The sequence below is a fragment of the Rhodoferax sp. LB1P47 genome (assembly GCF_056521445.1).
The window spans coordinates 57,672-115,342 of sequence record NZ_JBWMAU010000012.1; the positions used below are offsets into that span (position 1 = coordinate 57,672).

At 60.5% G+C, this 57,671-nt stretch carries 51 protein-coding genes (2 of these 51 cut by a window edge); 26 read left to right on the forward strand and 25 right to left on the reverse strand.

All coding sequences use genetic code 11. The annotated features are described in order from the left end of the window. Positions 1–399, reverse strand: partial view of a hypothetical protein gene (locus AC0969_RS14020; RefSeq protein WP_479624762.1) — the 5' end (the start) only. 531 nt of this gene lie to the left of the window's left edge; the window shows 399 of its 930 coding nt (coding positions 1–399); it begins with the start codon at positions 397–399; the stop codon falls past the left edge of the window. Positions 400–513: 114 nt separating this feature from the next. Next, positions 514–3,108, reverse strand: a complete 2,595-nt coding sequence (clpB, locus tag AC0969_RS14025) for an ATP-dependent chaperone ClpB (RefSeq protein ID WP_479624763.1) — start codon at positions 3,106–3,108, stop codon at positions 514–516. A gap of 225 nt (positions 3,109–3,333) precedes the next feature. On the opposite strand from clpB, the gene AC0969_RS14030 reads away from it, so the two are divergent. After that, positions 3,334–3,918, forward strand: a complete 585-nt coding sequence (locus AC0969_RS14030; protein WP_479624764.1) for a hypothetical protein — start codon at positions 3,334–3,336, stop codon at positions 3,916–3,918. Here the strand turns inward: AC0969_RS14030 and AC0969_RS14035 are convergent. Then, entirely contained in the window at positions 3,915–4,397 is a 483-nt protein-coding gene (locus AC0969_RS14035) for a molybdenum cofactor biosynthesis protein MoaE (protein ID WP_479624765.1), read from the reverse strand. The two genes, AC0969_RS14030 and AC0969_RS14035, sit on opposite strands and share 4 nt — an antisense overlap. Before the next feature lie 51 nt (positions 4,398–4,448). Here AC0969_RS14035 and AC0969_RS14040 point away from each other — a divergent pair, with 51 nt between their 5' ends. Beyond that, the gene (locus tag AC0969_RS14040; protein WP_479624766.1) at positions 4,449–5,381 is read left to right on the forward strand and encodes an isoaspartyl peptidase/L-asparaginase family protein; all 933 of its coding nucleotides are present in this window, start codon (positions 4,449–4,451) and stop codon (positions 5,379–5,381) included. 121 nt (positions 5,382–5,502) lie between these two features. On the opposite strand, the gene AC0969_RS14045 is transcribed toward AC0969_RS14040, so the two are convergent. The 4 genes from AC0969_RS14045 to AC0969_RS14060 form a co-directional block, all read right to left on the reverse strand. Further along, positions 5,503–6,279: a ferredoxin--NADP reductase gene (locus AC0969_RS14045; protein ID WP_479624767.1), complete on the reverse strand. Its 777-nt coding sequence runs from the start codon at positions 6,277–6,279 to the stop codon at positions 5,503–5,505. Between the two features lie 173 nt (positions 6,280–6,452). Continuing rightward, positions 6,453–8,417: an O-antigen ligase family protein gene (locus AC0969_RS14050; RefSeq protein WP_479624768.1), complete on the reverse strand. Its 1,965-nt coding sequence runs from the start codon at positions 8,415–8,417 to the stop codon at positions 6,453–6,455. Positions 8,418–8,432: 15 nt separating this feature from the next. Beyond that, positions 8,433–9,671, reverse strand: a complete 1,239-nt coding sequence (locus AC0969_RS14055; RefSeq protein WP_479624769.1) for a pyridoxal-dependent decarboxylase, exosortase A system-associated — start codon at positions 9,669–9,671, stop codon at positions 8,433–8,435. 11 nt (positions 9,672–9,682) lie between these two features. Next, positions 9,683–11,269, reverse strand: coding sequence for an acyl-CoA ligase (AMP-forming), exosortase A system-associated (locus AC0969_RS14060; RefSeq protein ID WP_479624770.1), 1,587 nt, complete (start codon positions 11,267–11,269; stop codon positions 9,683–9,685). A gap of 136 nt (positions 11,270–11,405) precedes the next feature. Here AC0969_RS14060 and AC0969_RS14065 point away from each other — a divergent pair, with 136 nt between their 5' ends. From AC0969_RS14065 to AC0969_RS14095, 7 genes are read left to right on the forward strand one after another with little or no spacing between them, the layout of a single operon-like run. Then, positions 11,406–11,657, forward strand: a complete 252-nt coding sequence (locus AC0969_RS14065; protein WP_479624771.1) for an acyl carrier protein — start codon at positions 11,406–11,408, stop codon at positions 11,655–11,657. Between the two features lie 30 nt (positions 11,658–11,687). Beyond that, the gene (locus tag AC0969_RS14070; protein WP_479624772.1) at positions 11,688–12,473 is read left to right on the forward strand and encodes a hydrolase 2, exosortase A system-associated; all 786 of its coding nucleotides are present in this window, start codon (positions 11,688–11,690) and stop codon (positions 12,471–12,473) included. Next, the gene (locus AC0969_RS14075; RefSeq protein ID WP_479624773.1) at positions 12,470–13,318 is read left to right on the forward strand and encodes a hydrolase 1, exosortase A system-associated; all 849 of its coding nucleotides are present in this window, start codon (positions 12,470–12,472) and stop codon (positions 13,316–13,318) included. Before AC0969_RS14070 ends, AC0969_RS14075 begins: the two co-directional genes overlap by 4 nt. A gap of 34 nt (positions 13,319–13,352) precedes the next feature. Further along, positions 13,353–14,048, forward strand: coding sequence for an ABC transporter permease (locus AC0969_RS14080; protein ID WP_479624774.1), 696 nt, complete (start codon positions 13,353–13,355; stop codon positions 14,046–14,048). A 17-nt stretch (positions 14,049–14,065) separates the two neighbouring features. Further along, complete coding sequence (locus tag AC0969_RS14085; RefSeq protein ID WP_479624775.1) at positions 14,066–15,289, forward strand: DegT/DnrJ/EryC1/StrS family aminotransferase; 1,224 nt, start codon at positions 14,066–14,068, stop codon at positions 15,287–15,289. Positions 15,290–15,296: 7 nt separating this feature from the next. Continuing rightward, the gene (locus AC0969_RS14090; RefSeq protein ID WP_479624776.1) at positions 15,297–16,394 is read left to right on the forward strand and encodes a GNAT family N-acetyltransferase; all 1,098 of its coding nucleotides are present in this window, start codon (positions 15,297–15,299) and stop codon (positions 16,392–16,394) included. Positions 16,395–16,418: 24 nt separating this feature from the next. Then, the gene (locus AC0969_RS14095) at positions 16,419–17,384 is read left to right on the forward strand and encodes a glycosyltransferase family 2 protein (RefSeq protein WP_479624777.1); all 966 of its coding nucleotides are present in this window, start codon (positions 16,419–16,421) and stop codon (positions 17,382–17,384) included. A gap of 4 nt (positions 17,385–17,388) precedes the next feature. Here AC0969_RS14095 and AC0969_RS14100 read toward each other — a convergent pair whose 3' ends face one another. After that, the gene (locus AC0969_RS14100; protein ID WP_479624778.1) at positions 17,389–18,483 is read right to left on the reverse strand and encodes a LacI family DNA-binding transcriptional regulator; all 1,095 of its coding nucleotides are present in this window, start codon (positions 18,481–18,483) and stop codon (positions 17,389–17,391) included. A gap of 112 nt (positions 18,484–18,595) precedes the next feature. On the opposite strand from AC0969_RS14100, the gene AC0969_RS14105 reads away from it, so the two are divergent. The 6 genes from AC0969_RS14105 (at position 18,596) to AC0969_RS14130 (ending at position 26,801) form a co-directional block, all read left to right on the forward strand. After that, positions 18,596–19,516: a carbohydrate ABC transporter permease gene (locus AC0969_RS14105; protein WP_479624779.1), complete on the forward strand. Its 921-nt coding sequence runs from the start codon at positions 18,596–18,598 to the stop codon at positions 19,514–19,516. A 13-nt stretch (positions 19,517–19,529) separates the two neighbouring features. Beyond that, positions 19,530–20,435, forward strand: coding sequence for a carbohydrate ABC transporter permease (locus AC0969_RS14110; protein WP_479624780.1), 906 nt, complete (start codon positions 19,530–19,532; stop codon positions 20,433–20,435). Between the two features lie 33 nt (positions 20,436–20,468). Then, positions 20,469–21,770, forward strand: a complete 1,302-nt coding sequence (locus AC0969_RS14115; RefSeq protein WP_479624781.1) for an ABC transporter substrate-binding protein — start codon at positions 20,469–20,471, stop codon at positions 21,768–21,770. 160 nt (positions 21,771–21,930) lie between these two features. After that, on the forward strand, positions 21,931–23,343 hold the full coding sequence (gene melA / locus AC0969_RS14120) for an alpha-galactosidase (protein WP_479624782.1): 1,413 nt from the start codon (positions 21,931–21,933) through the stop codon (positions 23,341–23,343). 28 nt (positions 23,344–23,371) lie between these two features. Further along, entirely contained in the window at positions 23,372–24,523 is a 1,152-nt protein-coding gene (locus tag AC0969_RS14125; RefSeq protein WP_479624783.1) for an ABC transporter ATP-binding protein, read from the forward strand. Positions 24,524–24,659: 136 nt separating this feature from the next. After that, positions 24,660–26,801 carry an alpha-galactosidase gene (locus AC0969_RS14130; protein WP_479624784.1) on the forward strand — a complete coding sequence of 714 codons (2,142 nt, stop codon included), beginning with the start codon at positions 24,660–24,662 and terminating at the stop codon, positions 26,799–26,801. Positions 26,802–26,898: 97 nt separating this feature from the next. On the opposite strand, the gene AC0969_RS14135 is transcribed toward AC0969_RS14130, so the two are convergent. The 4 genes from AC0969_RS14135 to AC0969_RS14150 form a co-directional block, all read right to left on the reverse strand. Further along, positions 26,899–27,084: a YgaP family membrane protein gene (locus tag AC0969_RS14135; RefSeq protein WP_479624785.1), complete on the reverse strand. Its 186-nt coding sequence runs from the start codon at positions 27,082–27,084 to the stop codon at positions 26,899–26,901. A gap of 64 nt (positions 27,085–27,148) precedes the next feature. After that, positions 27,149–27,784: a Crp/Fnr family transcriptional regulator gene (locus AC0969_RS14140; protein WP_479624786.1), complete on the reverse strand. Its 636-nt coding sequence runs from the start codon at positions 27,782–27,784 to the stop codon at positions 27,149–27,151. Further along, complete coding sequence (gene ispH / locus AC0969_RS14145; protein ID WP_479624837.1) at positions 27,781–28,731, reverse strand: 4-hydroxy-3-methylbut-2-enyl diphosphate reductase; 951 nt, start codon at positions 28,729–28,731, stop codon at positions 27,781–27,783. The genes AC0969_RS14140 and ispH overlap by 4 nt, the downstream gene beginning before the upstream one ends. A 2-nt stretch (positions 28,732–28,733) precedes the next feature. Then, the gene (locus AC0969_RS14150; protein ID WP_479624787.1) at positions 28,734–29,213 is read right to left on the reverse strand and encodes an FKBP-type peptidyl-prolyl cis-trans isomerase; all 480 of its coding nucleotides are present in this window, start codon (positions 29,211–29,213) and stop codon (positions 28,734–28,736) included. A 41-nt stretch (positions 29,214–29,254) separates the two neighbouring features. On the opposite strand from AC0969_RS14150, the gene radC reads away from it, so the two are divergent. Next, positions 29,255–29,962 carry a RadC family protein gene (gene radC / locus AC0969_RS14155; RefSeq protein ID WP_479624788.1) on the forward strand — a complete coding sequence of 236 codons (708 nt, stop codon included), beginning with the start codon at positions 29,255–29,257 and terminating at the stop codon, positions 29,960–29,962. Further along, positions 29,962–30,597 carry a Smr/MutS family protein gene (locus tag AC0969_RS14160; RefSeq protein WP_479624789.1) on the forward strand — a complete coding sequence of 212 codons (636 nt, stop codon included), beginning with the start codon at positions 29,962–29,964 and terminating at the stop codon, positions 30,595–30,597. Before radC ends, AC0969_RS14160 begins: the two co-directional genes overlap by 1 nt. 71 nt (positions 30,598–30,668) lie before the next feature. Here the strand turns inward: AC0969_RS14160 and AC0969_RS14165 are convergent, their stop codons facing one another. Further along, positions 30,669–31,184: a hypothetical protein gene (locus AC0969_RS14165; protein WP_479624790.1), complete on the reverse strand. Its 516-nt coding sequence runs from the start codon at positions 31,182–31,184 to the stop codon at positions 30,669–30,671. Between the two features lie 227 nt (positions 31,185–31,411). Here AC0969_RS14165 and AC0969_RS14170 point away from each other — a divergent pair, with 227 nt between their 5' ends. Further along, complete coding sequence (locus AC0969_RS14170) at positions 31,412–32,437, forward strand: aldo/keto reductase (protein WP_479624791.1); 1,026 nt, start codon at positions 31,412–31,414, stop codon at positions 32,435–32,437. A 73-nt stretch (positions 32,438–32,510) separates the two neighbouring features. Here AC0969_RS14170 and AC0969_RS14175 read toward each other — a convergent pair whose 3' ends face one another. From AC0969_RS14175 to AC0969_RS14185, 3 genes are read right to left on the reverse strand one after another with little or no spacing between them, the layout of a single operon-like run. Further along, complete coding sequence (locus tag AC0969_RS14175) at positions 32,511–33,368, reverse strand: dioxygenase family protein (protein ID WP_479624792.1); 858 nt, start codon at positions 33,366–33,368, stop codon at positions 32,511–32,513. A gap of 4 nt (positions 33,369–33,372) precedes the next feature. Further along, a complete protein-coding gene (locus AC0969_RS14180; protein WP_479624793.1) occupies positions 33,373–34,848 on the reverse strand; it encodes a hypothetical protein in 1,476 nt (491 codons plus the stop codon). Between the two features lie 20 nt (positions 34,849–34,868). Beyond that, on the reverse strand, positions 34,869–35,678 hold the full coding sequence (locus AC0969_RS14185) for a DUF6502 family protein (RefSeq protein ID WP_479624794.1): 810 nt from the start codon (positions 35,676–35,678) through the stop codon (positions 34,869–34,871). Positions 35,679–35,780: 102 nt separating this feature from the next. Here AC0969_RS14185 and AC0969_RS14190 point away from each other — a divergent pair, with 102 nt between their 5' ends. Next, entirely contained in the window at positions 35,781–36,479 is a 699-nt protein-coding gene (locus AC0969_RS14190; RefSeq protein WP_479624795.1) for a dioxygenase family protein, read from the forward strand. A gap of 22 nt (positions 36,480–36,501) precedes the next feature. Here the strand turns inward: AC0969_RS14190 and AC0969_RS14195 are convergent, their stop codons facing one another. From AC0969_RS14195 to AC0969_RS14205, 3 genes are read right to left on the reverse strand one after another with little or no spacing between them, the layout of a single operon-like run. Further along, positions 36,502–37,596, reverse strand: a complete 1,095-nt coding sequence (locus AC0969_RS14195) for an oxidoreductase (protein WP_479624796.1) — start codon at positions 37,594–37,596, stop codon at positions 36,502–36,504. A gap of 57 nt (positions 37,597–37,653) precedes the next feature. Next, positions 37,654–38,826: a rhomboid family intramembrane serine protease gene (locus AC0969_RS14200; protein ID WP_479624797.1), complete on the reverse strand. Its 1,173-nt coding sequence runs from the start codon at positions 38,824–38,826 to the stop codon at positions 37,654–37,656. Next, a complete protein-coding gene (locus tag AC0969_RS14205; RefSeq protein WP_479624798.1) occupies positions 38,826–39,230 on the reverse strand; it encodes a group II truncated hemoglobin in 405 nt (134 codons plus the stop codon). Before AC0969_RS14205 ends, AC0969_RS14200 begins: the two co-directional genes overlap by 1 nt. A gap of 242 nt (positions 39,231–39,472) precedes the next feature. On the opposite strand from AC0969_RS14205, the gene katG reads away from it, so the two are divergent. The 3 genes from katG (at position 39,473) to AC0969_RS14220 (ending at position 43,392) form a co-directional block, all read left to right on the forward strand. Further along, positions 39,473–41,620 carry a catalase/peroxidase HPI gene (katG, locus tag AC0969_RS14210; protein ID WP_479624799.1) on the forward strand — a complete coding sequence of 716 codons (2,148 nt, stop codon included), beginning with the start codon at positions 39,473–39,475 and terminating at the stop codon, positions 41,618–41,620. Positions 41,621–41,897: 277 nt separating this feature from the next. Next, a complete protein-coding gene (gene grxD / locus AC0969_RS14215) occupies positions 41,898–42,224 on the forward strand; it encodes a Grx4 family monothiol glutaredoxin (protein ID WP_479624800.1) in 327 nt (108 codons plus the stop codon). A gap of 172 nt (positions 42,225–42,396) precedes the next feature. Further along, positions 42,397–43,392, forward strand: a complete 996-nt coding sequence (locus AC0969_RS14220; RefSeq protein ID WP_479624801.1) for an AAA family ATPase — start codon at positions 42,397–42,399, stop codon at positions 43,390–43,392. A 15-nt stretch (positions 43,393–43,407) separates the two neighbouring features. Here the strand turns inward: AC0969_RS14220 and AC0969_RS14225 are convergent, their stop codons facing one another. The 5 genes from AC0969_RS14225 to AC0969_RS14245 are packed head-to-tail and all read right to left on the reverse strand — an operon-like array spanning position 43,408 to position 51,907. After that, entirely contained in the window at positions 43,408–44,202 is a 795-nt protein-coding gene (locus AC0969_RS14225; RefSeq protein WP_479624802.1) for a S1C family serine protease, read from the reverse strand. 17 nt (positions 44,203–44,219) lie between these two features. Beyond that, the gene (gene prsT / locus AC0969_RS14230) at positions 44,220–46,994 is read right to left on the reverse strand and encodes an XrtA/PEP-CTERM system TPR-repeat protein PrsT (protein ID WP_479624803.1); all 2,775 of its coding nucleotides are present in this window, start codon (positions 46,992–46,994) and stop codon (positions 44,220–44,222) included. A gap of 24 nt (positions 46,995–47,018) precedes the next feature. Beyond that, complete coding sequence (gene prsR, locus AC0969_RS14235) at positions 47,019–48,380, reverse strand: PEP-CTERM-box response regulator transcription factor (RefSeq protein ID WP_479624804.1); 1,362 nt, start codon at positions 48,378–48,380, stop codon at positions 47,019–47,021. Beyond that, positions 48,377–50,479 carry an XrtA/PEP-CTERM system histidine kinase PrsK gene (gene prsK, locus AC0969_RS14240; RefSeq protein WP_479624805.1) on the reverse strand — a complete coding sequence of 701 codons (2,103 nt, stop codon included), beginning with the start codon at positions 50,477–50,479 and terminating at the stop codon, positions 48,377–48,379. The genes prsR and prsK overlap by 4 nt, the downstream gene beginning before the upstream one ends. 48 nt (positions 50,480–50,527) lie before the next feature. After that, entirely contained in the window at positions 50,528–51,907 is a 1,380-nt protein-coding gene (locus tag AC0969_RS14245; RefSeq protein WP_479624806.1) for a TIGR03013 family XrtA/PEP-CTERM system glycosyltransferase, read from the reverse strand. 358 nt (positions 51,908–52,265) lie between these two features. Between AC0969_RS14245 and AC0969_RS14250 the strand changes: the two genes are divergently transcribed. Both AC0969_RS14250 and hppD read left to right on the forward strand, forming a co-directional pair. Further along, entirely contained in the window at positions 52,266–53,459 is a 1,194-nt protein-coding gene (locus tag AC0969_RS14250) for an FAD-dependent monooxygenase (RefSeq protein WP_479624807.1), read from the forward strand. A gap of 144 nt (positions 53,460–53,603) precedes the next feature. Then, positions 53,604–54,695: a 4-hydroxyphenylpyruvate dioxygenase gene (gene hppD / locus AC0969_RS14255; RefSeq protein WP_479624808.1), complete on the forward strand. Its 1,092-nt coding sequence runs from the start codon at positions 53,604–53,606 to the stop codon at positions 54,693–54,695. Positions 54,696–54,736: 41 nt separating this feature from the next. Here hppD and AC0969_RS14260 read toward each other — a convergent pair whose 3' ends face one another. Continuing rightward, positions 54,737–55,522, reverse strand: a complete 786-nt coding sequence (locus tag AC0969_RS14260; RefSeq protein WP_479624809.1) for an IclR family transcriptional regulator — start codon at positions 55,520–55,522, stop codon at positions 54,737–54,739. 126 nt (positions 55,523–55,648) lie between these two features. Here AC0969_RS14260 and AC0969_RS14265 point away from each other — a divergent pair, with 126 nt between their 5' ends. Beyond that, positions 55,649–56,605 carry an MBL fold metallo-hydrolase gene (locus tag AC0969_RS14265; protein ID WP_479624810.1) on the forward strand — a complete coding sequence of 319 codons (957 nt, stop codon included), beginning with the start codon at positions 55,649–55,651 and terminating at the stop codon, positions 56,603–56,605. A gap of 30 nt (positions 56,606–56,635) precedes the next feature. Further along, positions 56,636–57,671, forward strand: partial view of an FAD-dependent oxidoreductase gene (locus tag AC0969_RS14270; protein ID WP_479624811.1) — the 5' portion only. Its footprint extends 569 nt past the window's final position; the window shows 1,036 of its 1,605 coding nt (coding positions 1–1,036); the start codon lies at positions 56,636–56,638; its stop codon lies off the right edge, out of view.

Sequence of the window (57,671 nt, forward strand, 5' to 3'; positions counted from 1 at the left end):
GCTGGACACCACTGGCGGTAATGGTGCTGGTGCTGGTGCTGGTGCTGGTGGCGGCAATGGCGCAGCCTGCGGGTTGCTAGGTAGCTGCGGGACTGGTTGGCGGCGGGGCGGGGGCAAGGTGTCGCGGACCTCATTGTCACCGTCGTCGTCGTCACCATCGGCTGCACCAGAGCGGGTGAAACCGCTCCACCCAAACCACACCAAAAATCCGCCAAAAACCGTCCAGGCCGCCACCAGCAGCACAAAGCCCAGCGGATGCGCAGCAAAGCGGACATCCGCAGCACTGCGCGACAGCCCACCGATGGCCCCCGCCCACACGCCCGCCGCCGCCAGCTTCAAGCTGCCTAAGCCCAAAGCGAGTGCAAACAGGTTGGTAACCAGGTTTCCAAAAGAATTCATCGTCCAGTCCTTGGCATCGCCGATGGGCGGCCCCTGGATTTGTAACAGCTTGCAGCAGATTTAGGCAAAAAAAAGGGGGCTGGGAAGTGATTCCCAGCCCCTTTTTCATGTCTGTCAGGCCTTATTGAAGCTGAATTGCCCCGGTGCCTGGATCGGATCCACCTCCACCGCAATCACGTCCTTGGGCATGTATTTGCCTTCCAGCAGCAGCTTGGACAGCGGGTTCTCGATGCGCTGCTGGATGGCGCGCTTCAAAGGCCGCGCGCCAAACACCGGGTCGAAGCCGACCTTGGCCAGCTCGGCTAGTGCCGCAGGCGAAACTTGCAGCGTCAGGTCCATCTTGGCCAGGCGGGCCTCCAGCACCTTGATCTGGATGGCGGCGATGGCTTCGATGTTCTTGGCGTCCAGCGCGTGGAATACCACGGTCTCATCAATGCGGTTCAAAAATTCGGGGCGGAAATAGTTCTTCAGCTCGTCTTGCACCGCGTCTTTGATGTCCTCGTAATCTTGCCCCACCATGTTCTGGATGATGGGCGAACCGATGTTGCTGGTCATCACGATCACGGTGTTTTTGAAGTCCACAGTGCGGCCCTGGCCGTCGGTCAGGCGGCCATCGTCCAGCACTTGCAGCAGCACGTTGAAGACATCCGGGTGGGCCTTTTCCACCTCGTCCAGCAACAGCACGCTGTAGGGCTTGCGGCGCACGGCTTCGGTGAGGTAGCCGCCCTCTTCGTAACCCACGTAGCCGGGTGGCGCGCCGATCAACCGGGCCACCGAATGCTTCTCCATGAACTCGCTCATGTCGATGCGGATAAGGTGGTCTTCCGAGTCGAACATAAAGCCCGCCAGCGCCTTGCACAGCTCGGTCTTGCCCACGCCCGTGGGGCCCAGGAACAAGAAGGAGCCGGTGGGGCGGTTCGGGTCCGACAGGCCTGCGCGCGAGCGGCGGATGGCGTTGGCCACGGCCGTGATGGCCTCTTCCTGGCCGACCACGCGGTCGTGCAGTTTGACTTCCATTTGCAGCAGTTTGTCGCGCTCGCCTTGCATCAATTTGCTGACCGGAATGCCGGTGGCGCGGGCCACCACTTCGGCGATTTCTTCCGCGCCCACCTGGGTGCGCAGCAGGCGCGGGGCGTGGGCCGGGCCTTTGTCGGTTTCTTTGTCCTGGGCTTCTTTGAGTTGCTTTTCCAACTCGGGCAGCTTGCCGTATTGCAGCTCGGCGACCTTGTTGAAATCGCCCTTGCGGGTCAACTCTTCAATCTGGAATTTCAGCTTGTCGATGGCCTCGCGCACATGGGCGCTGCCCTGGGCCTGGGCTTTTTCAGATTGCCATATTTCGTCGTAATCGGCGATCTCTTTTTGCAGCTTGGCGATCTCTTCCTCGATCAAACTGAAGCGCTTGATCGAGGATTCGTCCTTCTCGCGGCGCACGGCTTCGCGCTCGATCTGTAGCTGGATCAAGCGGCGGTCCAGCTTGTCCATCACCTCGGGCTTGGAATCCATTTCGATCTTGATCTTGGCCGCCGCCTCGTCGATCAAATCAATCGCCTTATCGGGCAAAAAGCGGTCGGTGATGTAGCGGTGGCTGAGTTCGGCCGCAGCCACGATGGCCGGGTCGGTAATGTCCACGCCGTGGTGCACTTCGTACTTTTCTTGCAGGCCGCGCAGGATGGCGATGGTGGCCTCCACCGTGGGCTCGCCGACCAGGATTTTCTGGAAACGCCGTTCCAGCGCCGCATCTTTTTCGATGTACTTGCGGTACTCGTCCAGCGTGGTCGCGCCCACGCAGTGCAGCTCGCCGCGCGCCAATGCCGGCTTGAGCATATTGCCCGCGTCCATCGCGCCCTCGGCCTTGCCCGCGCCGACCATGGTGTGCAGCTCGTCGATAAAGACGATGGTCTGGCCTTCGTCCTTGGCCAGCTCTTTCAGCACGGTCTTCAGGCGCTCTTCAAATTCGCCCCGGAACTTGGCCCCGGCCAGCAGGGCCGCCATGTCCAGCGAGAGTACGCGCTTACCTTTAAGCGATTCGGGCACCTCGCCCGCCACGATGCGCTGGGCCAGGCCTTCGACGATGGCGGTCTTGCCGACGCCAGGTTCGCCGATCAGCACCGGGTTGTTTTTGGTGCGGCGTTGCAGCACCTGGATGGCGCGGCGGATTTCGTCGTCGCGGCCAATCACCGGGTCCAGCTTGCCCATACGGGCACGCTCGGTCAGGTCCATGCAGTATTTTTTGAGGGATTCGCGCTGGCCTTCGGCATCGGCGTTGTCCACGTTCTGGCCGCCACGCACCGCGTCAATCGCCGCTTCCAGCGACTTGCGGGTCAGGCCGTGGCTGCGCACCAAGGGACCGATATCGGCCTTGCTATCGGTCAGCGCCAGCAAAAACAGCTCGCTGGAGACGAACTGGTCGCCGCGTTTGATGGCTTCTTTCTCGGCCCCTTGCAGCAGGCTGCCCATGTCGCGGCTGAGCTGCACCTGGTCCTGGCCATGCACCTCGGGCAGCTTTTTGAGCGCGACCTCAATGGCCGTCAGCAGGCCGGGCACGTTGACACCCGCCCGCTGTAGCAGCGCCTGCGGGCCGTCGTCTTGGCGCAGCATGGCGGCCAGCACGTGGGCGGGTTCGATATAGCCGTGGTCGGCACCCAGCGCCAGGGTTTGCGCGTCGCCCAGGGCTTCCTGGAATTTGGTGGTGAGTTTGTCTTGTCGCATGTGTTCTCCAATGCAGTGGCAGATGGGTCAACTGCCGCCATTTTCAAGGCGATTGCGCTGCAATACCTTGCGATGGATCAAGTCTATAAATATAAGAAAAATAGGCCTCTAGCGCATATACAACATGCACAAACAGCTATTAAAAACATAGCAAACAAAGCCCTCTCGGCTATCCCTCCTACACACATTCGGCGGCTTGGCCGCGACCCTCCTAAAATTGGTCGCATGAACATCCACCAGCTTTCGGCCCGCTACCACCAGGAGCAAGACCGCATTCTGGTGCGCATCAACTCCACCGACGGCACCGAGATGCGCCTGTGGCTAACCCGCCGCCTCACGCTGGCCTTGTGGCCCACGCTGAACCAGGCCGTGGTCGAGCACGTGGCCCGGCAAGACGGCAGCACCGCCCATCTGGTGGATGCGGCCAGCAAAAAGATGCTGGCCGACTTCCAGCGCGCAGCCGTGCTCAAGGAGGCTGACTTTTCTACGCCCTACAAAGATGCCCCGGATGCGCCGGACGCCACCACCTTGCCGCTGGGCAGCGCCCCGCTGCTGGTGACCGAAGTGCGCATCACCCCGGTCGCCAACGGCCCTTTAAAAATCGCCTTCAACGAGCAATTGGCGGGGCAGGCACAGGCCCGTGGTTTCCAGGTAGAACTGGCCCCGCCGCTGGTACACGGCCTGGTGCAACTGCTGGAGCGGGCCTTGCACCAGTCGGCCTGGTTTGAGGGCAGTGCGGTACCGGGCGCGCAGCCCTTGCCGACCAGCGACTCGCCAGTGCTGGCCGAGCGGCCCAAGTACCTGAATTAAGCGTTGCTGGCCGCAATGCCCCAGCGCTGCAAGGCCGCATCGTCTGCCACCCGCGCATCGACCCAGCGGGCACCTTGCGGGGTTTGCTCTTTCTTCCAGAACGGGGCCTGGGTTTTCAGGTAGTCCATCAAAAATTCGCAGGCCTGGAACGCCTCGCCCCGGTGCGCCGAGCAGACCGCCACCCAGACGATCTGGTCCATCGGCTGCAGCAGGCCCACGCGGTGGATGACCTGGGCAGCGTAGATGTCAAAACGGCCCAGCGCCTGGTCCACCATCGCCTCAATCGCCCGCTCGGTCATGCCGGGGTAGTGCTCCAGCTCCAGGCTCAGCACCTCGCCGCTGGCATCCGGGTGCCAGTCGCGCACGGTGCCTAAAAAGCTGACGACTGCACCCACGCGGCGGTCGCCTCGGCGCAATGCGGCCAGCTCGGCACTGGGATCGAAGTCGTGGGTCTGGATGCGAACGCGGGGTGGGATCATGGCTCTATTTTCATCCAGTACAGTGGCTGTTTAACCACCGGAGAGAAAGCTTTGGCACCTACCTACACCCTTGCCGTGCACGGCGGCGCTGGCACGATGGCCCGTGGCCAAACCGACGAAACGCCCTACCACGCCGGGCTGCGGGCCGCGCTGGCGGCGGGCGAGGCAGTGCTGGCCCAGGACGGCTGCGCGCTGGATGCGGTGGTAGCAGCGGTGCGGGCACTGGAGGACGATCCGCTGTTCAACGCCGGGCGCGGATCGGTCTACACCTCGGCCGCGCAGCACGAAATGGATGCCGCCGTAATGATGGGTTCTACGCTGGCCGCCGGGGCGGTAGCGGGCGTGCGCACCGTCCGCAACCCGGTGCAATTGGCCCGCACGGTGATGGATTCCAACTTTGTACTGCTGAGTGGCGATGGGGCCGAGCAGTTCGCCCGCGCCCACGGTTTTGAAGCCATGCCGCCCGGCTACTTTCACACCGCGCACCGGCTGGCGCAGTTGCACCATCTGCAAAACGAAGCCAGCGCGGCGATGCAGATGGACCATGCCGCCCCTCTCGACGAAACCCGTAAATTTGGCACCGTGGGCGCAGTGGCGCTAGACAGCGCCGGCCACCTGGCCAGTGCCGTGTCCACCGGTGGCATGACCAACAAACACCCGGGCCGGATTGGCGATTCGCCACTGGTGGGCGCAGGCATATACGCCAACGACCAGAGCTGCGCGGTTAGCGCCACCGGCTCGGGCGAGTACTTCATCCGCGCCTGCGTGGCCCACGACATCCACGCCCGCATGGCCTACGCCGGGGCCACCCTGGAAGCCGCCAGCCACGCTGCATTGGCCGAGATGGCGCAGCTGGGCGGCGAAGGCGGGGTGATTGCGGTAGACCGGCTGGGGAATATCGCCCTGCCCTACGTCAGCGCGGGCATGTACCGGGGTTGGGTGCGGGCGGGGGAAGTACCGCAAACGCGGATTTTTGAGGACTGAGCGATCGGGCTTGGAGGTTTATGGCCATTTTTCAAGTGCCAAAAGTGCCACCTACGCATACCAGACCTGCACGGGGTGCTCCTATTTTTTACTATCAAAATAGAAGCAGAATCCGGTGGGCCTACTTTTCAGCAAACGCCCGTTCGACGACAAAGTGACCGGGGGTCGAGGTATTGCCTTCCTTGAAGCCGCGCTCTTCCAGCATGTGCTTCAAATCCACCAGCATGCCGGGGCTGCCGCAGAGCATGACGCGGTCGATGGCCGGGTCGAACTCGGGGAGGTCCAGATCCGAGAACAGCTTGCCGTTGTGCAGCAGCTCGGTGATGCGGCCCATGTTGCGGTAGGACTCGCGGGTCACGGTGGGGTAGTAGCGCAGCTTGCTGGTGACCATTTCGCCCAAAAATTCGTGCGCGGGCAGGTGCTCGGTCAGCATGTCGTGGTAGGCCAGCTCTTCGACCTGGCGCACGCCGTGGACCACGATGACCTGGTCAAAGCGCTCGTAGGTTTCGGGGTCGCGCACGATGCTCAGGAACGGGGCCAGGCCGGTGCCGGTGGACAGCAGGTACAAGTGCTTACCGGGCAGCAGGTAGTCGGTGACCAGGGTGCCGGTGGGCTTTTTGCCGACGATGATTTTGTCGCCCACCTGGATGTGTTGCAGGCGCGATGTCAGCGGGCCCTCGGGCACCTTGATGCTGAGGAATTCGAGATGCTCTTCGTAGTTGGCGCTGGCAATGCTGTAGGCGCGCAGCAGCGGTTTGCCGTCGTCCTTGTACAGGCCGATCATGGTGAAGTGGCCGTTGCTGAAGCGCAGCGACGGGTCGCGCGTGGTCGTGAAGGAGAACAGGCGGTCGGTCCAGTGGTGCACGCTCAGCACGGTTTCTTCGTTGAAAGCACTCATGTTTGGTAGCTAGAAGGGTTGGTGAAAATGGGCGCTATTTTCCTACAGCCGCCCGATCGGGCTGTCTATCGGCGATTCCACCTTGTCGCCACCGGGGTAAATTTAAAAGAAAAAAGCCTCTAGCGCATATTCCACCTGCACTATTAGCTATTAAATATATAGCAAATAGGTTTTTAAGGCTCGGGCGGCCTGGATGTTTGCGCCAGTTGCAGCGCACCGAAAACCAGCAAAAACAGCAAAAATGCCACCCGGGGCACATCCATCACGCTACTGACCAAGCCCACCAGCAGCACCCCGCTCAGCGATGCCGCCAGGTAGGGGGCCAGGGGCTGGCGGCGGGCGGCCCCCAGCACCAGCTGCCACAGGGCGGTGGCCACCAGCGCACCGCCCAACAGCAGACCCAGCAGGCCGCGCTCGATCAGCACCTCCAGGTACAGGTTGTCAATGTGCCAGGGCAAAAAGTAGAAGCGCGCCGCCGGGAACCAGTGCGCCAGGTTCTGCGCAAAGTCGCTATTGGCCAGCGGCTCCTGGCGGTCGCTGCGTTGCAGGCGGATGGACCGGAAATCGGCATGCCCCCCCGCGTCCAGCACCGCCACCGAAAACATGCCCAAGCGCGGCGCAAACCACGGCCCGCCCTTGAAGCTGGGCCCTTGCAAGGGCAGCACGATGCGCTGCCAGGGATCGGCCGTGGGCTGCATCTGCTGGTAGGCATCTTGGCAGCGGGCGGGATACAGCAAATGCCGTTCGCAGAGTTGCAGGTACACACCCACCGGGGCATCCACCCGCACCTGCAAGACGGCCCGGTAGCGCATGCCGGGGGCAGGATGAACCCGCTGGGTGGCAGCAAACAGGCCCTCCAGATCGAGATCGCTGCCGGGGCCACCATCGGGACCCGATATCCGCATCACCGGCGGCTCGGCCCCCTGCCCGGCACGCCACGCCACATGGCCGGGCCACACGCCCTCGGGGTGGCGGCGGGCGTAATGCGACGGCAGGCGGCCCAGGCCGATGCCGAGTGCCACATCCACCGGGTCCTGCACCGGGTCTTGCAACAGGTCCAGGCCGCGCTGCCAGTGCGCCATGCGGCTGCCGAAATCACGTTCGGTAGCGCCCAAGCGGTCGGCCATGAAGCTGCCGCCACTGAGCACACCCGCCACCTCGGCCAGCAGCGCAACCCCCAACACCCAGGCGGCCTTGGCGCGCCAGCCCACAGGCCGACGGCGCCGCCACAGGCTGACCACCAGCGCCCGCAGATCGAGTCCGGCTTTTTGCACCCACAGCAGCAGCCCCAACAGCAGCAGCGGAGCCACCATCGCCAGGTAGACCCCGCGCGAGAAAGTGGTGAGCCCGGCGTAGGTCACCAGCACGGCCAGCAGTGCACCGCAGGCCCATTGCCAGGGCCGCCGGGCACGGTGCAGCGCCCAGGCGACAAAGGGCGTGGCCAGGGCCAGATAGGCATCAATCGCCGCGCCGCCGACGTGCATTTCCCAAAACAACGCAGTGGTGCGGTACTTGCTGGTGAAGTTGAACAGGCTAGGGAACGCCGCCCGCTCCCACAGCACGGCCAGCGTCACCACCACCAGGCCCAGCAGCATGCCGGTGGCCAGGCGGCGGCAGCTGTGTGCCACCGACTGCCGTAGCGCATCGGCCAGCAAGGGAATACACAGCGTGGCCCAGAGCAGGCTTTTGGCCACCCGCAGGCTGTTCAGCGCATCGCCATAGCCTTGGAAAAGGCTCCACGGCAGATTGGGTGCATCCAGCACGCCACGGGCCAACGACACGAGGCTGGACAGCACAAAGGCGCTGGCGATGGCGGTAGAAAAAGACAGTGGCCGGGTCCAGCGGAACGCATCGTCCCTGGGCCGCCGTGCCAACCGAAAGTAGCCCGCCGCCAGCACCGCCAGCAGCAACAGGTCCAGCTCGTCAAAAATCAGCCAGCCGGTCCAGGGGGCAAAGTTCAAAAACGGCAGACAGGCAGGCACGGCCAACAGCCAGATGCCGGGCCGCCACAAGGCCACCATCGCCGCTGCATAGAAACCCACCAAGGCCAGCAAGGGGGAGATGGGGTGCGCCAGGGCCAGCCAGAGCCCCGCAAGGCCACACGCCAGCGCCAGCAGTGCCGAGAGAACCCGGCGCAATTCCACCTAACCCACCTAAACCAGCACTTCCACGCAGGCCGGGTGGCCTAAAAATCCTTGCGGGCTGGCACTGGCACCGTAGGCGCCCGACTGGAACACGGCGACCAAATCGCCCTCTTGCGCCACCGGCAACAGCATGCGGTCGCCCAGCAGGTCCAGCGGGGTACACAGCGGGCCGACCACCGAGGCGGGTTCCACGTCCACCGCCCCCATGCGGTTGGCGATGGCCACAGGGTAGTTTTTACGGATCACCTGGCCGAAGTTGCCCGAGGCGGACAAATGGTGGTGCAGGCCGCCGTCGGTGACCAGAAACACCTGGCCGCGCGAAACCTTGCGGTCGAGCACGCGGGCCACGTACACGCCCGCCTCGCCCACCAGGTAGCGGCCGAGTTCAATGACGAACGAGGCTTGGGGAAGCTCGGTCTTGGCACGCTCGGCCAGGGCGGCCAGGTTGTCGCCAATCGGCTGTAGATCAATGCGCTGCTCGCCCGGAAAGTACGGAATGCCGAAGCCGCCGCCCAGGTTCAGAAACTTCACTGGCAGCGGCGTGGCCTCGGCCAGGCGCACGGCCAGCGCGTAGGATTTCTGCTGGGCTTCGCAAATCGACTCGGGGCGCAGGTTTTGCGACCCGGCAAACAGGTGGAAGCCTTCAAACGCTAGGCCCGCGCTGGCAATGGCCGCCATGAGTTCGGGCATTTGTTCCACGTCTACGCCAAATTGCTTGGGGCCACCGCCCATCTTCATGCCCGAGCCCTTGAGCTCGAAGTCGGGGTTGACGCGCACGGCCACCCGGGCCGCAAGGCCCAGCTCGTTCGAAATGCCCGCCAGCAAGCCGACTTCGCGCATGGATTCCAAATTCACCAGCACGCCCGAGGCCACGGCCTGGCGCAGCTCGGAAGCACGCTTGCCCGGCCCGGCAAAGCTGATTTCCTGCGGGTCGGCTCCGGCATCCAGCGCCACCTTCAATTCGCCGGCCGAAGCCACGTCGATGCCATCGACCAGCCCGGCCATCAGCCCCACCACAGCGGGCATGGGGTTGGCCTTCATGGCGTAGTGCAGCTTGACGCTGGCGGGCAAAGCGGCGCGCAGCTCGGCTACGCGGTTGCGCAACTGCGCCCGGTCGTAGGCGTAAAACGGGGTTTGGCCGACGCGCGCAGCCAGTTGGGTGACGGGGATGCTGCCCACAAGCAGCTCGCCATCGCGTACGGGGAACTGGATCAGCGGGGCGTGGACGGGGGTGGCACGTTCGGTCATGGAGGTCATTCTTAAATGTGGCGCTCGGCCCAGTCGGTGGACAGCAGCTTGCGGTCGATCTTGCCGTTGGGGTTGCGGGGCAGCGGCCCGGCCACCACCTCCACCCCGGCGGGCAGCATGTAAGCGGGCATGCGGGTGCGGCACTCGGCCAGCAAGGCGGCGGTATCGAGCGCCCCACCTTCGGGCGCAGTGGCAATCACCTGGATGGCCTGGCCCCAGGCCGGGTGCTCCACCCCAAAGGCCACACATTCGCCAACCAGCCGGGTGGCGTACAACACTTCTTCTACCTCGGTGGGGCTGACGCGGTAGCCGGAGGACTTGATCATCTCGTCGCGCCGGCCGATGAAATACAAAAAGCCCTCGGCATCCATGCGCACCGTGTCGCCAGAGAAGACGGCGTATTCGGGTAGTTGCAGGCCCGGCTGGCGGCCCGGTGCGTCTGCGGCCAGCAGCTTGTAGCGCTCGGCGGTTTTCTCGGCATCGTTCCAGTAGCCCAGGCCGACCAACGCGCCCCGGTGTACCAGCTCGCCGGGTTCTTCGGGCGCGCAGGGGCTGCCGTCTTCGCGCAGCACCAAAATTTCGGCATTGGGGATGGCCTTGCCGATGGAGTCGGGGCGGCGGTCTACCTCGGCGGGCGGCAGGTAGGTGGAGCGGAAGGCTTCGGTCAGGCCGTACATCAGGAAGGGCTGGCTGTGGGGCACGCGCTGGCGCAGCAAATCCAGCGTTTCACGCGGCATGCGGCCACCGGTGTTGGCAAAGTAACGCAGCTTCTCGGCAATGGCGGCGGGCCAGGCGGTCTGGGTGAGCTGGATGTACAGCGGCGGCACGGCGGTCAGGCCGGTCACGCCTTCGCGCTCCATTGCCTTGAGCACATCGCGCGGCATCAAATAATTGAGCAGCACCACCCGGGCGCCCACGTGGAAGGCGGTGGTGAGCTGGCTGAAGCCCGCATCGAAGGACAAAGGCAAAGCGGCCAATAGGGTGTCAGCGCTGGTGTTATCTAGGTAGCTTGCTACACTTTTTGCACCAGCCACCATATTGCGATGGGACAGCACCACGCCCTTGGGCTTGCCGGTGCTGCCCGAGGTGTAGAGGATGGCGGCCATGTCGGTATCGATGACCCGGTGCCCGGCGCGGGGCGGGGCCGCCAGCAGCGCACTCCACAGGGATTGCGGCAGGGCAGATACCGTGGGTGCGGGGTCGGTCAGCACGATCTGGCGCAGGTCGGGGCAGTGGGCCAGTACCGGTGCCAGCAGCGCCAGACGCTCGGGCGAGGTCACCAGCACGCGCACATTACAGTCTTGCAGGATGAAGGCCACTTGCTCGGGCTTGAGCAGCGGGTTCAGTGGCACAAACACGGCCCCTGCAGCCGGTGCGCCAAAGCTGGCAACCACGGTCTCGAAACGCTTTTCCAGGTAGATGGCCACCCGTTCACCCCGGCCCACCCCCAGGGCCATCAGTCCCGCCGCGCATTGCGCCACCGCAGTGTGCAGCTCGGCATAGACCATAGACACCGGACCATAGGTCAGCGCACGGTCCTGCGGGGCCCGCTGCGCGGCACAGGCAATGAGTTCATGCAAAAGTGTGGATTCACGCATAGGGTTCAGGGGTGAAAAAGAGGGACAAAACCGCCAAAAAAAGCAGCTAAAAGTATCGCACAGGGGCCTCCACGGCAAAGCCATACGCGGCCCCTAAAATGCCGTCTACTTTTAGTAACCCAACAAGGAATTTCACATGGATGTGACACAGGAGGTCAAAACAGTTCTAGACGAGGTGCTGAGTTTGAATGGCCGCAGCGCGGCATTTACCCGTGAAACCCATCTGCTGGGGGCCATTCCTGAACTCGACTCAATGGCCGTGGTGTCGCTCATCACCCGCCTGGAAGAACATTTTGGCCTGACGGTAGACGACGACGACATGGACGGTTCGACCTTTGCCACCGTCGGCGCGCTGGTCGATTTCGTCAGCACCAAGCTCGCAGACTAAGGCGGACGCGATTCGATGGACGCTTTTTTCTTGCCCGTCGGATCTGGCCAGCGCTTCGCCATGTACTACCCGGCCCAGGGTGGTGCCACGCGCGGACTGGTGGCCTACGTGCATCCTTTTGCCGAAGAAATGAACAAGTCGCGCCGCATGGCGGCCCTGCAAGCACGGGCCTTGGCGGCCAATGGCTACAGCGTTTTGCAGCTGGATTTGCTGGGCTGCGGCGACAGTTCTGGGGACTTTGGCGATGCCAGCTGGCAGGCCTGGGTAGACGATGTGGTGCTGGCCTGCAAGTGGCTGCGCCGCCAGAGCGATGCGCCGCTGTGGCTATGGGGTTTGCGCGCGGGCTGCCTGCTGGCCGCCCAAGCAGCCAACCAAATCAACGAAGCTTGTCACTTCTTGTTTTGGGCCCCCACACCCGCAGGCAAGCCCCTGCTGCAACAGTTTTTGCGCCTCAAAGCCGCTGGGGACTTGGCCAGCGGCAACGCCAAAGCGGTGATGGACGGGCTGCGCCAGCAGTTGGCGACAGGCGATGCGGTAGAGGTTGCCGGGTACACGCTGGCAGCCGCGCTGGCATCGGGCATGGAACACGCCACTTTGGCCGCCCCCACGGTGGCGGGCCGACTCGAATGGCTGGACCTGTCTACCCAACCCGATGCCAGCCTGTCGCCCGCAGCCGCCAAGCCGCTGCAAGCTTGGCAAGCCGCCGGATTTGCCGTGCGCAGCCAAGTGGTGACTGGCCCGGCGTTTTGGCAAACCAGCGAGATCGAAGTGGCTCCTGCCTTGTTGGCCGCGACCCTGGCGGCCCTGCGCCCATGAACGAACACGCATTACTGTTTCCGTGCGGGCAAGACACGCTGGTGGGCGTGCTAAGCCTGCCAGCCGTGCCCGCCAGCACCGCCGTAATCATCGTGGTGGGTGGCCCCCAGTACCGCGTGGGCAGCCACCGGCAATTTGTCTTGCTAGCCCGCACACTGGCCGCAGCCGGTTACGCGGTACTGCGTTTTGACTACCAAGGCATGGGCGACAGCAGTGGGCCCGCAGGCGATTTTCTAACCGCCAGCGCCAGCATCCGTGCCGCGATCGACAGCCTGCAAAGCCGTGTGCCGCAGGTGGACAAGATAGTCTTGTGGGGTCTGTGCGATGCCGCATCCGCCGCGCTGCTGTATGTGCACGAAACCCACGATCCCCGCGTGACAGGCCTGTGCCTTTTGAATCCCTGGGTGCGCTCCGAAGCCAGTCTGGCACGCACCCAAGTCAAGCACTATTACGCCCAGCGTTTGATGCAAAGGGAGTTTTGGGCCAAGCTAGTAAGCGGCAAGGTCGCTGTGGGGGCGCTCAAGGCTTTGGTGAAAAATATGCAGCTCGCTATGCAAAAAGTGGCTGCACCGAATGCAGAGCACCCGCCATTCCAGCAGCGCATGGCGCACGCATGGACGGGTTTTGGGGGCCGTATATTGCTGGTGCTCAGTGGCAGCGACTACACCGCCAAAGAGTTTCTAGAGTACGCTGGCGTGCATCCCGCCTGGTCCAAAGCCTTTCAACATGCACGGCTTGAACGCCACGACATTGTGGATGCAGACCATACTTTCTCGCACCGACACGACACCACAGCAGTGGAAAAAACCACTCTCCATTGGCTTATGGAGCACGCTGCAAATTGACCTGCTGTACCCACGTAATAGGAACAATACCTCCATGCGCCTACAAAAAATAATCGCAACACCATTTTTACTGGCCATAAGCCTTTGGTTTTCCGGCGCTGCATGGGCGCAAGTAGATGACTCCATGTGTGGCTCCATCGCCAATGCATTTGGACCCCATGACTTCCGTACCGAACGCGGAAACAATCTCTACCTGGTTGAATCTGCCCACTTCACCGCCAGCGTTGAATCTCTTACAAAATCCGTAACAGGGTATATCGGACAAGATATAGACTACACATTGCGCGCATTCCCAAATCACCATAGGGCATTAATGACCGTCATTCGATATGGTGAAAAAAAGAAATCAGCACAACCACCAGATCTCAAATATACGGTCGAATGCTATTTCAACCGAGCCCTCCGTTTCCGCCCTGACGACACTTTGGTGCGGATGATTTACGCAACCTATCTCAATAAAAATAAACGTACTCCAGAAGCCATTCAACAGCTCGACATAGGCGCAAAGGAAGCCGATAGCAAAGAAAATCCATTGACCCACTACAACCTGGGCCTACTCTACCTAGAATCAAAAGAATACGAAAAATCATTGGTCCAGGCCCATAAAGCATATGGCATTGGATTCATCCAACCCGAATTAAAAGAAAAACTCAAAGAAGTCGGAAAATGGATTGATCCAGAAGTAACAACACCTACGGCCAGCGCCTCGTCGCCCACTCCCTCCAATTAAGCCCAAGAGAGCCATCTTTGCAAATTAACGCGCACGAACTCGGCTCTTCACGCCCCGCCCTGCCACGCGGCCCCGTGCTGGATTGGTCGAGTTTTACATGCATTGATGTTCCCAATGTCCATAGCATTGAAAATCTACCGAATATCGCGCTAACAACCAGTGGCCGAGCCGCCATTTACCAAGCCCTGCGCCAGTTAAATCTTCCGGCCCACAGCACGGTGCTGGTGCCGACATACCACTGCCCGACGATGGTCGCCCCGGTATTGCTGGCAAATCTGGAAGTTGCTTACTTTGGATTGCGCTCCGATGGATTACCCCATCTCGAAGCCATAGAAAATACGACCGCACAAAAATGCCGTGCCATGCTGGTTCCACATTATTTTGGACTGGCCAAATCACTGAGAGAAGTTCGCCAATGGTGTGATGCGCGCGGTATTGCCCTGATTGAAGACTGTGCCCACTGCTACTTTGGTGATGCAGGAGAAAGGCCAGTGGGTGCTTGGGGAGATTTTGCAACGGCCAGCGTATCTAAATTTTTTCCCGTTCCAGAGGCCGGTTTATTAGCGTCTGCATACCGACCCATTACTCCACTGAGTCTAAAAAAAGCCTCCATCAAAGCACAGGTCAAGGGATGGATCGATGTCGTGGAACTGGCTTCGCAATACCATCGGCTCGCAGGCTTAAGAACCGTTCTGGCATGGATTTTTAAATTAAAAAATCTTCGAACACCTCCTTCAGCAACAGGTGAAACAACCGTAGCGCCCCCCGATGTCTCCAGCATGGTGCGCGATTGCGATATGGCCCGCATAGGCCTCGCTCCGCTGTGGGCGGCCATCGCTTTAAAAAATTCTTTACCGCGTGGATACATCATCACGCAACGCCAGAAAAATTTTTCCCGCTATGCGGCATATTTTGCACAGGTAATGGGAGCCAGGCCTTTATTTCCCATCACACCCGACATCGCAGATTCAACTGCACCGTATGTATTTCCATTATGGGTGGATGAGCCCGATGCCATTTACCAGGCAGTTCGCGCATTGAAACTGCCCATATTCCGATGGGACCGCATCTGGCCCAATACACCGGTTTTGCCGGAAGACAATGGCCCCTTATGGAGCCACCACGTGCTTCAGCTTTTATGCCACCAAGATCTCAGCGCTGCCGACATTGATTACACAGCACAAGTGGTATTGAATTTATTGCAGACACAACAGGCAAAAATCCATGCCATGAATGAATAACGCCTCTATGACAAAAGCCATGCCACCCCATACACTCCACTGGCAAAATCTGCCTGCCGACAGCCTTCAAAAAACACCTGCACTGGTGCTTGAATGGGATAGGCTCAATGCCGAGCGGGAAAACCTGCCATTTATGACGGCCCATGCGGTTTGCGCGGCGTTGCGCGTTTTTGGTGCAGGCACAGAAAAACTACTGGTTGCAAGGCAGGACAACACCATCGTAGCCATGCTACTGGTCGTTTCAAGTGGCGCATTCCAATGGCGCACGTTTCAACCCTCTCAATTACCATTAGGGACATGGGTTGCCGCATTAACCCAGACACCCACCGATATTGCACGCAGCCTCCTCAGAGGACCTCTGGGTTTATGCCTCGCATTCTCCATGACGCAGGTAGATCCTTTGCTGGCGCCCCGTGAACTAGACCAAACCGATACAAAAAATATTGACTACATCGATACGGGCTGGATTGATATTGCTGGCACATTTGAAGATTATTGGGCTGCCCGTGGTAAGAATCTCCGCCAAAATATGCGAAAACAACGCAATAAACTGGCAACCGAAGGAATTCAACTTCAAATGCAGGCATTGACTTCGCCAGAAGATATGGCGGGGGCTATTGCCCGTTATGGCGTACTTGAAAGCTCTGGATGGAAAGCCACTGAGGGTACAGCGATCCACCCCGATAATCCACAGGGGCAGTTCTACATCCAATTACTCCAAACAGCTGCGCAACAAGGCGAAGCGGTGGTGTACGAGTATTTTTTCAATGGGAAAACAGTAGCCCTCAACCTGTGCATTCAACGCCAGGGCATATTGGTTATATTAAAAACCACCTACGACGAAAGCATTCAGGCCTATTCTCCGGCATTCTTGCTCAGCCAAGATGTAGTGGTAACAGTATTTAACCAAGGCAATATAAAGCGAATTGAATACTATGGTCGAATGATGGAATGGCATACCCGCTGGACAGAAAACAAGCGCACGCTGTACCAATTTACAGGCTACCGCTGGTCATGGATCAAACGTCTCGCAGAGCGCAGGCAGAAAAAAATGGACCCAGTCATCGACGTGCAAGCGGCTGAGAAATCTGACGTAAATACTTAATATCCAGAACGGAAATACGCTGCCATGATCACGATCATCATTCCTTATTTTCAAAAAGAAACCGGGATTCTGGCCCGTGCCTTGCGCAGCATTGCGGCCCAACAGCCCACCGCAATGCCTATGTATGTCATTGTGGTAGACGATGCATCCCCCATCTCTGCCGAATCTGAATTGGCAGCGGCTGGCACGCTGCCTTGCCATGTTGAAATTATCCACCAAGCCAATGGGGGCCCGGGTGCGGCGCGCAACACCGGGCTCAACCATGCACCCGCAGGTACACGCTATATCGCCTTTTTAGATTCAGACGATGAATGGTCTCCAGAGCATTTAGTCCGTGCCACGGAAAGCCTGGGGGCTGGATATACGTTTTATTTTTCAGACCACCGCCAACTGGGCGCCCAAACTAATGCCTTTGCGCGCGCGGGCCGCATTCAACCCGACCAGCATCCTTTATTACCCTTGCCCCATGCAGGTCTGCATGCCTACCAAGGCGACCTACTCGACCAAATAATCCGGGGCAACATCATTGGTACATCAACAGTAGTTTACGATTTTCAAAAGTTTTCAGAAAAACGTTTCAAAATTGAATTCACCAATGCCGGTGAAGATTATTTATTTTGGATGGATATCGCAAACAACCAAGCCAAGACGGCATTTTCCAGCTACTGTGAGGTGGTTTATGGCCGAGGTGTAAATATTTTTGCGGGCACCGTCTGGGGAAGCGAGCAGCACATGCTGAGAACCCACAATGAAATTAAATACAAAAAGCTCACAGGCCAATTATTTAAATTATCAGCACTGCAAAAATCGCACATCCAAGACTCCATCAAAAGCCTGCGTACGACTTTTATCCAAGATCTACTTCACAGAATTTCGAACCGGGAAAATTTACCTTTGCATTTATTGAAAAAGCACATGCGACTTGATCCGTTAAATTTCATAATGATTCCAGCCGTACTGGCAAAGAAGATATTCGGAATAAAACAATAAATTCTCAGGCTCCACTGAATCTATCAGTGGTTTGCAAATTTTTAGCCACTACATGCGCACCGCACGATGCGCGCACCACCAACTGGATCGGTTTCTCCGGGTAAGTGGCTTCCGGGGGGGGCTCGCCACGCAACAGGGCCAACAACATATCCATTGCCTCGCGGCCCAGGGCGATGGTGTCGGAGCGCACGGTGGTCAAGGGTGGAGATGCAAATTCGGCCATCGGAATGTCGTCATAACCCACCAGGGCAATATCTTCGGGCACGCGCAGACCGGCTTCTTTCAACGCGCGGAGGGCGCCAAAGGCAATGGTGTCGTTGCCTGCAAACAGGGCGGTAAACGGTACCTTGCGGGCCAATAGCTCCTGAGTAGCACGGTAGCCGCTGGCGGCGCTGATGTCGGCATAGGCACACCAAGCGGGGTCGATGGGCAAGGCGTTTTCGGCCATCGCCTCGCGCCAGCCACGTTCGCGCTCGTTCACCGCCAGGTACTCGGGTTGAGCGAAGTTGACGAAAGCGATCTGGGTATGGCCTAGTCCAATCAGGTGGTTAACGGCCATCTTGGCGGCCACAGAGGTGTCGTTGCCGGTGGTGTGGTAGCGGCCTACGTCGGGCATGCCGGTGCCAAACACCACCATGGGGATGCCCGCATCGGCAATGCTGGCCAGGTACTGCCGCCCGGCCAGGCTGGGATTAACCACGATCAGCCCGTCGATGCGGCGACTGCGCACCAGGTCCACAAAAGCACCGGGGGCGCGACCCTCATCGTCGCTGGACTCGATCAGCATCTTCAGGCCGTGGCGGTGGCACTCCTCGTTGATGCTGGCCACCAATTGCACCAGAAACACGTCCACGTACAGGTGCGCGGCCTTCGGAATCACCAGCGCTACGGTACCGGTGGCACCGCCCGCCAGCGTGCGCGCAGCGGCATTCGGCTCGTAGCCGATCTCGCGGGCAGCGGCCAGCACCTTTTCACGCGTGGCCTCGCTAATGCCTTGGTCGCGCACGTTGTTCAGCACAAAGGACACGGTGGTGCGCGACACACCAGCACGGCGCGCAACGGCGCTACTGGTGGGGGGGGACTTTAAAGATGCGGACATGGATGGGGATCGTAGTCGATACCTACATTGCGCGTTTTCCCTAGTACTAACTCGCGTTACCTAATTTACCATTCCAATCACTAACTCGCGTTAGCAATAAAAAGGAGATCCGTTGGCCACCCCCTCTTTGCAATCCCCGCATCCACCGCATGCGCTAAGCCCTACCCGGCGGGCTGAAACCCTGACCGCCTGGGCGTTGGTGCTGCCCGCCTTTATCGGCTTTGTGCTGTTCTACGCCCTGCCCACGCTGCGCGCCATCGAGATCAGCTTTACCGACTGGAACCTGCTGCGCGCGCCGAAGTTTGTGGGCCTAGCCAACTACACCGCCATGCTGCAAGACGGCAAGTTCTGGCAGGGCATGAAGCTGTCGGCCTACTACGTGGTGCTGAATATTCCGCTGCAAATCGTGCTGGGCCTGTTTTTGGCGGTGGCGATGGACCGGCTGACCAAGTCGCTGTTCGTCAAATCCATCGTGCTGCTGCCCTACCTGCTGTCCAACGTGCTGGTGGCCATGATGTGGCTGTGGATGCTGGACCCGCTGCTGGGCCTGGTCAACAGCCTGATCGACGGCATCGGCTTTGAGCGCCAGCCCTTCTTTGGCGGCGCAGACCAGGCGCTGCTGACGGTGGCGGCGGTCAACATCTGGCGGCACATGGGACTGGTGGCGATGCTGTTTCTGGCCGGGCTGCAAAACATACCGCGCAACCTGTACGAGGCCGCCGCGCTGGAGGGTGCGACCGAGTGGCAGATGTTCTGGCGCATCACCCTGCCGCTGCTGCGCCCGGTGATGGTATTTGTGCTGGTGACCAGCGTGACGGGCTCATTCCAGATCTTCGACACCATCGCCGTGACCACCAATGGCGGCCCACAGGACAGCACCCGGGTGATCGTCTACTACATCGTGCAAAACGCCTTCAGCTTCTACAAGATGGGCTACGCCTCGGCCATGTCGATGACGCTGTGCGTAGTGATGATGCTCTACACCGTGCTCCAGATGCGGGTGATGAAAGCCTCCGAAAACGACTTAGCCTGACCTGGAACGCACCATGACCGCCCCTGCCAACAACACCTCTTACCGCCTGTTTTCGCCTGGCCGCATCGCCGCCTGGGCCGCACTGGGCATCATGCTCGTCGTCACCCTGGCCCCGCTGTGGATGGTGCTGAAAACCGCGCTCATGCACAGCGCCGATGTGTACACCGAGTCGGCGCAGATCCTGCCCTCCGACCCCACGCTGGCCAACTTCCAACGCGTGCTGGGCTTCATGACCGCCGATGAAAGCCGCGCCCTGGGCGGCTCGGGGGCCGAGATCAACTTTCTGCGCTCGCTGGGCAATTCGCTGCTGTTCACCAGCACCATCGTGGTCACCCAGGTGAGCTTTGCGGCCATGGCGGCCTATGCGTTTGCCCGCCTGCGCTTTCCGGGTCGCAACGTACTGTTTGGGTTGTTTGTGGGCTCGATGATGGTGCCCGGTGTGGTCACGTTCATCCCCAACTTCATCCTCATCAAAGACCTGGGCCTGCTCAACACCATGGTGGGCATGGTGGCGCCGTTTTGCCTGATGCAAGGGTTCTCGGTGTTCTTCTTGCGGCAGTTCTTCTTGTCGATCCCACGCGATCTGGAAGAGGCCGCGCTGCTAGACGGGGCCTCGTACACCTACATCTTCACCCACGTGGTGCTGCCGCTAAGCATCACCCCGCTGGCCACCATTGCCATGCTGACCGGCATCAATATGTGGAACGAATTTTTCTGGCCCTACCTGGTGGCCAAAGACGAAGCGCAGCAGGTGCTGCCGGTGGCCCTGCAAAGCTTCAAGTCGCAAACCGCCCAGGGCCAGCCCGACTGGACCGGCCTGATGGCCGCCACTGCCATCACCGTGATGCCCACCATTTTGCTGCTCGTCGTCCTAGGCCGCCGAGTAGTGGAATCCGTCCAGTTTTCTGGCGGCAAGTAAGTGTTCCCACAACCCACCATAACGGAGACAAGCATGACCCTCAAACTCAGCACACTCGCAGCGGCCGCCCTGGCCTGCATCGGCAGCGCCCACGCCGTCGAAGTCAAATACATGCTCTGGGATGCCAACCAGATGCCCGCCTACAAGCAGTGCGCTGCCGACTTCGAGAAGAAGAACCCCGGCACCACCATCAAGATCAGCCAGTCCGGCTGGAACGACTACTGGACCGCCATCTCCACCGGCTTCGTCTCGGGTACCGCGCCCGACGTGTTCACCAACCACCTGTCCAAGTACCCTGAATTTGCCAAAAACGACCAGCTCGTCGATCTGACCCCGCTGATCCAGCGCGACAAGGTCGACCCCGCCAGCTACACCACCGGCCTGTACGACGTGTGGGGCCGCGACGGCAAGCAGTACGGCCTGCCCAAAGACTGGGACACCATTGGCATGGTGGTGAACATGGAAATGGCCAAGAAAGCCGGTGTGACGCTGGCCGACCTGCAAGCCATGACCTGGAACCCCAAGGACGGCGGTAGCTTCGAGCAGGTATTGCGCAAACTGACAGTAGACGCAGCGGGCAACAACGCAAGCAGCCCCAACTTCGACAAAAAGAAGGTCAGCGTCTACGGTTACCAGACACCCGCCGGAGCACCCGGCATGCGCGGCCAGACCGAGTGGAGCCACTTTGCCGTGTCCAACGGTTTCAAGTTCCAGGACAAACCTTGGGATGCCAAGTTCTACTACGACGACCCCAAGCTGGCCGAGAGCATCACCTACATCGCGGGCCTGCCCGCCAAGGGCCTGTCGGCGGTGTTCGAGAACGCCAAGACGCTGGGCTCCGACGCCATGTTCGTCGGCAAGAAGGTCGCCATCGTGCCCCAGGGCTCGTGGATGATTACCTACTTCAAAGACAACGCCAAGTTTGAAAACGCCTGGATTCCGTTGCCCACTGGCCCCACCGGCACCCGCGCCACCATGTTCAACGGCCTGGCCGATTCCATCTGGGCGGGCTCCAAGGTCAAGGCCGATGCCTGGAAGTGGGTCAAGTACCTGGGCTCGGCCGACTGCCAGAGCGTGGTGGCCAACACCGGCGTGGTGTTCCCGGCCATCAAGGGCCAGGCCGAACGCGCGGTCGAAGTGCAAAAAACCAAGGGCGTGGATTCCAGCGCCTTCCTCACCATGGCCAAAGCAAAAACCTTCCTGACCCCGATTGCCGACCACGGCTCGGAAATCGACGAAATCATGAAGGCGGCCCTGGAAGCCGTGCTGGCGGGTAAGTCGGACGCGGCCAGTGCACTGAAGGCCGCCAACACCCAAGTGAACGCGCTGAAATAAGCACACCGCTGACGACCGCCCGCCCCCACCCCAACCCTCCCCCGGCGGGGGAGGGGGTAAGACAGGGGCCGAATTTCTCCCTCCCCTTCGGGGGAGGGCCGGGGTGGGGGCCGGATGTCCGCCCCCTTTCCGAATTTGTCAAACTACTGAAAGACTAGCCATGACACGCCGCATCAAGATCACCCTCATCGGGGCTGGCAGCATTGTTTTCACCCGCAACCTGCTGGGCGATATTTTTTCTTATCCCGAGCTGGCCGATTGCGAAGTGGCGTTGCACGACATTGACGCGCACCGCTTGGAGCTGGCCGAAATGGTGGCGCAGCGGCGGGCGGCAGCCTTGGGCGTAAAGCCCCTCATTACCGCCAGCACCGACCGCCGCCGCGCACTCATTGGTGCGCAGTTCGTCATCAGCACCATCCAGGTCGGCGGCTACAAGCCCGCCACCGTGACCGACTTCGAGATTCCCAAAAAATTTGGCCTGGAGCAGACCATTGGCGACACGCTGGGCATTGGCGGCATCATGCGCGGCCTGCGCACCATCCCCGTGCAACTGGCCATGTTGAAGGACATGGAAGACGTGTGCGCCCCCGGTGCTATCCACCTGAACTACGTCAACCCCATGGCCATGATCACCTGGGCGCTGAACCAGGCCAGCAAGCGCATACCCACCGTCGGCCTGTGCCACAGCGTGCAGCACACGGCGCACGAGCTGGCGCACGACTTGGGAATTCCGGCAGAAGAAATCGACTACACCTGCGCGGGCATCAACCACATGTCGTTCTACACAAAGTTTGAGCACAAGGGCGTCGACTTGTACCCGCGCCTGCGCCAGATGTATGCCGATAGCCAGGCCCCCGACTGGAACCGCGTGCGCTATGAGATGCTGCACCAGCTGGGCCACTTCCCCACCGAGTCCAGCGAGCACTTTGCCGAATACGTGCCGTGGTTCATCAAAAAGGGCCGCGAAGATTTGCTGGCCCAATACAACATCCCGCTTGACGAATACCCCGGTCGTTGCCAGATTTTCGAGCACGCCTGGCCCTACATCGAGCGCGAACTACTGGCCCCCGGCACGCAAGACGTGCAAGCCCTGACCGCCGAACTGGTGGCCGCCAACATCCATGTGATGCCGCGCAACATCACCGAAGCCGCCCGGCTGCTGGAGGGCCTGAACGCCGTCAACCGCTCGGTCGAATACGGCGGGCAGATCATCCACTCGATGGTCAGCGGCACGCCGCGCGTGGTGTATGGCAATGTGCTGAACCACCACCTGATCGACAACCTGCCCCAAGGCTGCGCCGTCGAAGTGCCCTGCCTGGTAGATGCCAACGGCGTGCAGCCCACCCGCGTGGGCAAGCTGCCCATCCAGCTGGCCGCGCTGATGCGCACCAACGTCAACGTGCAGGAGCTGGTGGTGGCCGCCATTACCGAGCAAAAGCGCGAACACGTCTACCACGCCGCCATGCTCGACCCGCACACCGCCGCCGTGCTCGACCTGTCGCAAATCCGCGCCATGGTCGATGAGCTGCTGGTGGCGCACCGCGCCTTTCTGCCCGACTATTTGCAAGCCTAACTTTCACGTTAATAGAAAGAAAACCACCATGGCCAGCATTGAACTCCGCGCCGTCAACAAGACCTACATGAACGACGTGGCGGTGATCCGCAACGTGAATCTGCACATCCAGCAAGGCGAGTTCTGCGTCTTCGTCGGGCCGTCGGGCTGCGGCAAGTCCACGCTGCTGCGCATGGTGGCCGGTCTGGAAGACATCACCAGCGGCGACCTGCTGATCGACGGCCAGCGCATGAACGACACCCAGCCCGCCAAACGCGGCGTGGCGATGGTATTCCAAAGCTACGCGCTGTTTCCGCACCTCAGCGTGTATGAAAACCTGGCCTTCGGCATGACGCTGAACAAGGTAGACAAAGCCGAGATACGCCGCAAAGTGACAGCCGCCGCCCAGGTGCTACAGCTGGAACATTTGCTCGACCGCAAGCCCAAAGCCCTGTCGGGCGGCCAGCGCCAGCGGGTGGCGATTGGCCGCGCCATCGTGCGCGAGCCGGGCGTGTTTTTGTTTGACGAACCGCTGTCCAACCTGGATGCATCGCTGCGGGTGCAAACCCGCTTTGAGATCGCCAAAATCCACCGCGACTTCGGCAAGGCCAGCACCATCTACGTGACCCACGACCAGGTCGAAGCCATGACCCTGGCCGACCGCATCTTGCTGCTCAACGCCGGGCCTGCTGTCCTCACCGAGGGCAGCGTGGCCCAGTGCGGCACGCCGCTAGAGCTGTACCACCGGCCGCGCAACCTGTTTGTGGCGGGCTTCATCGGCTCGCCAAAAATGAATTTTCTGGAAGGCCGCTTAGTCGAAGGCCGTGGCGACATGGCCGGTGTGCAACTGACCGGTGGCGAGGTAGTGGAGGCGATGGTCGATGCCAGCCGCCTGCAAATCGGCCAGCCCGTCACCGTGGGCATCCGCCCCGAGCACACCCTGCTGGGCACCGCCACCCAAAGCATCGTGCGCGATGTGCACTGGCAAGAGCGCCTGGGCGAATCCACCTACCTGTTTTTAGACAGCGGTGTGGCCAACCAGCCCCTGGTGGTCAAAGCCCCCGGCCAGTTCCACGCCAACCCCGGCCAGCGCGTGGCGGTATCGCTGCCCGCTGCGTCGATGCACGTGTTTGACGACAAAGGCCATGCGCTGGAACGGCGTATTCCGATTGCCGATATGCTGATTCCGCACGCCGCCTGAACATCCGGCCCCCACCCCAACCCTCCCCCGGAGGGGGAGGGAGCAAGGCCGGGCCCCGCATGCCCTCCCTACCCCTCCGGGGGAGGGCCGGGGTGGGGGCAAGCAGCCACCAAACCACTCCATATTTCTACCCACCATGCCCCCCGAATTCCTAACCCTCCACAGCCGCCACAGCACCCTGGTCCTCGAATGCCCCGCTAACGAAGCCCCCCTGTGGCGCTACTGGGGCCCGCGCCTGCCCGATGCCAGCACGCCCGGCCAGCCGCTGCGCGACACCCGCCCCCTGCCCTCGTTCATGCTCGATTTCGACCAGCCGCTGACGGTATTGCCCACCTTCGGCGTAGGCTGGTTCGGCCAGAGCGCGCTGCTGGCGCACCGCTCAGGGCGGGACTTTGCCCAAGCTATCACCCAATGCACGGTGGAATGGACCACACCCGGCAGCGCCCTGGTGCTGCACCTGCTGGATACCGTGGCGCAGCTGCGCTTTGACGTGTCGATTGCGCTCCACAAAGATACCGACGTGCTCACCCTGCACACCACGCTGACCAACCTGGGCGATGCCACCCTCGACGTGCAATGGCTGGCCGCAGGCAACCTGCCCTTGCCAGGTGATGCCGCCACGGTGCGCTCATACGCGGGCCAGCACAACCATGAATTCCTGCTGCAAACCGATACGCTGACCCGCAGCCAGTGGCGGCGCGAGAACCGCCGGGGCCGCACCTCGCACGACTGCTTTCCCGGCGCGGTGGTCACCACCCCCGGCAGCACCGAGCACAGCGGCCTGGTCTTCGGCGCGCACCTGGCCTGGTCGGGCAACCACCAGCAAACCATAGAGTGGCTGCACGACGGCCAGTACCAGTGGCAAATGGGCGAATGGCTGGCCCCCGGCGAAGGCCGCCTGCCCCCCGGAGCCAGCCTGCACACGCCCGAAATTATCGCCACCTGCTCCACCGAGGGCCTGAACGGCCTGGCCGCCAACTTCCACGCCGCCCTGCGCGCCCGCATGGCCTGGCCCGGCGGCAGCATGCGCCCACGCCCGGTACACCTCAACACCTGGGAAGCGTTTTACTTCGACCTAGTCCCTGCCGACGTGATGGCCCTGGCCGATGCCGCCGCCAAAGTAGGCGTGGAGCGCTTTGTGCTGGACGACGGCTGGTTCAAAAGCCGCCACCACGACCGCGCGGGTCTGGGCGACTGGTGGCCCGATGCCGACAAGTTTCCACAAGGTTTGGGCCCACTGGTTGCGCACGTCAACGCGCTGGGCATGGAGTTCGGCCTGTGGGTCGAACCCGAAATGCTCAATCCCGACAGCGACCTCTTCCGCACCCACCCCGACTGGGCGCTGCAAATCGCCGGTCGCCCGCTCATCACCGCCCGCAACCAGCTGGTGCTGGACATCTCCCGCCCCGAGGCCGCCGACTACCTGTTTGGCAAGATCGACACGCTGCTGGCCGCCCACCCCATCCGCTACCTGAAGTGGGATTTGAACCGCGACCTGACCACCGCCGCGCTGGCCGGTGGCCTGGGCGGTGCAGGTTACCGCGCCCAAGTACACGCGGTGTACGCCCTGCTGGCCCGGCTGCGCGCAGCCCACCCCGAGGTGGAGATTGAAAGCTGCTCCGGCGGCGGCGGCCGCATCGACTTTGGCGTGCTGCGCTATACCCACCGCGTGTGGGCCAGCGACTGCATCGACGCGATGAGCCGGGTGCAGATCCAGCACGGCTTTGGCCAGTTCTTTCCACCCGAAATTTTGGGCTCGCACATCGGCACCAGCACCGCCCACACCACCGGCCGCAGCCAGTCGCTGGCCTTCCGCGCAGCGGTGGCCATGACCGGGCACCTGGGCGTGGAGCTGGATGTACGGCATTTAGACGAATCGACCTCTAGCGCACTATCTACCTGGATAGCATGCTATAAAAAGTATAGAAATCAGATCCACCACGGCCGCGTCTGGCGGGGCGAGGCCGCCGACGGCCTGGTCTGGCAAGCACATGGCGGCGCGGACGACCTGCTGCTCTTCGTCTACCGCTGCCAGCCCACCAGCCACCGCTACACGCCCCCACTGCGCCTGCCCATGCTGGACTCCACCGCCCGCTACCAGGTGGAGCAAGTGGTACCTATCGCAGGCGAAGGCGCGGTGCAGTCCCCTGCCCCGTTCTTCACCGCGCTGCAAAACGGCGGCGTAGAACTGGACGGCGCGTGGCTAGCCCAGGCCGGGCTGCCCATGCCGCGTGCCACGGCGGAGACTTGTTTTATCGTGCGGCTGCGGCGGGTCTAAATCACTACATTTTTCATAGCTACTAACGCAAGCATTACATACGCTGGCGGAACTTTTCCCCAAAAACTCCGCCAGCGACTCAATTGAGATAGCACCCCTACTTCCCCCCGGTATGGACCCCCAGCAGCGTATACAGCGGACACCAGCGCACGCTGGCTGTGGCGACCAGCACCAAGCCCAGCCAGCCCCACAGTCCGATCACGCCGGTAGCGGCCAAGAGAATCAGCACCAGTCCGATGGCTATACGCAGAATGCGGTCAACGCCGCCTATATTGAGTTTCATACCGAGTCCTTGTGAAGTGAGCACCGATTGGACCCCGCCCTGCGTCCGGTGTCTGTGACACAAGTCACCCCGCCAAATCCCGCAGCGCCGCGCTGTTGAGGATGCGGATGCGCTCCCGCCCCAGTTCCACCCAACCGTCTTGCACAAACCGACCCAGCAGGCGGCTGACGATCTCGCGCACGGTGCCTAGCTGGTCGGCCAGCGCCTGGTGGGTGGTGGTGAGTTCAGAGCCGTGGCCGAGCAAGGCTGCGGCCAAGCGTTGGTCTAATTTTTGAAACGCCACAGCCTCGACCAGCCCGCTCAAATCGGCCATGCGCTGGGCAAACAAACCCAAAATATCGGCGCGAAATGCGGGCTGTTCCAGCCAGCGCTGGAACACGTCTCCGGGTACGAGCAGCAGGGTTGTGGCACGGGTGGCCACCCCCGTGGCCAGCATGGGCTGCTGGCGGAACAGGCTGGCGGCAGACACCAGGCACAGCTCTCCTTGCGTCACGCGGTACAGCTCCAGGTTGCGGCCATCGCGGGAGGACTGAAAAACCTTCACCTCGCCTTCCAGCACCAGCGGAAAGCCCTGGCACGGCGACTGGGCCTTGAACAGCACACTGCCTGCGCCCACCTGGTGCGGGCCGCAGCTGGCGGGCAACTCCGCCAGCTGCGGGCTGACAAAAGCCAAGCTGGGGTAATAGGCGAGCGGGCTCACTCGGGGTGCACCACCCCATCCATCCGCAAGCCCTTCGGCAGCGGAAACTTCACCGTCTCTTCAATCCCGTCCATCTTGCGCACCGACACTGCGCCCAGCGCGCGGATGCGGTCGATCACCTGCTGCACCAGCACGTCGGGGGCGGAGGCACCGGCGGTCAGGCCAACGCGGGATTTGCCTTCGAACCAGGCGGATTGCAGCTCTTCGGCGTTGTCCACCATGAAGGCTGGCGTGCCCAGCTTTTCGGCCAGCTCGCGCAGGCGGTTGCTGTTGGAGCTGGTGGGGCTGCCGACCACGATCACGATGTCCACCTGCGGGCTCATGATTTTGATGGCGTCTTGCCGGTTTTGCGTGGCGTAGCAGATGTCTTGCATCTTGGGCGCGCGGATCAGCGGGAAGCGGGCTTTCACGGCGGCCAGAATCTCGGCGGCGTCGTCCACGCTCAGGGTGGTTTGCGTCACTACCGCCAGTTTTTCGGTTTGCAACGGCTGGGCGTTGGCCACGTCGGCCACGTCTTCCACCAGGTGGATACCGCTCTCCAACTGGCCCATCGTGCCCTCCACCTCGGGGTGGCCCTTGTGGCCGATCATGATGAACTCATAACCCTCTTTATGCAGCTTGGCCACCTCCACATGCACCTTGGTGACCAGCGGGCAGGTGGCATCGAAAATCTGGAAACCCCGCGCCCGCGCCTCCTGCTGCACCGCCTGGCTCACGCCGTGGGCCGAGAACACCAGGGTCGCGCCGGGCGGCACGTCGTCCAGCTCTTCGATAAAGATGGCACCGCGCGATTTCAGGTCATTGACCACGTAGGTGTTGTGCACGATCTCGTGGCGCACGTAGATGGGGCGACCAAACTTGGCCAAGGCCTTTTCGACGATCTCGATCGCCCGATCGACCCCCGCGCAAAAACCGCGTGGCTCGGCCAGGATGATTTCTTCCGGCATGCTCACAGCACGCCAATCAGTTGCACTTCAAACGTCACCGGCTGGCCCGCCAGCGGGTGGTTGAAGTCGAACAGCACCGCGTCGGCGCTCTCGCCATTGCCCACCTGCTGCACCGCACCGGCGTAGCTGGCCAGGCCGTCCGGCGTGGGGAACTGCACCACATCGCCCACGTGGTACTGCTCCAGCGGGTCGCCTAGCTGGTTCAACAGCTTGCGGGCCACCCACTGCTGCATGTCGGGCTTGCGCTCGCCAAAGGCCTCCCCGGCGGGGATGTCGAACGAAGTGCGCGTGCCCTCGGGCAGGCCCAGCAGGCGCTGCTCCATCGCGGGCGACAACTCGCCCGTGCCCAGCGACAGGGTGGCGGGCTTGTCGTTGAAGGTATTGATGATGTCGCCGGTGGGGCCGCCCAAGCGGTAGTGCAGGGTCAAAAACGAGCCGGGCTGGACGGTGGGGACTGTGGTGGTGGGTGCGGTAGTGGGCATTAGGAGTCTCGGTAAACTGGCCGCTATTGTAAAAGTCCACCATGCCGCTTAAAGATTTACCCCCCGATGCCCGTCCGCGCGAAAAGCTTTTGGCGCGCGGACCTGCGGCCCTGAGCGATGTGGAGCTGCTGGCCATCCTGCTGCGCACCGGGATTGCGGGCAAAGGCGTGTTGCAAATGGCCCATGAGCTGCTGCACATCCAGGCGGCGGGCAGCAGTGGTTTGGGCGCTGGATTCAACGGTTTGGCCGGATTGCTCAACGCCACGGCGGACGACCTCAAGCGCATCAAGGGCCTGGGCCCGGCCAAGCGGGCCGAGATCATCGCCGTGCTGGAGCTGGCCCGCCGGGCTATGGCGCAAAAGCTGCAAGAACGCACCATCTTCACCGATCCGCAAGACCTCAAACACTACCTGCAACTGCACCTGGCGGGCAAAACCCACGAGGTGTTTGCGGTGCTGTTTTTAGACCCCAGCCACCGCCTGCTGGCGATGGAAGAGCTGTTTCGTGGCACGCTGACGCAAACCAGCGTGTACCCGCGCGAAGTGGTGCTGCGCGCCCTGCACCACCAAGCCGCCAACGTGGTGCTGGCGCACAACCACCCCAGCGGTTCGGTGCAGCCCTCGCTGGCCGACGAAGCCCTCACCCACACCCTGCGCGCCGCGCTGGCGCTGATCGACGTGCGCGTGCTCGACCACATCATCATCGCCCCCGGTGAAACACTGTCCATGGCCGAAAAAGGCCTGCTCTGATGAAAATCACCTCCCTGCAAGATCTGAAAAAGATCCAGAAGTCCATCGCCGAGGCCGCCGCCCGGCAAGCCGCCGAGCGCGTGGTCCAGCTGGAAACCCAGCGCCGCCTGGCGGCCCAGAAAAACCTGTTTGTGATGGCGGCGGGTACGGTCCACCGTCTGCCCGACAAGCGCCAGGCGCTGTTGAAAAAGCAGCCCCCCGCGCCCATCGCCACACAGCTGCAATTGGACGAGCAGGCGGTGCTGGTAGAGGCCATCAGCGACGGCTTCGATGCCAGCAGCTTGCTGGAAACCGACGACTCCCTCAGCTACCGCCGCCCCGGCATCGGCATCGACGTGTTGCAGCGCCTGCGCAAGGGCGAATGGGCCATCCAGCGCCAGCTCGACCTGCACGGCCTGCGCAGCGACGATGCCCGCGATGCCTTGTCGGGCTTCATCCGCGAGGCGCACCAGCACGGCATCCGCTGCCTGCGCGTGGTGCACGGCAAGGGCCTGAGCTCGCCGGGCAAAACCCCGGTACTCAAGGGCAAGGTGCGCAACTGGCTGGTGCAAAAGAACGAGGTGCTGGCCTTTGTGCAGGCCCGGCCAATCGACGGCGGCGCGGGCGCGCTGGTAGTGCTTTTACAGCCCGGCTGAATTTATAAAAAATCGGCCTTTAGCGCACATATAACCTGCGCCAGCAGCTATATAAATAATAGCAAACCAACCTATCCTGCACGCACCGAATCGCCCGCCTGCACCCACAGCCGCAGCCCTTCCAGCCCGCACAGCAGCAACAGGCTCAGGCCAAACACCGGCAGCGCCCAGCCGCTGGCAAACAGCACCTGGCTCGAGTAAGCGTCCAGCACGCGGGTGAAGCGCAGGGTGGGCTGGCTGCGGTCGAAGTTTTCGATGCGCCACACACCATCGGCCCCGGTGGGCGGGGTGATTTGCAGGGCGATATCAGGGACACCGGGCGCCTTGGTGTGCACCGCGACCCATACGGCTTGCCAGCCCAGCGGCAGGCTGCCGGGCAGCACAGTGGAGCGCAGCGATTTGGCGGGTTTGGGCGTGTCTTGGCCCTGGTCAGGCCGGTGGCCAACAGCACGGCCAGCACCAGGCCCACCCCGATGGCCAAGCTGGCGTGCAGATCGCGCCAGCTGCGCCGCCAGCGCCAGCAAGGGCGTGGCCGCCTTCAGCAAGAACACGGCCACTACCAGCCACAGCCAGAAGGCGGTGCGCAAGGGGGGGGGCGGCGGAGCTGGGCGTGGGTCAAGCTGGGGCTAGATTGTGCCGCAGCAGCCGCCACGGCCGGGCCGACTACATTTATAAGAAATAGGCATCTAGCGCATATTCTGCCTGCGCTACTAGCTATTAAAAAAATAGCGTTTCACCGCCAGCGCTTGCGGGGCATTGGTGGTAGCGTGATGCCCGCACCTTCCCCCTGACTTCACATAAAAGGACCCGAGACATGAGCAACACGATCTACCGCAACGTAGGCCACAGCGGCCTGCGCGTTTACCCACTGGGGCTGGGCACTATGCAGTTTGGCTGGTCGGCAGCGGAGGCCGAGGCCTTCGCGGTGATGGACACCTACTGGCAGGCGGGCGGCAACTTCATCGACACGGCAGACATCTACAGCGCCTGGGTGCCGGGCAACCCCGGCGGCGTGTCCGAAGAGGTGGTGGGCCGCTGGCTGAAAGCACGCGGCAACCGCAACGACATCGTGCTGGCCACCAAGGTGCGGGGGCCGATGGGGCAAGACTTCTCCGAGGGGTCCAACCACATCCGCCAGCGCGCCGGGTTGTCGCGCCGCTGGATTCTGCAAGCCTGCGAAGACAGCCTGCGCCGCCTGCAGGTGGACCACATCGACCTCTACCAGGTGCACTACATCGACCCGCTCACGCCCATCGAGGAAACCCTGTCGGCCCTGACCGACCTGGTACGCAAAGGCTATGTGCGCTACATCGGCTGCTCTAATTTCAGCGCCTGGCGGCTGATGCAGGCGCTGTGGGCCTCGGAGAAGGGTGGATTTGAAAAATTCATCTCGGTCCAGCCCGAGTACAGCCTGCTCAGCCCCACCCGGGCCAACTTCGAGCGCGAGCTGCTGCCGGTGTGCCGGGCCTACGGCGTGGGCGTGGTGCCCTACAGCCCGCTGGGCGGTGGCCTGCTGACCGGCAAGTACCGCCGGGGCCAGCCCCTGCCCAACAGCGTGCGCGCGGGCGAGATTGCGGCCCAGCGCTTCAGCGAGCAAAACTTCAACACCATCGACACGCTGGTGGCCATCGCCGAACGGCACCAGGCGCAGCCCGCCCAGGTGGCCCTGGCCTGGATGCTGGCCCAGCCCGGCATGACGGCCCCCATCGTGGGGGCCAACACCCCGGCGCAATTGCAGGGGCTGCTGGGCGCTGTGCCACTGGTGTTGACCGCAGACGATGTGGCCGAGATCAGCCGGGTCAGCGACTGGACGCGGGCACGCACCGAACTAGAGAACTAAAAATTTATAAAAAATCGACCTCTAACGCATATTTCACCAGCGCTAGAAGCTATTAAAAATATAGCATCTCGTTTTAAGCAGAAATGCCCACCACCAGCGTGGCGGCATAGCCCGCGCTGACGCTGCCGGTCACAGTGGCCAACTGGGTGGAGGTGCCATCGCGGAACACGTTGTCGTCCGTAAAGCTGGTGGCGGCCAGGTTGGCGATGCTGGCCGAGTAGCCGGTGGTGGCGTAGACGGCGTTGCACACCGCCGTGGGCAAGGCGATTTGCGAGGTGCGTACCTGGTCGCTTGCAGGCGTGGTGGTGGCAGCGGCCAGGCTGGCATACACCTCAAAGTGGATGTGCGGCATGCGCCCGCTGTAGCAGCCGGGGAAGATGGTGGTGAAGGTGACGCTGCCGTTGCTGTCGGTGACTTGCACGCCGCGCAGATAGTTTTCGCCCGTCACGCCGGTGGAATACATGGAATACAGACCGTCGCGGGTGCAGTGCCACAGATCGATGGCATAACCGGCCAGACTGGCGCAGCTGGCACTGGTGTTGACCAGTTGCGGTGTCACCGTCAAAACTACGCCCGCCGCCGTGGTGCTGGAGCTGACGATGCTGGAGCGGATGTCGCTGCGGGTGATGCCCGCGAGCGTCAAGGCGTTTTGCACCGCACCGCTGGTGTTGGAATTGCTGCCGTCGCCGGGGTAGGGACCCGCAGTTTCGCTGGGGATGTTGGAGCAGCTGGTCACCGTGGTACCGGTCGTTGTGGTGGTGGTGTTCGTGCCGCTGGTGCTGGTGCTGGCGGTATCCCCGCCACCGCCGCCACAGGCCAGCAGGCCCAGCGGGGCTATGCTGCCCACCCCCAACCAGCGCAGGGCGCGGCGGCGCTCAGTCACCATGCGGCCCAAAACTTCCAGGTCATGGGCCAGGCCGTGGGGGGGCAAAAAATCAGGGCACCAAGCGCACTGAGCGCAATTGCAGGGTGCCGCCGCTCAGCAGGCCTTCTGCCTGCACCTGGCTGCCAACCAGCGTGTCGGAGCTTTGGGCGAAAAACGTGTTGCTGCTCCAGGTGGCGGTGGTGTCGCCTTGGGCCGTGCGCAAAAGCAGGCTGCGGGTGCTGTTTTGCACGCTGACCACCAGGCCTTGGCGCTGCACCACTTCGTTGCTGCCCACACTCAGGTTGCAGCCCACCCGGGTGGCCGTGACCGGCTGGCCCGGCGCTTGCACGCCGCCTTCGACCCGCACCGACACATCGGCGGCCAGTGGCACGCCCAGGCAACTGCTGTCGATCACGGCGGCCGCGGCTTGCACCGCCACGCCACGCAAATTAAACAGCACGCTGCTGGCGTTCCAGTCGATGCCGCTGGTCACGCCCATCAGCACATTGGTTCGGCCCAGGTCGTAGTTGTCTGCCGAGCCGCTGCGCACGCTGGCAGAGCTGGCCACCAGCACTTCGTCCACACGCTGCACTTGCAGGCTGACGAATTCGCCGCGCGCCAGGGCGGCGGTGTCTACCACCACGTCAGCGGCCAATTGCACCAGCGTGCCCTGCACCACCAGCGTGCGGGCGGTGGCATCAAATTGGGTGGCCAGACCGGCCAAACGCAGCGATTGCTGGGGGGCCAGATCGGCCACGCTGGCCTCGGAGCGCAGCACCCGGCTGGCCAGCACCAGCGTGGCGGTGGCGGCCACCGGCGTGGCCCAGACCTGCACTACCTGGCCGTTGTCGATGCCCGATGGCAGCGCCGTGGACTGCACCAGCGTGCCGGTGCTGGCGTTCAACCGAAAGCCACTGCTGGACAGCCCTTGCACCACGCCGCCCAGTTGCACCAGGTCGGGCAGTGCCGCGAGTTTTTCTATGCGGGTGGCCACCAGCACATGGGTCAACTTACTGTTGTCCCACACCCAGGCACCAAATACCTCTACCGCATCGGCCAAGGCCACCGCGCTGGTGCGGCTGTAGCCCGCCAGCACGGTGGGGTCGCTGCGGGTGGCATCGGCCGTGGTGTTGACCACCCGTACCCACTGGCCCAGCACCTGCATCCAGCCATTGCTGTCGGGTACCTGCGTGACCTGGCCGACCAGCTGCGACACCACTTCAATAGACTGGGCGGTGTTGCTGTCGGCGTACACCAACTGCACCCGCTGGCCGAGCTGCGCCGCGCTGTTTTGCAGCACGCCGTTGCTATCGCGCCGCTGCACGGTGGCGCTGGTGTCGGCGTATTCCACCCCATCCACAATTACGCTGCCAAAGCCGCTGACGGTGCCGCTGGCGGTGCCCGTGCCGCCGCTGCCCACGCCCGCAACGCTGGTGCCGCCGCCGCAGGCATCCAGCAGCAAGGCAAACACCAGCATCGCCAAGCCCATGCCGATGGCACGAAACCAGCCGTAATGGCATTGCAAAGAGGGGATTTTTTTAGCCATCGTGAAACATCTCACTCCGTTTATTTTTGCTGGCTGCTGTCCATAGGGGCGGTCAGGCAAAACATGCCCAGACGGATGCGCTGGTCGCCACCGGCGGGCTCGTCTTGTTCGCACAGCGGCACGGCGGCTTTGACCATGCTGGCCAGCACGTCGCGCCACAGGCTGTTGGCCAGTTGTTCCAGCTGTTGGGCCGATGCGGGGGTCAGCCCGTCGGCAAACACGCTTTGCTCTAAAAAAGTTTTGCCATCGCCCGCGCTGAGGTTGTGGACCCCGGCTTCGATGTGGTCGGCCACGCTGCCTGCCAGCAGGCGGCGCGACTCTTCCAGTGCGGGCTTGGGCACAAACGCCTGGCGGCACAGGCGGACCTGCTCGGCCTCCTCCTCCACCACGCCCAGACGCACCAGCTCCAGCAGCAAAGCGCGGGGGTGCATGTCTTTGGAGACGGAGCGGGCCAGGGCTTCAAACGAAGGGGTGGCACCGCTGAACGGCAGCGTGTCGGGCAGATCAGAGGCCAGCCAGCGCGTCATGACCTGGCTGGCGGAGGTGGGCTTGCCCAGTTGGGCCCGCACATCGACGGCCCGCGCGGTCTGGCCCGAAGCCCGCACGTCTTTGCGGTGCACGCCCGACAGCAGGCTGACGGCCGAATCGGTTTGCTTGCCGCCAATACGGGTGAGTTCGGTGCGTGCAGCTTCCAGAAACACCGGCTTCAAGGCGGCCGTCAATTCGGTATAGCCCACGCCCGAACGCAGCAGCCACACCACCAGCGGCTGGAGCATGGCCAGCACCTGGGTCAATACAGGCTGGCCGGGAGAAGGCGTGGGAGCGTCCATGCCGCCATTCTAGGTGGGAATATTTCCCACATCCATAATAAATGGGAAATATTCCCATAAAATCAAACCACCGCGCAAACCGAACCACTTTTCAGGACATCCATGACACCCACCGTATTCGGTAGCCGCATATTCCACACCCCGGCCTCCGGCGGCTGGGGCGGCCCAGAATCCGCCTCGGACGGCGGCATGGCCCCGGCCCCGCTGCCAAACGGTATGTATGTACTGGGCACCACCGAAACCGCCGGGCCATTTGGGCTGCATGCTTTGCTCACTGCCGCAGCCCTCCAGCGCTGCGACATCACCGAGGGGCATGCGGGGATTCCGCTCACCGTGGCATTGCAGCTGGTGGACTACGACAACCAGTGCGTGGCCCTCAGCGGAGCCGAGGTGAGCATCTGGCATTGCGATGCCCAGGGCATCTATGCAGATGCCGAGGCGGGCGAAACTTTTTTGCACGGCGTGCAGTACACCGACCATGCGGGCTGCGTGGCGTTTAAAACCATCTTGCCCGGCAGCTATTCCATGCAACGGGCACGCATCTATGTGCAAATAACGCTGCCCAGCAACGTGCCGTCATCGCGCACGGTGTGTACGGCCAGTGGGCAGCTGTGTTTTCCGCACACGGTGAGCATTGCCGCCTGTAGCCACCCCACGCTGTACCGCCCGGCGCTGCACAGTGCAGCAACCGACCCGATGGGCGCGGCCGACGGGCGCAGCCAGATGCTGACCATCGGCGGCGATGTCCACACCGGTTACCGCGCCAGCAGCGTGATCGGCATTACCAGCGCACACCGCTGAAGCAGGCTGAAACGGCCCCAGATCAGCGCAGATCTGCCGTCGCCACAAACCGCCCCTGGACCGCGCTCTGCGCGCCGCGCTCCAGCATCGCCATAACCTGTTGCACCTGCTGCGGGGTGACCGGTGCGGCAGCCGTCTGGCCGCACAGGTAATCGCGCAGCCCGGCGTAGTACTGCAAATAGTTGCCCGGCACGCTGGGCACGGTGGTGTTCAGCATGCCGTCTGCCGCTAACGCCAACGCACCTGGCAGCGGGTCTGTGCCCCAGCCATCCAGGGCACCTAGCTGTGGGCGGGCTCCGGCTTTCAGCGTGTCCTCTTGCGTATCCAGACCAAACTTAGTGAACGAGCCGCCGGTGCCGTGCAACACAAAGCGCGGCCCGCTGGCGGCCACGCAGGAGCTGGCGTGCAGCACCACGCGCAGGCCGGGGTGGGTAGAGGGGTAGCGCAGCTGCGCGTGGAAGTAGTCGTTGGTTTGCGTGCCTTCGCGCTGGCGGGCTACGTCGAGCTGCAGGTCGTCGGGCACGCCGAAGAGTTGCACGGCCTGGTCTACCAGATGCGCGCCCAGGTCCATCCACAGGTCGGAGCCAGGAATATCCTGCTCGCGCCAGCGGCCAGGAATGACGTGGCGGAAGCGGTCAAAGTGGGATTCGAAATGCGTGATGCGCCCCAGCTGTCCGCTGGCCAGCACCTGTTGCAGCAGGAAAAAGTCGCCATCGAAACGGCGATTTTGGTAGACGGTGAGCACCCGGTTTTGCTGCTTGGCTACGGCCAGCAAATCTTCGGTCTCGGCCAGGGTCACGGTGCAGGGTTTGTCCACCACCACGTGCTTGCCCGCCAGCAGCGCAGCGCGGGCCAGCGGGTGGTGGCTGGCGTTGCTGGTGGCTATTACCACCAGGTCGATCGTGGGGTCGGCAAACGCGGCCTCGGGAGTGGGCACCACGCGCACATCTGGCCAGTCGGCATGCACCGCCTCGGGTTTGCTGGAGCAGATGCAGGCCAGCTCCAGGCCGGGCACACCGGCAATCAGCGGCGCATGGAAGACACGCCCGGCCAGACCATAGCCAATGACGGCGACGCGGATGGGGGCAGTGAGCGGGGTCAGGGTGAGGGGTGTCATGGTATGGAATTCACAGGGTAGAAAAAGAGTGGGGGGCAGCGTACCGCACCATACACATTAACGGTTGCGCCCGGCCTGGGCCGTCAGCCCCGCCCAACGCCGGGCCGAGCTTTGTACCGCCGCCTGCAACACCGCCATGCGGGCCGGATCGACAGGCTGGGGCTGGCTGCTGCCGGGCGGCGTGGCCCATTCCATGGCCTGCAATTCGACCATCCAGGCGCTGAGTTGGCGCACCTCTTTCAACAGTGCGGTGCGCGGGTCGCCGGGCGGCAACCAGGCAGCGGCCAGCTCGGCCTGCGCTTGGCGGAATGCCGGGGCGTGCAGGCTGCGGCGGCGCGCGTCCGCTTGCTGCGCGGTGAGCTGACCAGCCCGCCGCAGTTGCGACTCCTGGCCCAGCCCCTGCATGGCCGCATGGAAGCTGCGCAGGCCGGTATCGAAAGCCGCCGCCCCCGCGTACCCGCGTTGAAAATCCACCGCCGCAGGGGGGGCCAGCAGCACCAGTCCGCCCACCAGCACAGCGACCGCCGCTGCGGCCACTATCGCCCGCCCGTGCACCGGGGGCGGGGTCCGCAACAGCTCTGGCCGCACCGGCAAAAAGCCGCCCAGCAACGCCCCGGCAAGCAACCCGCCGATGTGGGCCGCGTTGTCTATCCCGGTTTGTAAGAAGCCTTGCACCAGCGAATACAGCAGAAAAAATCCCAGGCTGCGCAGCATTTGTCGGCCATACAAGCGGGGCAGTCTGGCGCGGTGCCGCAACACCGCCACCAACACCACCCCGGCCAGCCCAAACACCGCCCCCGAGGCTCCGACAGAGATGGCTTTTTGGGCCGAAAAATGCAGGCTGAAGGCGCTGGCCGCCAGCCCTGCCCCCAAGTACACGCCCCCATACAGCCGGTGGCCGTAGATGCGCTCGGCGGTTTGCCCGATGGCCCACAGGCCCAGCATGTTCGTTGCCAGGTGCAGCATGCCGCCGTGCAAAAAAATGGCCGTCAGCAGCCGCCATACCTGGCCGCGCTGCACCTCGGATGCGGTATTGCCGCCCCAGTGCCACAGCGCTTCAGCACGCGGCGCAAACGCATCCACACCCTGCGCCACCATCAGCCCCCACACCGCCAGGTTGAGCGCAATCAGCCCGTAGGTCACCCAGGTGTGCGGTGCCAGGGCGTGCAGCCGGTCGTGGAACTGCGCCTCTTCAAACAGGGAGGATTGGCCTGGATCACGGTTGGCCATCACACCCCTTGGTTGCGCATCCAGTCGGCAGTCTGGAAAAAGCTGTCGCGCAGCCGGGCGCGCAGGGCCGCGTCTACCCCTGTTTCGCCCATCGCCTGGTCCATGCAGGCCAGCCACTGGTCGCGCTCCAGAATGCCGATCTTGAACGGCATGTGCCGGGCCCGCAGGCGCGGGTGGCCAAACTGCTCGGTGTAGGTCTGCGGTCCGCCCAACCAGCCGCACAGGAATAAAAACAGGCGATGCCGGGCGTTCTCCAGCTCGGGGCCGTGGGCAGCGCGCAGGGCGGCATAGCCGGGCTCCAGGTCCATCAGGTCATAGAAGCGGTCTACCAGCGCCTGTACCGGGGCTGCGCCGCCGATCCATTCAAACGGGGTGGCAGCAGGGGATTTTTCTTGAATTTGCATAGAGGAAAAGGGAGATTTAGAAGATAGTTGCATAGGCGTTTGGGCCGCATGCCCGGGTGCATCTTTGAAAAAGCCTATGCGATGCATAAATTTTATTGAATTCTGATTTCCATAGTAATTAATTACCATGCTGCATCGTGTCGGAGATTTGCACAGAGGTAGGTAGAAACATATTTTCACCTGACCTCTGCGGCACGATGTAATAGTCAATCCAGCCACCCTACAACACCAAGGAGCTCCCCATGACCACCGAAGCAAAATGCCCCTTCCACCATGCCGCAGGCGGCGGTACGACCAACAAGGATTGGTGGCCCAAACAACTGCGGGTAGATCTGCTGAACCAGCACGCAAACAAATCCCACCCGTTGGGCGAAAAGTTCAATTACGCCGAAGAGTTCAAAAAGCTGGATTACAAAGCCCTCAAGGCGGACCTGGTCAAGCTGATGACCACCAGCCAGGACTGGTGGCCGGCCGACTTCGGCCACTACGGCCCGCAGTTCGTCCGCATGGCCTGGCACAGCGCAGGCACCTACCGCACCCAAGACGGGCGTGGCGGTGGCGGGCGTGGCCAGCAGCGCTTTGCACCGCTGAACTCTTGGCCCGACAACGTCAACATCGACAAGTCGCGCCGCCTGCTCTGGCCCATCAAACAAAAGTACGGCCAAAGCATTTCCTGGGCCGACCTGTTCATCCTTACTGGCAATGTGGCGCTGGAATCTATGGGTTTCCGCACCTTCGGCTTTGCCGGTGGCCGCGCGGACGTGTGGGAGCCCGACATGGACGTGAACTTTGGCAGCGAAACCACCTGGTTGGCCACCGACAAGCGCTTCAGCGGTGACCGCGAGCTAGACAGCAACCTGGCCGCCACCCACATGGGCCTGATCTACGTGAACCCCGAAGGCCCGAACGCCAGCGGCGACTACCTAGCCGCAGCCAAGGACATCCGCACCACCTTCTACCGTATGGCGATGGACGACGAGGAAATAGTCGCCCTGATTGCCGGTGGCCACACCTTCGGCAAGTCCCATGGTGCGGCCCCCGAATCGCACAAGGGTCCAGAGCCTGAAGGCGCCGGCATTGAAGCGCAAGGCCTGGGCTGGAAAAGCAACTTTGGCAGCGGCAACGGCAAAGACACCGTATCCAGCGGCCTGGAAGTTACCTGGACCACCACCCCGGCCCAGTGGAGCAACAACTACTTCGAGAACCTGTTCAAGTTCGAGTGGGAAATGACCCATTCGCCCGCCGGTGCCAAGCAGTGGGTGGCCACCAACGCGCCGGACATCATCCCAGACGCGCATGTGCCGGGCTTGTTCCACAAGCCCACCATGATGACCACCGACCTGACGATGCGCTTTGACCCGGAGTTCGGCAAGATATCCAAGCGCTTCCACGAAGACCCACAGGCCTTTGCCGAAGCCTTTGCCCGCGCCTGGTTCAAGCTGACCCACCGCGACATGGGCCCGAAGGCGCGCTACCTCGGCCCCGAAGTGCCTGCTGTTGACCTGATCTGGCAAGACCCGCTGCCAGCGGCCATCCACCACCCCACGGCGGCGGACATTACCGAACTCAAGTCGAAAATCTTGGCCTCGGGCCTATCGATCAGTCAGCTGGTGTCGGTGGCCTGGGCTTCGGCCTCCACCTTCCGGGGCGGCGACAAGCGCGGCGGTGCCAATGGTGCGCGACTGGCCCTGGCGCCGCAGAAAGACTGGGAAGTCAACCGCATCGCCGTGCAGGTACTGCCCACGCTGGTGGCGATCCAGCAGGCATCGGGTAAGGCCTCGCTGGCCGACGTGATCGTGCTGGCGGGCAACGTGGGCGTAGAGCAAGCGGCCAAGGCGGCGGGTGTGGCCGTAGAGGTGCCGTTCGCACCGGGCCGGGTTGACGCGACACAAGACCAGACCGATGCCGAGTCCTTCGCCGCGCTGGAGCCGCTGGCCGATGGTTTCCGCAATTACAAAAAAGGTCCCATCGGTGCAGCTACCGAAGCCTTGTTGATCGACAAGGCCCAATTGCTGACCCTGACCGCGCCGGAACTAACCGCGCTGGTCGGCGGCCTGCGCGTACTGGGTGCCAATGCCGACGGCAGCGCGCATGGCGTGTTCAGCGACCAGGTGGGCGTGCTCAGCAACGTCTTCTTCGTAAATTTGCTGGACATGGGCACCGAATGGAAAGCCGTGGACGGCGAGGGTGAAGTGTTTGAAGGCCGTAACCGCCAAAGCGGTGCGGTGCATTACACCGGCACCCGTGCCGATCTGGTCTTCGGCTCCAACGCGGTGCTGCGCGCCTATGCCGAGGTGTATGCCAGCGCGGACGGGCAGCATAAGTTCGTTGCAGACTTTGTCGCCGCCTGGACCAAGGTGATGCAGCTGGACCGCTTCGATCTGGAGTGATAGCCATGAAAGAACTAAAAACCACTGCAGGCCTGTTGATCAACGGCTCGGGCCTGGTGATTCTGCTGTCCCACCTGGCGCAATGGCATGCGGGCTGAACCGATCTGACGCCATCGCCCCCGCTCCGCCCACCGGGTGGAGCGGGGGTGTACGTCCATGCAAAAAATAGCCCTATGCCTCCCCGCGCCCCGGCGCAAACGGGGACACCCTGTCACGCACCCCATGTCGTGGCCCGCTAAGTGAAATAATAGGGGTTTGATTTTCAAGGAACCTCCCCATGAGCGATACACAACAACGCATTGATGCACTGGTCAAATCTAACAATGTCGTGCTGTTTATGAAAGGCAATGCCAGCTTTCCCCAGTGCGGCTTCTCCGGCCGAGCGATCCAGCTGCTCAAAGCCTGCGGCGTGGACACCAAGACGATCCAGACCGTCAACGTACTGGAAGACGACGAAGTCCGCCAAGGCATCAAGGAATACAGCCAGTGGCCCACCATTCCACAGCTCTACATCAAGGGTGAATTTGTAGGCGGCTCGGACATCATGATGGAAATGTACGAATCCGGTGAACTGCACCAAATGCTGGGCGCCACTCCCGCCTAACTTCACGTTAAGCGGCATGTTTGTACCCACGGCGCACCCAGTGGACGGCTGTGGCGCAAGATCCACAGCCTGTAAATAGGCGGCGTTAACGGCACTATTCCACACCACGCTCTCTAGTACGCTGACACGGCTTATGCTGAAATGAAGCCGTGTATGTAACTAGGAGTAAACGATGGAATCCCGCAGCCTTGTTCCTCACGCATCCTCGTTCCAACTGCCCGTGGCCAACGTGCGCAGTGTGTTCCTGCCGCACGATGTCGAGCGCAAACTCGCCAAACTGCCCAGCCGGGAACACGAGAATCTACGCAGCACCTACGAGCGGATGCTGGAACGCGGTCCCGACCGCTTCCAAGTCAAACCCTCGGGCATCCCCGAGATGGCAGCTCTGTACCAAACCCTGCCCAACTTCACCGAAGTGCTAGACGATGTGAAACGCCACGTCGCCCTGAGCCAGGACAGCCGCGACGGCCTGGAAGTCACACCCATCCTGCTGCTCGGATTGCCCGGCATCGGCAAAACCCACTTTGCCAAGAAACTGGCCGATCTGCTGGGTACGGGCATGAGCCTGGTGCCCATGAGCTCAATGACCGCCGGTTGGCTGCTGTCAGGCTCATCCTCGCAATGGAAAGGAGCCAAGCCCGGCAAGGTGTTTGAAGCGCTGATAGACGGCGAATACGCCAACCCGGTGATCGTGGTGGATGAGATCGACAAAGCCAGCGCCGATGCCCAATACGACCCGCTGGGTGCGCTCTACAGCCTGCTGGAGCACGACACGGCCCAGAACTTCATGGACGAATTCGCGGAGGTCGCCATTGATGCCAGCCAAGTCATCTGGATCACCACGGCCAACGACCCACGCGGCATCCCCGAGCCCATTCTGAACCGAATGAACGTGTTTGAAATCGAGCCTCCCACCCCCGAAGCGGCGCGACAAATTGCCCGCAACCTGTACCAGTCCATCCGCACTGAACATGGCTGGGGCGAACGCTTTGACCCTGAGCCGCATGCGGATCTGCAAGAGTCCCTGTCGGAGCTGGCACCCCGTGAAATGCGCAGGGCGTTAATGACGGGCTTTGGTAACGCCCGGTTGGATGGCCGCGACACCGTACGGATTGAAGATCTCCCCCGAGCCCAGCCGCACAAAGGCCGCATGGGGTTTATCCAATAAACCTAGGCTAACGCTTCAGTTGGTCTTTTGGCGTTGCAAAAGCTGCTGCACAAAGTTGGCGGGAATGGCATAAGTAATGCCAGAGGGTTGGCTGATAGCCGACTCTTTGGTGCTTTTTACAAACACCATGTTGATGATACCCAGCACCTCGCCAGTATCGGCATCAAACAACGGCCCGCCGCTGTTACCTGGGTAAGCAGTGCCATCCAGTTGAAAAATGTCGAAACTGCCATCGCGGATGCTGCGGATCGACCGCTCAGTCAGTTGTTGCCCGCTCGCTGCGGGCAATACTATCGCCGTAATGGCGGAGACCATCGCCCGGTGCGTGACCGGCGAAAAACCCAGTGCCCCGCCAATCGGAAACCCCATGAAGGCCGCCAACTGCCCCTCGCGCACGGTATTCGAGTCACGCAAAGACAGGGTGGGCACTGGTGGCCCCTCAAACCGCAACAAAGCCAGGTCATGCAGGCGATCCACCTCCAGTACCGTGGCGGCGCGCATCTGCCACTCGCCATTTGCGCTACGCACTTGCACCGTCAAAGTCGCACCCACACCATCTTCAGAAGGCGCGAACAAAACATGGGCATTGGTGAGCCCCCAATTGCCCGTTGCCAGTACAAATCCAGTGCCCCGCAAGGTAAATCGAGGGCTATTATTCGGCTTGTAATAGCCCACCATAATAATAGATGGTTTCACCTTGGAGATAGCTTGAACAATATCCGCATGCGCAGAATTTATACCTAAAAAAACAAGCATCCAAAATTTGGAAAATAACAAATAAACGCCAATTCTGGATGCATTTTTACGCATAAATCCCCCTTATGGCTTCAAAGCGTCTTCATCACCGCTTCAACCTCAGCATGTTCGGTAAATTTATTGCCAAGTTTTGACAACTCACCCAATAAAACTTGGGCTTGCTTTTTATCTCCATACTTTATATAAATTTTTGCAAGATTTAATTTAAATATATTGTTTTCAGGCTGCAAAACAATTGCTTTATTTTGCAATTCAATCGCCTTCGCGTAATCACTCTTATCGGCCAGAAGCATAGCCAGCGTGTCCATAAATGCAGGCTGATTCGGAGCCAAGGCATTCGCTTTCTCCGCATAGCCAAGCGCGGAACTCTTCTTAAGTTGACCCGCCACCCAAGCCAAATTATTGTAGGCAATCGCATTCTCGGGAACGATCTGCAATATATTCAAATAAAGCTTCTCTGCACCCACGAAATCTTTTTTCGCAAGCGACATGTCAGCCATATACGACATGAATTTCACATCCTTGGGGTGGTCCTTCAGCCAACTGGCGGTGTATTTATCTGCATCCGCCTTATTACCGGAGGCAACAAACGCCATGTGCACTTTGACAGATGGCTCTAGTGAAGTAGTTTCTTTCAATCCAAGGCGATAAGCAGTCAGTGCATCATCCCACTTCTTTTGTGCCATATTGATGTCCCCTTCCAGTACATATCCGGTGACATCTTTTGGACGTTGCCGTTGCATGAGCCGTGCGGTAGAAATTGCACTCTGGTATCTTTCAGCCGCTACATCCAAAAATATCAAACCGCGCTGCGCAGGCAAGAAATCAGCCTTTAATGCCAAAACTTTGTTCAAATTTTGAACTGCGGCATCCAGATTTTTAGCATTGACATTTATCTCCGAAAGACGCATCAGCGGCTGAGTTGATAATGACTGCAAACTTGCCAACTTGGTATAAGTGGATACCGCCTGATTGGTCTCACCGATAGCCTCTTGCGCACGCCCTAAAGCATCAAGCACCTCTAGGCTATTCGGTAGGGCCGTAGCTGCATTTTGTGCAGCAGTAAAAGCAGCCTTATTGTCTTTATTTCTAAAATAGAAATTAACCAATACAATTCTTGGCCCAACTTCTTCTGGATTTGCCGTGATTGCCTTATTAATCAATTCGGCAACCTCTTCTTTTTTACCACCCGTACCGGCCTTCAATCCGGCCAAACCCAACAAGGCCTGGCTACTTTTGGGATCTTTTGCCAAGACGCCTTCAAATAACTTTTTGGCTTCTTCTGGCTTTTTCTCAAAAACATTCAATTCAGCCAAACTCACAATGGCAGGAAAATACAAGGGATTCAAAGCCAATGAAGCATCAAAACTCTTGCGGGCTGCTGAAAAATCTTTTTGAATGACCTGAATTTTCCCCCGCAAATTAGCCGCCAACGGATTACTTGGCTCCTTCTTCTCCATTACATTGATTGCCTTCAACGCCTGAGAGAACTCTTGTCTGCGCAGGCGGGCACTAATCAATGCCAAATCGGCAGATGTTCCCTTATCCGTAGAAGCGATGTCTTCCAACTCGTTGAAAGCAGAGTTGGCTTGGCCGCCCATCATGTGCAACAAAGCTAGTGAAGTACGTTTTCTACCGTCTTTGGGGTCTAGTTTTGTCGATTTTTCAAAATATTCAGCTGCTTTTTTAAAGTCGCCATTTTGTACAAAAACTTCGCCTGCAATCGAATACAAAGCGGTATCCACCGGTTCTTGCAACAATGCCGGAGTCAATACCGCCAAAGCTTTGGCAGGCTGCCCCATCTTCAAGTGCGTCAAAATCAACAATCTACGGGCCAGTGGCAAATTGGGGGCAGCAGCAATCGCCTTATTTAAATAAACCTCAGCCTGCACCAATGAATTTAATTGGTACTCTATCCCGCCGGCAATTTGCAAAACCAAGGCATCATCTGGCACAACTTTTAATAGCTGCTGCAATGAAGCCTTTGCTCCAACAAAATCTTTCTTCAAATAGGCCAACTGGGTTTCAAAATATTTAGTTTGCGGGCTTTTTTCGGCACTTTTCTTTAATAACTCAAGTTGCTTCCCCGCATCATCCAGCTTTCCATTTTGCATGAGCAGCGTCAATATTGCAGCATGCCCTTGAATGTAGTCTGGCTTAACACTCACCGACTTTCTATATTGCTCCAGTGCGCCCTCTATATCATTTTTCCAAAAATATAGAATATCGCCCTTCAGCTTAAATGCCTCCGCATCCCCTCCATTTTTGGCAATGACCGAATCCACCACCGCAAATGCATCTGCAAAATTTCTTTTTGCGGCTGAATAACGAGCTTTAACAATCAGAGCATCTGCATTTCCAGGCTCCACCGAGAGCGCCGACTCTAATGTTTTTTGGGCCAAATCGGCCTTGCCTTGGATCGCATAGGCCTTGCTCAGCGAAATATTCAAACTAACCATCGAATCAGCAGATGGCAAAACCGTCCCAGAAAAATCATCTGTTAATTTTTTAAACTTACCCGACATGAGTAATGATTTAGCTATTTGTGGAACAATCAAATCATCTGAATACTTTAGTCTACGCGCCTTCTCCAACTCGATCTCTGCCGCAGCCGGATTTCCAGCAGTTAAAAGTGTCGTTCCGAGCAAGAATCTAGCCTCAGCCAAATCTGGATTTATTTGCAGCGCATTTTTAATTTGAATTATGGCTGTTTTGGCATCATTTTTAGCAAGACTGGTTTTTGCCGATGCCATTAATACATCCGGGCTTTCATCGCCGCAAGCAGAAACCAGCATAGCCAGAACCAATGCAGACACAAGCGTGCGTGAAAAAATATATTTCTTCATTTAATTCATTCAAATAAAAATTTATTACTTTAAACCAAGGCGGTGCATCAAGTCGTACAGGGTAGGACGGCTCACCCCCAGCAACTCCGCTGCTTTAACGATATTGCCATTCACCCGCCCGAGGGCCGCAACAATCGCCCCTCTTTCGGCATTGTCTCGAACGGCTCTCAAGTCCAGTGATTTATCCGACATTTCTGAAGCCGCTGATTCCAAACCTACGTCTTCTGGCAAAATTTTATTGCTGTCAGACATAATTACGGCCCGCTTGATACAGTTTTCAAGTTCTCGGATATTGCCTGGCCAATTGTGCTGCTCAATCAAGCGCACACTTTCTTCACTGAGGTTCAATGAACCTCTGTTTTGCTCACGCGCAAAGCGCCGAACAAATGCAAAAGCCAATAATGCAGCATCCCCTTTTCTGGCGCGTAGAGGCGGAATATTGATAACAATTTCAGCCAAGCGGTAGTACAAGTCTTCGCGAAAACGACTTTCTTTACTGAGTGCTTTTAAATCCTGGTGGGTCGCACACACAATGCGCACATCTACCGGGATTTCTTGGCGCCCGCCGACACGCTCGATCGTGCGCTCCTGGATAAAACGCAGCAATTTGGCTTGCAGCGAAAAGGGCAAATCGCCAATTTCGTCGAGCATCAAGGTGCCGCCGTTGGCCAATTCGATCTTTCCTAGCGTTGTTTTAGCGGCTCCGGTGAATGCGCCTTTTTCATATCCAAACAGCTCGCTTTCCAGCAGGTTTTCAGGAATAGCGGCGCAATTGATCGCCACAAATTTTTCATTTTTACGCGGCGATGCTTGGTGCAAACCGCGCGCTAAAACCTCTTTGCCCGTACCGCTCTCGCCCAATAGCATGACGGTTGCGGTGGTGTTGGCGACTTTTTCAATCGTTCTGCACACCCGCAGCATCTCTGGATCGCGGGTAATCAGGCCGGTCAATGCATCCGGTTGGTACATGGACTGTAGGCGTCGGTTCTCCTTTTGAAGCTCGAACATCCTGAACGCCCGCTCGATCGTCAGATTCAGTAGATCCGGTTCAAATGGCTTAGCAAAAAAGTCGTAGGCACCCAATGCAACCGCACGCAAGGCATTGGCCTGGTCGTTTTGACCAGTCAACACAATCACCTTGGTGTCTGGCTCTACCGTGAGAATTTGCTCAAGCAACAGGAAGCCTTCGGAAACACCGTCAGCGTCAGGTGGCAGGCCCAGATCCATAGTGACAACAGCCGGGCTGTGGCGGCGCAATTGCACCAAGGCACTGTCGCGGTCATGGGCGGTTACCGAATCAAACTTATCGACAGACCATTTGATTTGCTTTTGCAGAGCCAAATCGTCTTCCACTATCAAAAGTGAACGTGCAGTATCTGCACTCATGGCGCACCCGATATGTGCAGATCAGAGTCCTTATGGACTTCAAACAAAGGCAATAAAAGCGTCACCAGCGTTCCTTGATTTAGCGCACTATTCACCAAAATTTTGCCTCCTAATTCCTGCACATACTGAAAGCTCTCATAGGCGCCTATGCCCATACCCGCCTGTTTGGTTGTCTGGAACGGCTTGAACAAGCGTTCCTGGACAAACTCTTCAGACATACCCTGACCGGTGTCGCCGATTTCTACGCGGGCTTGTCCATTGGATCGGTCCAGGGTCAACCATACGCGCCCTGTTGTCTCTGTCGCATCAAATGCATTTTGCACAATGTGCCCGATGATCCGCTCAAGGCGCTCCTCGTGGCCCCGCGTGACAACTCGGTCGGTGAGTGTGACCTCTAGAGTCCGGTCCCGTTTAGACGCCATAGTGGCAATGCGTTGCACGATAGCCCCCAAGTCCACGCCCACTGCCGTGCCGGGGGGGGTTGCACCTTCTCGCAATTGAAGCATTAGCTGGCGCATTCTGTCTAACGAATTTTCTACCGTCATCAGCATATCTTGCTGAAACTCGGGGTTGGCGTGCAGACGCTTCGCGTTTTTAAGCATCAACGAAAGCTGTGTGACGATGTTTTTAAGATCATGTACAACGAAGGCAGACATCCGGTTGAATGCATCAAATTTACGAACTTCCAGCAAGGCCTCTGTGGCCCGCATCTGTGCCAAATAACTCGCGGCCTGGCGACCTGCCGTTTTCAGGAGATCGTTTACCTCCCAATTGACATCGATCGTGGTGCGTGCGCGCACCAAAACCACAAAACTAATCAACTCACCACCGGCAGTCAACGGCACGATCAACCACGCTTGGGGGATGTCTTGCAGCCAGAGTGGCAGCGTGAGGTTGCCATAGCGCTTGGAAAATGAGCGGAACTCCTCCAAATTGACAACCCAACCACTGCTTGCCAAAAACAGGCATAGCGGAGAAGCGGCATCTTCTTTGTCGGGAGTTACGGCAATATTCCAGTGCGCTGTTTGGCGAAATACGTCTTCGCCCGTACTTTTCATCCACAAACCACCGCCCGGACTGTCCAGCATATCGGCCAGCGCCCGCACCACCTGCTGCCCCATGTCCTGTGGGGCATTGTTGCTTGAGAGCGTATGGGTAAATTTAAGCCACTCTTCCCGGTAGTCGTAGCGGTAGCGAAAAAAGTGCTTGCCCACCAAAACCCTCAACTTCGCACGGAATGTCCCCGACACCGCCAGCACCATCAGTGCTATCAAAGCAGAGAACACCACCCCCACCTGTAAAGCCCGGCCCCATTCCCCACCAAAATACCGCACGTAGTAGCCCACGGCCGAAATAAAGACCAAATAGGCCCCGGCAACCAAGAGTGTCGCGGAGTGAAAGGCAGCTTTTTGGGACACCCGGATGTTGGAAATCCAGTCTTGTCGGCGGGTTGTCGATAACAACAATAAGAACACCATCATGGCGTGGACAGCACCACGCATCGTGCTGGCATCCAGATCCAGGCGTTTAAACAAAACAGCCTGCGAATACAGATACAGGTCAAACAAAAATGTCCCAGCCAAGCCCAAACTTAATGGCTTGACATTCCAACGGGAATCCTCGGTCACATTCCGATAGATTTGCTCCAACAAAACCAATGCCAATACGGGAAGGGCCATGGCGGTCATCAGCGCGATGGAAGTGGCATCGCCCAAAGCGGAAATATCCAACACCGGAAAAATTTGAGCCCCCAAACCGATGCCGACCAACCCGACGGCCAGCAAGGGTAACCACCCCATCCCGGGGGGTAGCCGACCATCCCGGCTAGAGCGGCAAAGGGTCAGCATGAATCCAAACCAGCAGCCATAGCGCATCACATCCGCCACATTGCCCAATACACGCAACGTGTTATTACCGGACAACAGCTCGCACCATCCCCACACAGCAGAGAACACCACGGCACACAGCAAATAGGCCGTAGACCCATTTCTGGGGCCGCCCGCATACCGCGTAAACAGCAAACGTAGCGCAAATCCGGAATACACCAACCCGACCAAGGCGTAGCCCACGGCGGTTAGCGTCAAAATTTCTTGGTCCATCGGGTACAGGTGCAATAGAGGGGCTTGGCACCCCGCACACAACGCACGTCAGCGCGCTCCCTTGGCCATGAGCACCACACCTACCGTCTCGAACAAGATAACGATGTCTAAAAACAGCGAATGGTTTTTGACGTAGTAGAGGTCATATTGGAGCTTTTCGGCGGAGTCCTCCAGCGTGGAGCCGTAGTGGTAGCGCACTTGTGCCCATCCGGTCACACCGGGTTTCACGCTTTGGCGCACCGCGTAGTAAGGAATCTGGCGTGTCAATTGGTCCACAAAATAGGGCCGCTCAGGACGGGGCCCGACCATGCTCATATCGCCCGTCAATACGCAAAAAAGCTGTGGCAACTCATCCACCCGCAGCTTACGGATCACATTGCCAACCCGCGTAATCCGATCGTCCTTGGCCGATGCCCAACGCGGTGTTCCATCCTTCTCTGCATCGGTGCGCATGCTGCGAAACTTCACTACGTTGAACAGTCGGCCGTTAAAACCGACCCGCTCTTGGCGGTAAAAAATTGGCCCTCGGCTCTCTAGCACTACCAACAGCATGGTGATGAGCATGATGGGCAAGCTCAGCACAATCAGCATCACGGCACTGACAATATCAAATAACCGCTTGACGGCCGTACGCATGCCGCCTTGGCTAAAGCCATCGCCAAAAATAAGCCACCCGGCATTCACCGAGTCCAGGCGAATCTGCCCCTTGGTTTTCTCAAAATGCGTCGCCACATCGACCACCCGCACGCCGTGCAGTTTGCAATCCAACAGTTCACGCAGCGGCATGCTGCCCCCACGGCGCTCGACCAAGGCGACCACGATCTCATCCACCTCTAGCTCCAACGCGGTGTCGGTCAAGGATTTATGCTTGGACAAAATTCCCCAGGCCGACACCTCTGACTCGGCCTCGTTGGGACTTGCGTAGTAACCCACCACATCCACATGGGGGTCTTCATTTTTGAGCGTTTTGCCCACCAAGGCGGCACGGGGGCCCGTGCCAAACACCAGTACACGGTGGCGCATCATGGATTGCGGCATCGAATGAACAACATACACCCGGTGCAGCATCAGCACGGCAAAACCGACCATAGCAGCCATCGCCAGGGTTTCGCGGCTGGTAGAACTTTGGGGGAAGATTGAAAACACGCCGTAGGTCAAGGGCAATGCCAAAACCAACGACAAAGCCGCTCGCGCACGCGATTGGTTCAACGACCGGTCATGGATACGCTGGTAAAAGCCCAGCGCCGAGTTGATCACCAGCATACCCAACGACAGCAAACTGGCATGCCCCAGCAAAGAAACCACCGAGGTAAATTCTTCGCCCTTCCAGATCACCACCGCCAAGACGGCCAGAATGACCAGTCCGAGATCCAGAAAAATCTGCTGTAGCGTGCGCCGGTGCAGATAGTGGTTGAATATTTTGATCACGCCTGCCGCCCATCTGCTGTAGGAGCCCAGCGACCCCTTCTTGGGGCTGCCAGCATCTCTTCCAACCGGCTCAGTTTAGTGTCCATATTTTGAAGAAAATGCATCGAATCTCGGTAAATCTACGGGATATGTTGAATATAAAGCGTGCTTGCCAGCATTGGGAAAGCCCGCAGACAGAGCGCTCTGTGGGATAAATTTTTCTGGTGCATTATGGGCTTTTTTTGAGACGAATCTGCCCGGTCTTTGAATGCGCTTACCGCACTATTCCTACCCAGCTCACTCCCATTCAGACGGTTATTCCGCTTAAAACGCCCGGCAGAGGGTCTGATAGTTCTCCCAAGCACGGCAAAATTGCCACATGGTGAAAAAACTACTGATTGCGGGTGGGGGCATTGGCGGCATGGCCTCCGCATTGGCATGCGCGCAGGCCGGGTGGGCTGTGCACGTATATGAACGGGCCGCTGCCCTGCATGAAGTCGGGGCTGGCATCCAGATCGGCCCCAATGTCACGCGGCTGCTGCACCACTGGAACCTGCACACCGCATTAAAAGCCGTAGCCGCGTTTCCGCAACGCCTACAGGTGCGCGATGCCTTGACGGCACAAGGTCTGGGCACACTGGCATTGGGTGCCACCATGCAACAGCGCTATGGCGCGCCCTACGCCACCCTGCACCGGGCCGATCTGCTGGCGCTGCTACACACCGCCGTGCAGCAAACCAACGCCACCGTGCAACTGAACCACAGCTTGCAGCACTTCACCCAGACAGCGCATGGCATAACCGTCGGTAATCACTCAGGAGAAGAAGTCACAGGCGATGCATTGGTCGGGGCCGATGGCGTGTGGAGCCCCGTACGCCAGTGGCTATTGCACGACGGCCCACCGCGCACCACCGGCCACCTGGCCTACCGCACCCTGGTACGCCAAGACAGCTTGCCGCAAGCCCTGCGCTCACAGCAGGTCACAGTCTGGCTCGGCCCGCATCTGCATGTGGTGCAGTACCCCGTGCGCAGCGGGGACTGGCTCAACCTGGTGGCCATCGTGCACGGCCAACTGCCAGACCCCCAAGCCAACCTGGAGCATTGGAACCACAGCGCCCATGCCGCCGACCTGCACACCAGCCTGGCGGGCGTATGTACCCCGCTGCAAGACCTGTTTAGGGCCATTGACCACTGGCGCCTATGGGTTCTGTGCGACCGCCCGCCGATGGCCGGAGCCCACCAGCAGGCACAAGGCCGCGTCGCACTGCTGGGCGATGCCGCACACCCGATGCGGCCGTATCTGGCCCAGGGCGCAGGCATGGCCATCGAAGACGCTGCCGCCTTGGGCCACGCGCTAAGCAACGCACGCCAACCAAACGCTGACGTGCCCGCTGCGCTGGCCCAATACGCCCAACAACGCTGGCAACGCAACGCACGCGTGCAGGCCCGCGCCATCCGCAACGGACACCTATTCCATGCCTCAGGACTGCTCCGATGGGGCCGAAACCAGGCCATGCAACTGGGCGGAGAGCGCTTGCTGAACCTGCCCTGGCTGTACGGTTACGGCCTATAGCCGCATGCCGAGCTCTGCGCGGGCACACACTAGCCCGCCGAAATCCTGCGCAAAGTGGATGATTGACGCTGCAAGTTGATTGAAAACTGCGCACTCCCTGCCAGATGATGGGCGCACCCACCCACACTGCAAGGAGCCACCCACATGGCAGATTTATTCGACAACCCGATGGGCCTTCTGGGCTTTGAATTCGTGGAGTTCGCGTCGCCCACCCCGGGCGTACTGGAACCCGTATTCGAGCGCATGGGTTTCACCCTGGTGGCCAAGCACCGCTCCAAAGACGTGCTGCTGTACCGCCAGGGCGGCATCAACTTCATCGTCAACCGCGAGCCCAAAAGCGTGGCCGGTTTCTTCGCCGCCGAGCACGGCCCCAGCGCCTGCGGCATGGCGTTTCGGGTGAAAGACTCGCACCACGCCTACCGCCGCGCACTGGAACTCGGTGCCCAGCCTATCGAACTGCACCCCGGCCCGATGGAGCTGAACCTACCCGCCATCAAGGGCATTGGCGGCGCGCCGCTCTACCTGATCGACCGGTTTGAAGATGGCAAATCTATCTACGACATCGACTTTGACTTCATCGAAGGTGTAGACCGCCGCCCCAAAGGACACGGCCTACAGCTGATCGACCACCTGACCCACAACGTCTACCGGGGCCGCATGGCGTTCTGGGCCGATTTTTACGAGCGCCTGTTCAACTTCCGCGAGATCCGCTTCTTCGACATCCAGGGCGAATACACCGGCCTGACCTCCAAAGCGCTCACCGCCCCCGACGGCATGATCCGCATACCCTTGAACGAGGAAGCGCGCCAGGGTGGCGGGCAGATCGAAGAGTTCCTAATGAAATTCAGCGGCGAAGGCATCCAGCACATTGCGCTGATCTGCGACGACCTGCTGGCCACGGTAGACCGCCTGGCGCTGGCCGGTGTGCCGCTGATGACCGCGCCCAGCGATAGCTACTACGAGATGCTTGACGGCCGCCTGCCCGGCCACGGCCAGCCAGTGACTGAACTGCAAACGCGCGGCATCTTGATAGACGGATCGACCGACGGCGGCACTCCGCGTTTACTGCTGCAAATCTTCTCGCAAACCCAGCTCGGTCCGGTGTTTTTTGAGTTCATCCAGCGCAAGGGCGACGAAGGCTTTGGCGAGGGTAATTTCAAAGCGCTGTTTGAGTCGCTGGAACGCGACCAGTTGCAGCGCGGTGTGCTACAAAAACAAGGCTTTTCCCATACGTAAAAATGGTTTCCAGCGCATATAAAACCTGCGCCACAAGCTACTTAAACAATAGCAAAACCCAACCGCCGTGATACGTCTGCAACGGCCTCGCGGACCGCCACCGCCATGGCGGAATCCCAGGCCCCATCAAAATGGTCTTCATGGCCCAGCGCGGTAATCACCAGTGCCGCCCGGCCTTCATGGTCCAAGGCAGCAGCACTGAAGGCATTGACGCTGGGGATGGGCCGCCCCAACGCACGGGTAACGCCGTGGGCCTGCATTTCCTGTTGCGCCGAACGCAGCTCGGCGTCGAGGTTTTGCGCACCCACTCGGTCGATGGCGCTGAAGCGCCCCATGGGTCCGGCCAGCGCTTCCTCCAAAATCTTGCGCGGCAGCACGGCGGCAAATGCGCGCCCGGTGGCGGTGCCCAACACCGACATCACCGTGCCCGCCCGCATGTTCACATGCAGCGGTTGGCGCGCCTCCACCATACGCACCACGGTTGGCCCCATATTGCCCCACAGCGCAATGACCACGCTCTGGTCGGTGCTGGCGGCCAACCGTTCGGCCACCGGCACGGCCACCTTCATCGGGTCCAGCTGGTGCAGGCAGCTCAGGCCCAACTGCAGCGCGGCAGGCCCCAGGGCGTAGAGCCCATCCACCTGCTGCTCGATCAAACCCAATTTTGAGAAGCTGACCAAGTAGGGGTGCGCGCGCGCGGCGGGCAGATCTGCCTGCGCCGCCAGGTCTTTGAGCGTCATCGGCCCTGGCTGGTGGGACAGCGCCAGCAGCAAGCGCCCGCCTACCTCGATCGACTGTACCGCGCGCTGTTCACGGGGTTCCTGCATGGCCACTCCTTTTTAATAATTCGCCTATGACAAAGTATTTTGACATAGGCGAATTTTTAGCTATGATTCAACAAACTAATTTGCAGTTAACAAATTTACCATCCACCCCACTTTCTACACACCACCATGAACATCAAAAAATTTGCCTCCCACGCGGACCTAGAAGAGAAAACCGTCACCTTCAGCCAAATCTCCGAACACGCCTGGGCCTACACCGCCGAGGGCGACCCCAACACCGGCATCATCATTGGCGACAACGCCGTGCTGGTGGCCGACACCCAGGCCACCCCGGCCATGGCCGCCGACGTGGTCCGCCGTATCCGCGAGGTGACCGACAAGCCCATCCAGTACGTTGTGATGACGCACTACCACGCGGTGCGCGTGCTGGGTGCCAGCGCCTACAACGCACAGCAAATCCTGGCCAGCCAGGACACCTATGACCTGATCGTGGAGCGCGGTCAGTTCGACAAAGACAGCGAAATCGGCCGGTTCCCGCGCCTGTTCCAGAACGTGGAGTCCGTGCCGCCCGGCCTGACCTGGCCCACCATGACCTTCACCGGCAAGATGACCCTGTGGCTGGGCAAGCTGGAGGTGCAGTTGCTGCAACTGGGCCGGGGCCACACCAAGGGCGACACCGTGGTCTGGCTGCCGCAGGAGCGCACCCTGCTCAGCGGCGACCTGGTCGAGTTCGATGCCACCCCTTATGCGGGCGATGCCTACTTCAAGGACTGGCCGCAAACCCTGGACAACCTAGCCGCACTGCAACCCGCCGCACTGGTGCCCGGCCGTGGCCCGGCCCTGGTGACGCCTGAGCAGGTAAGTGCCGGGCTGCGCAGCACCCGCGACTTCATCGCCGACGTGCGCACCAGCGTGGAAGCCGGGGTGGCCGCTGGCAAGGATCTGCACGCCGTCTACCAAAGCACCATGGAAGCACTGCGCCCCAAGTACGGCCACTGGGTCATCTTCGACCACTGCATGCCGTTTGACGTGACCCGCTGCTTTGACGAAGTCACCCAGTACCCCCACCCCCGCATCTGGACGGCAGAGCGCGATATAGAGATGTGGAAGACCCTGGAAGCCTAAGCCCCAAAAATAAGAACCAAGAGACAAGATATGCCCCCCACCGATTACCAAAAACTAGAGTTCCCCGCCACCCACCACCCCGACCAAGATGCCGCCACCCCGGTGCGCCGCCCGGTGGTGGTGGTCGGCGCAGGCCCCGTGGGCCTGGCGCTGGCGGTAGACTTGGCCCAGCAAGGCCAGCCTGTGGTGCTGCTGGACAACGACAACACCCTCTCCAGCGGCTCGCGCGCCATCTGCTTTGCCAAGCGCACCTTGGAGATTTTTGACCGCCTGGGCTGTGGTGACCGTATGGTGGACAAAGGCGTGTCGTGGAACATCGGCAAAGTGTTTTTCAAAAGCGAAGAGGTCTACCGCTTCGACCTGCTGCCCGAACCCGGCCATGAACGTCCGGCTTTCATCAACCTGCAGCAGTACTACGTAGAGGGCTTTCTAGCCGAGCGCGCCGCAGAGCTGCCACTGATCGACATCCGCTGGAAACACGCGGTCACCGGACTGGACCAGCAGGCCGACTTTGCCCGCCTCACCATCCAAACCCCCAACGGCCCCTACCAGCTGGATGCCGACTACGTGGCCGCCTGCGACGGCGCGGGCTCGGCCCTGCGCAAACTGGCCGGGCTGGAAAGCAAGGGCCGCAGCTTTCGCGACCGCTTCCTGATCGCCGACATCAAGCTCAAAGAGGAACACAGTGGGCTGGAACTGAAGGCCGAACGCTGGTTCTGGTTCGACCCCGACTTTCACCGCAACCAGAGCGTGTTGCTGCACATGCAGCCCGACGGCGTATGGCGCATCGACTTCCAGCTAGGCTGGGATGCCGACCCCGCAGAGGAAAAAAAGCCCGAGAACATCATCCCCCGCGTCAAGGCCCTGCTGGGCGAGGACGCGCAGTTTGAGCTGGAATGGGCCAGCGTCTACACCTTTGCCTGCCTGCGCATGGCCAGCTTTCGCCATGGCCGGGTACTGTTTGCGGGCGACTCGGCGCACGGTGTGTCGCCGTTTGGCGCGCGCGGTGCCAACTCGGGCGTGCAGGATGCCGAAAATCTGGCCTGGAAGCTGGCCGCCGTGCTGC

Bases quoted from the DNA above. Each gene is read 5' to 3' on its own strand.
- AC0969_RS14030 (WP_479624764.1), top strand. From the start codon at position 3,334: ATGAACATCCACCAGCTTTCGGCCCGCTACCACCAGGAGCAAGACCGC.
- AC0969_RS14055 (WP_479624769.1), bottom strand. From the start codon at position 9,671: ATGACCGAACGTGCCACCCCCGTCCACGCCCCGCTGATCCAGTTCCCC.
- prsT (WP_479624803.1), bottom strand. From the start codon at position 46,994: ATGAAGAAATATATTTTTTCACGCACGCTTGTGTCTGCATTGGTTCTG.
- AC0969_RS14060 (WP_479624770.1), bottom strand. From the start codon at position 11,269: ATGCGTGAATCCACACTTTTGCATGAACTCATTGCCTGTGCCGCGCAG.
- AC0969_RS14250 (WP_479624807.1), top strand. From the start codon at position 52,266: ATGGTGAAAAAACTACTGATTGCGGGTGGGGGCATTGGCGGCATGGCC.
- AC0969_RS14095 (WP_479624777.1), top strand. From the start codon at position 16,419: ATGATCACGATCATCATTCCTTATTTTCAAAAAGAAACCGGGATTCTG.
- ispH (WP_479624837.1), bottom strand. From the start codon at position 28,731: ATGCCGGAAGAAATCATCCTGGCCGAGCCACGCGGTTTTTGCGCGGGG.
- AC0969_RS14225 (WP_479624802.1), bottom strand. From the start codon at position 44,202: ATGCGTAAAAATGCATCCAGAATTGGCGTTTATTTGTTATTTTCCAAA.
- hppD (WP_479624808.1), top strand. From the start codon at position 53,604: ATGGCAGATTTATTCGACAACCCGATGGGCCTTCTGGGCTTTGAATTC.
- AC0969_RS14035 (WP_479624765.1), bottom strand. From the start codon at position 4,397: ATGATCCCACCCCGCGTTCGCATCCAGACCCACGACTTCGATCCCAGT.
- AC0969_RS14180 (WP_479624793.1), bottom strand. From the start codon at position 34,848: ATGGCTAAAAAAATCCCCTCTTTGCAATGCCATTACGGCTGGTTTCGT.
- grxD (WP_479624800.1), top strand. From the start codon at position 41,898: ATGAGCGATACACAACAACGCATTGATGCACTGGTCAAATCTAACAAT.
- AC0969_RS14110 (WP_479624780.1), top strand. From the start codon at position 19,530: ATGACCGCCCCTGCCAACAACACCTCTTACCGCCTGTTTTCGCCTGGC.
- AC0969_RS14220 (WP_479624801.1), top strand. From the start codon at position 42,397: ATGGAATCCCGCAGCCTTGTTCCTCACGCATCCTCGTTCCAACTGCCC.
- AC0969_RS14130 (WP_479624784.1), top strand. From the start codon at position 24,660: ATGCCCCCCGAATTCCTAACCCTCCACAGCCGCCACAGCACCCTGGTC.
- AC0969_RS14150 (WP_479624787.1), bottom strand. From the start codon at position 29,213: ATGCCCACTACCGCACCCACCACCACAGTCCCCACCGTCCAGCCCGGC.
- katG (WP_479624799.1), top strand. From the start codon at position 39,473: ATGACCACCGAAGCAAAATGCCCCTTCCACCATGCCGCAGGCGGCGGT.
- radC (WP_479624788.1), top strand. From the start codon at position 29,255: ATGCCGCTTAAAGATTTACCCCCCGATGCCCGTCCGCGCGAAAAGCTT.
- AC0969_RS14265 (WP_479624810.1), top strand. From the start codon at position 55,649: ATGAACATCAAAAAATTTGCCTCCCACGCGGACCTAGAAGAGAAAACC.
- AC0969_RS14170 (WP_479624791.1), top strand. From the start codon at position 31,412: ATGAGCAACACGATCTACCGCAACGTAGGCCACAGCGGCCTGCGCGTT.
- AC0969_RS14125 (WP_479624783.1), top strand. From the start codon at position 23,372: ATGGCCAGCATTGAACTCCGCGCCGTCAACAAGACCTACATGAACGAC.
- AC0969_RS14090 (WP_479624776.1), top strand. From the start codon at position 15,297: ATGACAAAAGCCATGCCACCCCATACACTCCACTGGCAAAATCTGCCT.
- AC0969_RS14160 (WP_479624789.1), top strand. From the start codon at position 29,962: ATGAAAATCACCTCCCTGCAAGATCTGAAAAAGATCCAGAAGTCCATC.
- prsR (WP_479624804.1), bottom strand. From the start codon at position 48,380: ATGAGTGCAGATACTGCACGTTCACTTTTGATAGTGGAAGACGATTTG.
- AC0969_RS14100 (WP_479624778.1), bottom strand. From the start codon at position 18,483: ATGTCCGCATCTTTAAAGTCCCCCCCCACCAGTAGCGCCGTTGCGCGC.
- AC0969_RS14190 (WP_479624795.1), top strand. From the start codon at position 35,781: ATGACACCCACCGTATTCGGTAGCCGCATATTCCACACCCCGGCCTCC.
- AC0969_RS14260 (WP_479624809.1), bottom strand. From the start codon at position 55,522: ATGCAGGAACCCCGTGAACAGCGCGCGGTACAGTCGATCGAGGTAGGC.
- AC0969_RS14065 (WP_479624771.1), top strand. From the start codon at position 11,406: ATGGATGTGACACAGGAGGTCAAAACAGTTCTAGACGAGGTGCTGAGT.
- prsK (WP_479624805.1), bottom strand. From the start codon at position 50,479: ATGGACCAAGAAATTTTGACGCTAACCGCCGTGGGCTACGCCTTGGTC.
- AC0969_RS14195 (WP_479624796.1), bottom strand. From the start codon at position 37,596: ATGACACCCCTCACCCTGACCCCGCTCACTGCCCCCATCCGCGTCGCC.
- AC0969_RS14080 (WP_479624774.1), top strand. From the start codon at position 13,353: ATGCGCCTACAAAAAATAATCGCAACACCATTTTTACTGGCCATAAGC.
- AC0969_RS14045 (WP_479624767.1), bottom strand. From the start codon at position 6,279: ATGAGTGCTTTCAACGAAGAAACCGTGCTGAGCGTGCACCACTGGACC.
- AC0969_RS14205 (WP_479624798.1), bottom strand. From the start codon at position 39,230: ATGCAAATTCAAGAAAAATCCCCTGCTGCCACCCCGTTTGAATGGATC.
- AC0969_RS14135 (WP_479624785.1), bottom strand. From the start codon at position 27,084: ATGAAACTCAATATAGGCGGCGTTGACCGCATTCTGCGTATAGCCATC.
- clpB (WP_479624763.1), bottom strand. From the start codon at position 3,108: ATGCGACAAGACAAACTCACCACCAAATTCCAGGAAGCCCTGGGCGAC.
- AC0969_RS14200 (WP_479624797.1), bottom strand. From the start codon at position 38,826: ATGGCCAACCGTGATCCAGGCCAATCCTCCCTGTTTGAAGAGGCGCAG.
- AC0969_RS14075 (WP_479624773.1), top strand. From the start codon at position 12,470: ATGAACGAACACGCATTACTGTTTCCGTGCGGGCAAGACACGCTGGTG.
- melA (WP_479624782.1), top strand. From the start codon at position 21,931: ATGACACGCCGCATCAAGATCACCCTCATCGGGGCTGGCAGCATTGTT.
- AC0969_RS14185 (WP_479624794.1), bottom strand. From the start codon at position 35,678: ATGGACGCTCCCACGCCTTCTCCCGGCCAGCCTGTATTGACCCAGGTG.
- AC0969_RS14115 (WP_479624781.1), top strand. From the start codon at position 20,469: ATGACCCTCAAACTCAGCACACTCGCAGCGGCCGCCCTGGCCTGCATC.